Genomic DNA, 55812 nt, shown 5'->3' on the forward strand with positions numbered 1-55812 from the left:
CGCCCTGATCGCGAACGCCGACGTGCTGTTGACCAACTACGCCGACGGCGTGCCCGACCGCCTCGGGTTCGGGTACGCCGCCGTGGCCGAACTGAACCCGTCGCTGGTGATGACCCACATCACTGGCTTCGGGCCCGACGCCGACTGGGCACCGCCCGTCGCCTTCGATGGCGTCATCCAGGCAATGAGCGGGATCGCCGACCTCACTGGTCACCCCGGCTCGACGGCCACCTTCAGCGGAGTCTTCCCCGCCGATCACCTGGCGTCTTACCACGCCGTGCTCGGCACCATGTTGGCTTTGCGCGAGCGCTCACTCACCGGCACCGGCCAGCTGGTGCCGGTCAGCATGCTCGACTCCTACCAGACGCTGATGGCACACGAGGTCGGGCTGGTGGCCGAAGGCACTCCGAGTACGCGAGTCGGCAACACGGTGCCCGGCGCCTTCGCAGACGTCTTCCCCGCACGCGACGGTGCGGTCTTCATCTCGCCGCTCGGCCAGCCGACCTGGGAGCGCTTCTGGAGCGCACTCGGTGAGCGCAGGGTCGTCGAGGAGGTGGCGTACGCAGATTCCTTGGGATCGGAGTATGAGGACCTTCGCGACACCGTCGTGACGTGGGTTGCTGAGCACTCAGTCGCCGAGGTCTGCGCTGTGATGAACGAGGCACGAGTGCCGCACGGTCCGATGACGACGGCGGCCGACGCGGTCACCGCGATGGCCCAGCCTCACCGTGACCGGATCCGCGAGGTCACCACGCCGTCCGGTCGCCGGGTGTCCACCCCGGCGCCGCCGCTACGCACCGGCCTGGTCGACCACCACCTCACCATGCGGATACCGGCGATCGGCGAACACACCGCCGAGGTGCTCGAGCCGGTGCTCGAGCCCGACCTGCTCATGCGCGTACTCGAGGCGGCGGACTCGGTCTGAACCAGCCGGGGCAACACCCGGTGCCACGGACAACAATGGGGCGTCGGGCCTGCAGCCCGACGCCCCGCCACGCGTCTCAGTCATACGCCCCCATGGGGTGCTTGCTCACTGGGCGGGGACCCGCGGCTCGCGCGGCATCCCGAGCACGCGTTCGGCAAGAAGGTTGCGTTGGATCTCGGAGGTGCCGGCGAAGATCGTGCTGGCACGGCCGTTGAGGAAGCCGGTGACCCAGCCGGCAGAGTCCTGCGGCGCACCGGGGGCGTCCGGCCCATCGGGGATCACGGGGCGGCGGCCAGTCGGGATCAGCGCCTCCTCGCCGAGGAGGTCCATGCTGAGCTCCGCGACTACCCGGTGGTACTCCGACCAGTAGAGCTTGTTGAGCGCGGCCTCGGGCCCGATCGGCCGGCCAGCGAGATTGTCGGTGAGTGCCTTGTAGCCCATCAGGCGCATCGCCAGCACGCGTGCGCGACACCAGGCGAGTCGCTCACGGATCGCTGAGTCGCCCGCGCGGCCGCGCTGACGTGCCAGGTCCGTGAGCCGGTCCAGCTCCTCGTCGAAGCGCACCGCCAGGGTCGCTGCGGCGCCGCCACGTTCAAACTCGAGCAGTGCGGTGGCGACCTTCCAGCCGTCACCGGGTTTGCCGATGGTGTTCTCGACTCCGGTGACGGCGTCGGTGAAGAAGGTCTCGTTGAAGTCGGCCTCACCGGAGATCTGCTTGATCGGGCGGCGCTCGACTCCGGGCTGGTCGAGGGGGCACGCGAGCAGGGTCAGACCACGGTGCTTGGGCGCATCGGGGTCTGTGCGCACGAGCACGAAGATCCAGTCAGCCTTGTGTGCGAGCGAGGTCCAGATCTTCTGCCCGTTGATCCGCCAGACGTCGCCGTCCTGCACCGCGGTGGTCTTAGCGCCGGCGAGGTCGGATCCTGATCCCGGTTCCGAGTAGCCCTGGCACCACTTGTCCACGCCGCTGATGATGCGGGGGAGGAAGCGCTGCTTCTGTTCCTCGGTGCCGAAAGCGAGAAGGGTGTTTCCGAACATCTGCAGGCCGAACACGTCGTTGCCGACACCTAGCGGGAGACCGGCGCGGGTCAGCTCCTCGGCGACGGCGACATGATACTCCGGCGATAGGCCGCCGCCGCCGTACTCCTTGGGATAGGAGACGGCGATGTAGCCCGCTTCGTAGAGTTGGCGGCGGATGTCCTCGGAGAACTTCTCGAACTCGGCGAGCTCGAGCTGGCCGCTGCCTGCGAAGTCGTCGGGCAAGATGCTGCGTAGGAAGTCGCCCAGGGTGCGCTGGTATTCCTGCACATCGGGGTTGAAGAATGGCTCCACGATGATCTCCTGATCGGTCGAGTCCGTGACGGGCAGCGGTCAGATATGCAGCAGGTCGGCGACGCGCGCCCGGTGCGCCGCGGCATCCTCGAAAAGGGCCGCGTCGGCCTTGGCACGGCGCAGGTACAGGTGCGCGTGGTGCTCCCAGGTGAAGCCGATGCCACCGTGGATCTGGATGTTGGAGCCGGATGCCTGGTAGGCGGCGTCGGCGGCGGCCTGCTTCGCCATGGAGGCTGCGGCGCTGGCGTCGGGTGTACCCGCACCGAGGGCGAACGCGGCGTAGCGGGCGAGCATGCGAGCGGTTTCGAGCTCGACGAGCGTGTTGGCACAGTGGTGCTTCACGGCCTGGAAGGAGCCGATCGGACGGCCGAACTGGTCGCGGTCTTTGCTCCATGCAACGGACTGGTCCAGGCATGCGCCGGCGAGGCCGACCAGTTCGGCCGCCAAAGCCACCGAGGCGGAGTCGAGGAGGTGTTGGTGGGCGGCGTCGGCATCTGCCGGTGCGATCACCATCCGTCCCGGGGCGCGGGTAAGGGACAGGTGGCCGATCTCGCGGGCTAGATCGAGACCTTCGGCAGCGCGAGCCTCGACTCCATCTGTGTCCTGGTCGACTGCGAACCAGGCCGGACCGTCGACGGTGCGAGCCCGGACCAGCAGTGTCGTGGCGGTCGCGACGTCGGTGACGAACCTCTTCTCGCCGCTGAGCACCCAGCCGCCGCTGGCGGTGGCCTCGGCGCGGGTGCTGGTACCCGGCGCCTCCCAGCTCCCTTGCTCTTCGCGGAGAGCGACCGTGAGAATGCGGCTGCCGGAGGACACGTCGGGCAGGAGCTCAGCCTGCACCTCCTTGGGCGCGAGCCCAAGAAGGTGAGTGCCGAGGAAGGTGGAGAGGTAGGGGCCGGCGTACATCTCGCGACCCATCTCCTCGAGCACGATGGCGGCTTCCAGGGTGCCGGCGCCGGAGCCGCCGTGCTCCTCGTCGATCGTGAGGCCGGTGAGCCCGAGTTGTTCGGCCAGTTGGCGCCACAAGCCGGGATCGAAGACGTAGCCGTCGCGCGAAATGCGCTGACGCTGTCCCTGACCGGCGTGGGTGCTGAGGAAGTCTCGGACGAAATGACGCAGGTCGTCCTGCTCTTGGGTGAACGAGAACCGCATTCGGTGCCGCCTTCGGAGAGGGTGTCGTGGAATGAGCTCTGGCGTGACACTAACCACAATCTGAGGGTGACGTCAACTTTAAATTGAGCTACTGTCGTACGCGTGACCTCCTCATCGACCGTGCTGCTCGAGCGGGACGCCACTGGCGTCGCGACGATTCGCCTCAACCGCCCTGAACGCCTCAACGCAATGAACGATGAACTTCTTGACCGGCTCGTCGAATGCGTCGAAAGGACAGTCGACGATCCAGCGGTCCGTGTCATCGTGGTGACCGGGGTCGGCCGCGGCTTCTGCGTCGGCGGCGATCTCCAGGGTTTCAAGGACGACGGCGCTAAGCCCGGCCCCACCCCCGAGGAGCAGTACGCGGCCCTTCGGAAGCGCGTCCACCTGATCGAACTCCTGCGAGCCTCGCCCGCCGCGAGCGTCGCCGCCGTCAACGGTGCCTGTGCCGGCGCGGGGCTGGGTCTAGCACTCGCCTGTGACCTCCGGGTCGCGCGCGAAGGTGCCGTTTTCCGCAGCGCCTTCCTCGCCGCCGGCCTCTCCGGTGACTTTGCCGGCAGTTGGCTGCTGACAAGGATGTTGGGGGAGGCCAAAGCGAAGGAGATCTATCTACTCGATCACAAGATCTCCGCTGCCGAGGCCGCACGGCTGGGAATGGTCACGGCGGTGCATCCGGCGGTCCGGTTCGAGACAGAGGTCCAAGCTCTGGCCGCTCGACTGGCCGCTACAGCACCCATCGCACTAGCGAACATCAAGCGCAACCTGGCCGACGCGAGCAACCTCAGCCTGGCCGATTTCTGCGACGTCGAGTCCCAGCGTCACATCGACAGTTACCGCACCGAGGACCGGGCCGAGGCCGCTGCGGCTTTCCTTGAACGACGCACGCCGGTCTTCAGCGGCCGCTGAACTGGCGTCGCCCGGACGTATCCACCCCCCATAGCCGAGGAGCACCGATGGACTACCAGCACATCCGCTACGAGACGCTCGAGCCCGGCATCGCCCAACTGACCCTCAACCGGCCCGAGCGGATGAACGCCTACGACGTGGTGACAGCACGCGAGTGCGTGGACGCACTGGCCCGCTACGCGTCCGACGATGAGCAGCGCGTGTTGATCGTGACGGGGGAGGGGCGCGGCTTCTGCTCGGGAGGAGATCTGCGCAGTCACGCCGACGAGGAGATCGCCAGTGGTCGGATGATCGGCCATGCCACCGTCATGCGCGAGGGCTTCCACGCTCTCACTCGGTCTATGCGCCAGTTGACCAAACCGACTATCGCCATGGTCAACGGCCCCGCGGTCGCGGGCGGACTCACCCTGGCCCTGCTGTGCGACCTGCGCATCGCCAGCGACCGCGCCACACTGGGCGACACCTCCGGTAATGCCGGTCTGCTGCCTGATGAGGGCGGTGCCTGGCTCTTCCCCCGCTTCCTCGGCTTGGAGAAGGCCCTTCGGATGACCTACCTCGGAGAGGTGTACGACGCAGAGGAGGCCCTCCGGCTCGGGCTGGTCGGTGAGGTCGTTCCGCATGACGACTTGAGCGACCACACCCTCGCGTTGGCCCGCGGGATCGCCGGGCGCGCCCCGCTCGCAGTGCGCCTGGCCAAGCGAATGATGGTACGCGGCCTGGAAGAGACGCTCGATGCCTCGCTCGATCACGCAGAGATCGCGGTTACCATCACCAACGATTCCGAGGACGTCCAGGAGGGTGTGAAGGCGTTTCTCGACAAGCGGGAGCCCGTCTTCCGCGGTCGCTGAGCTGAGGACGTAAGTGGGCCCGGGACTGACGCCCGGGCCCACTTACGTAGCGCAGGACTCAGCCCACGTCGAGTCCGGCCCGAATTGCGTCGCCGATCCGGCTGATCGAGAACGCCGCTGTCGCGATCAGCAGTCCCGGGATCACGGTGGCGAAGGGCGCCTGGGTGAAGAACAGATAGACGTCGGCGAGGTCGCCACCCCACGACGGGTTCGGCGGAGTGATCCCGAGGCCGAGAAAGCCGAGGGCAGCCTGCACGATGAGGCAGAGACTGGCCAGGCCGCAGACCTGGACGAGCACTGGCCCGAAGGCGTTCGGTAGCACATGTCGCACGGCGGCACGCAAGTCGGACACTCCGAGAGCGCGTGCGGCCCGTAGGTAGTTCGAGCGTCGGATCGGGATGATGTTGCTGCGCAGTAGCATCGCGATGCTGGGCGAGAAGATCACTCCGACAGCGATCATCGACATCGTCAGGCCCGAGCCGACGACGCCGGTGATCGCCACTGCCAAGACGAGCCCGGGGATGGAGAGGAAGGCGTCGGCGACGCGCATGCTGATCTCGTCGGCCACGCCGCCGACGTAGCCGGCGGCCAAGCCCCACGGGATACCGATGGCAAGCATCGTCAGCACGGCGACGGCGGTGCCACGGAAGGCCGCGGTGGCGCCGAACATAGCCCGGCTGAGGACGTCGCGGCCGACCTGGTCGGTGCCAAGCCAATGCGCTGCCGACGGGCCTGCCAGGGTGTTGGCCGAGTTGGTCTGGAGCGGGTCGTGGGGTGCCAGCCAGGGTGCGAGCAGCCCGATCAGGACCATCGCCACAACGACCGCTGCGGCGATGATCGAGCCGGGCGTCCATGCCTTCTTGCGGCGTACGCGGGCACGGGTCGTGGCTTTGGTGGGGAGTGAGATGGCGCTCATGTGGTGGCTTCCTTCCTGCGTCGCGGATCAAGCGCCGTGAGCACGAGGTCGGCGATGAGGGAGAGCAGGACGACGGCGACCGACATCAGCAGCACGATGGCTTGCAGCGAGGGGTAGTCGCGGAAGTGGACGGCGTCGACGATCGCGGACCCGAGCCCTGGCAGTACGAAGACGACGTCGATGATCACCAGCTCGCCGACCAGGGTCGCGGCGAGGAAGGGCATGAAAGACACTACCGGCCCGATCGCGTTCTTCAGCGCGAGGTCGAAGTAGACCCGGCGCGAGCTGATACCCATGGCCCACGCTGTGCGTACATATGGACTCTCCAGCGCCGCCACCATCGTGCTGCGCACGTGACGAGTCATCAGGGCTGTGCTTGGTAGGGCGATGAGGACCACCGGCATCGCGATGGAAGACAGATGCGGGACCAGGCCGTCGGCGAGCGGCGTGTATCCGTTGACCGGCAGGATCCGTAGCGCGACTCCGAGGATCCCGGCCACGATGGTGGCGAACCAGAAGACCGGAAGAGAGACGCCGATGCCGGTCGCGGCGAAGACGAGGCGGCCGAGCCGCGTGCTGCGATGGATCGCGGCGTACATGCCTATGGCGCCGCCTGCGAGGATCGCCAGTAGCATGCCGAGTCCGACGATCTCGACCGTCGAGGCTAGCCGCGGTCCGATCACGTCGGAGACGGGGAGGCCAGTGGCGTACGACGTGCCGAGATCGCCGCGGAGCATTCCTCCCAGCCAGCTGAAGTATTGCTGCCAGATCGGCTGGTCGAGGCCGTAACGCTCGTTGATCATCTTGATCGTATCGGGGTTGTCGGAGCCGCCCAGCAGGGCATCGGCCGGTCCGCCGGGGATGATCACGCGCAGAGCGAAGGTCAGGATCGTGATCAGCAGGATGGTTGGAACCACCACCCGAAGCCGGCCGATCAGCACACGCGTCACGAGTGGCTCCCCTCAGCGATGCGTTCGGCGGCCGGCAGACTTGTGAGGTCCATGTCGAAGGACGGCATCTCGACGAACTCTGTGAGCTCGTGGCCGATACGCGGGATACTGTCGAGGAGTGCTCGGGTGTACGGGTGCTCGGGGGCCCGTATGACGTCGTCGGTCGAGCCACGCTCGACGACGCGTCCGCGGTACATCACAGCGAGCTCGTCGGAGATCTCCTCCAGCACACCGATGTCGTGGGAGATCAGCATGACCGCGAGCCGATGCTCGTCGGCCACCCTCCGGATGATCTCCATGACCTCGCGCTGCACGGTCACATCGAGGGCGGTGGTCGGCTCGTCGGCGAAGATCACGTCGGCACCGCAGACCAGGGCCATCGCGATCATCACCCGCTGGGCCATACCCCCCGAGAGCTCGTGCGGATAGCTGTTCAGCACCCGGTCGGTGTCGTCGAGGCGTACGTCACGCAGCGCGTCGACGACGAGTTCGTGGGCCTCGTCCTGGTTGCAGTCACGGTTGGCCCGCACGGCCAGGGTGAGTTGCTTGCGCACCTGGATCACCGGATTCAGGGCGGCGTTGGTCTCCTGGAAGATCATCGTCATCCCCGAGCCGCGCACCCTGGACAGAGTGCGCTGCCCGACACCCACTAGTTCTTGGTCGCGGAAGCGAATCGAGCCGGTGATGTGCGCTCCGGGCGGGGCAAGGCCGAGTGACGTCAGAGCAGTCATCGACTTGCCGCTGCCGGACTGGCCGGCCACGCCGAGAATGCGACCTTGCCAGAGGTCGAGGCTGACGCCGTTGACGGCTGGCTCGGCGGCGCCGAAGTCGACGATGAGGTCGCGGACCGAGAGTACCGGGCCGTCGGGAACACGGTGCGCGGCGGAGGAACTAGCGCGAGACATGGTGGGCTCCTGACCGTCACTCGGCCGGCCGGAGGTCGGCCAGGTCGAGGTCGAACTCGAGGAGGTCATCGGTAAAGCCGGCGACCCCCTTGCGGTAGGCGAAGACCTGCGGCTTGGTGTAAAGGTTGGCCATCATCGGGTCCAGAGAAGCCTCGAGCTCGATCCGGCGTACCAGTTCGACCCGCTCCTCGTGGTCGTATGTGCGCTCGAGCCGGTCGAGCAGCCCAAAGTCGGCGTACTCGTGATGGCCGTTGTTGTACACCGACTTGCCGTACTCCGCCTGGATGGCGTCACGCGGCGTGGGCTGGCCGGGCCAGCTGGTGAAGTTGCAGTCGGGGCCGTTCTTGGCAGCGCTGAGATCGTCACCGTTATAGAAGGCGGCCATCGCCTCGGACAGCTCCATGATGTCAAGGTGGATATTGATCCCGACCTTGGCGAGCTGCTCGATGATGTACGGCGATGACGCCTCGAATCCCGAGCCGGTGTAAGTGACGCATTCGAGATCGACCTCCTCGACGCCGGCGTTGTCGAGAAGCTGCCGGGCTTTCCTCGGGTCGTAGCCGTACATCGACTGCAGTTCGTCGTTGCTGTACTCGTACGCCGGTGGGAAGAGGCTCTCGGTCGGCTCGCCGACCCCGTTGGTGGCGGCCGCGGCCAGGGTCTTGCGGTCGAGCGCGTAGTTGATCGCGCGTCGTACCCGTGGGTCTGCGAGGGCTGGTCGAGTGGTGTTGAACTGGATGTGGAAGTGCGCCAGCGACGGCTCGACGGCCACCGCGAGGGTGTCGTCCTTGCTGAGTGACGCCACATCGGTCAGCAAGATCCTGGAGGCGACCTCCACGCGACCTGCCTGGAGTGCCTGGTTGAGCGTGACCTGGTTCTTGAAGAAGTCCATCTCGATGATGGGGTAGTGGCCGCGTTCGGGGTTCCAGTAGTCGGGGTTGCGTTCGAAAACGATCCGATAGCCGGGAAGGTACTCCGCGACCCGGTAGGCGCCGGAGCCGATCGGGTCGACCGAGACGTCGCCGACGTGGTCGAAGGCCTTCGGCGAGACGATGTAACCGCTGTTGTAGGCCAACTGCTCCGCCAGCCATGCGCTCTCGTGTGCCATCGTCAGCTCGAGCATGTAGGGCCCGACCACGCGCACCTCCTCGACCGAGGTGACGTGGCCGAGCTTGGTCATCTCGAAGGCACGGTCGAGGTTGGCCTTGACCGCCTCGGCGTCGACGGGGGTGCCGTCCGAGAACTCGACACCTTCGCGCAGGGTGAGATGGAAGCTCTTCTTGTCCTTGGAGTAGCCCCAGTCGGTGGCGAGGCCCGGAACGACGTCGCCCGTCTCGGGGTCGGTCTCCATCAGCCGGTCGTAGATGAGCTGCAGGAAGAGCGGGTCGTGCCCGCCGGTTACGTGGACGGGGTCGAGGCTGCTCGGCGCGAGCACCGAGCCGACAACGAGGCGATCGTCCTCCTGTGCATCGAGCACGGGGTTGCCGCAGCCGGCGAGGCCCAGGCAGAGGAGGATGACGACCGTTGCGGCGGTGAGCCGGTGACGGCGGGTCACGGGAGGACTTCCTCAGGCGGCAGGCCTGAGCGGCCCAGGGCGGGCGGCGTAGGCTGGGCGGCGTCGGACAAGCCGTGCTCGAGGCGGGGGACCGCGGCCAGCAGCGCTTGGGTGTAAGGGTGGGTCGGCGAGGAGATCACGTCGTCGACGTCGCCGGTCTCGACGACCCTGCCGCGACGCATCACCACGACCCGGTCGACGAGCTGACTGACGACAGCGAGGTCGTGAGAGATGAAGAGTATCGCGATGCCCTCCTCGCGACGGATCTTGATGAGCAGGTTGAGGATCTTGGCGCGCACCGAGACATCGAGAGCGGAGACCGATTCGTCACAGACCAGCAGGCGAGGGTGTGCGGCGAGGGCGCGGGCGATCGCCACCCTCTGCTTTTGGCCGCCGGAGAGCTCGCGCGGTTTGCGTCGGCCGAGCTCTGGATCGAGGCCGACACGCTCCAGATAGGTTTGCGCCTCGTCGAGGTGGCGCCGGCGGATGCGGCCCCCGCCTGCCAGCGCTTCACCCACGCATGCGGCCACCGTGAAGCGCAGGTCGAGAGCCGTCGAGGAGTCCTGGAAGATCATCTGGACGCCTCCGCGGCCGCTGGTGGTGGCCGATGTCCAGTCCTCTGTGGTGGAGCCATCGATGACGAGGCGGCCAGAGCAGGCCCGCAAGAACCCGGCCACAACCATGCCGACCGTCGACTTGCCGCTACCGGACTCTCCGACGAGGCCGAGGATCTCGGCTGGCCGGATGTCGAAACTGACCTCGGCGACCGCGCGCACCGGCTCGCCCCGGGGGCGAGGATACTCGACGACCAGGTCGTCGATGGTGAGCAGCGGAGTGGTAGTAGGCGCCAGGGCTTCCACGGATGACTCGGTGACCACGGTGGTTCCTCTCGGAGGGAGGGTGTCCTCGGGATCGCGTACGACAGGGTGTGGGTCGAGGTCGTTCACACACCGGATCGCGAGGGTGGGATCGTCAGATGGATGACGAACGCTCGCTGAGACAGGCCAGCGGGGAAGGCTACGAGGCGGCCGGACGTGGAACGCCCCACGTCAGGTCGGCGAGGTGAACGTCATAGGCGGGACGGCGCTGCGCTGGAGGGGCGGGAACTTGGGCGGCCGGCGCTCGATGAAGCTGGAGACACCCTCGGCGAAGTCGGGGCGCTCGGCGGACTCGGCCATCAGTTGGTCGGAGTGGTCCATCGACTCCAGCAGCGGACGGTCGTAGTGGTTGTACATCTGCCACTTGATGACGCCCATCGAGGTGGGAGAGACGTTGTCGGCGAGGTCGCGCGCGTAGGCGTACGCATCGGAGAGGACCTGGTCGGGCTCGACCGCACGGTGGACCACGCCGAGGCGCTCGGCCTCGGCGCCGCGGAAGATGCGGGCGGAGATGAGGAGCTCGCTGGCGGTGGCAAGGGAGGTGAGCCGAGGCAACAACCACGTGAGACCGTGCTCGGCGATCAACCCGCGGCGCGAGAAGGCGGTGGTGAACTTCGCCTGCGAGGAGGCGACCCGGTAGTCGCACATCAAGGCAAGCTGGAGGCCGAGCCCGGCGCAGGCCCCGTTGATAGCCGCGACGATCGGCTTGGGGAACCACATCGGGGCCAGCAGCGGACGGCTGCTCTCGCCGGTGCCTGGGTCCTCCGCCGAGAGCATCTCCATGTCCGCGCCCGCACAGAAGGCACGGCCCGCGCCGGTGATGATCACGACTCGGACGTCTGGGTCGTCGGCCATCTCATCGAGGAGGCCGTAGAGCCGGGTCTGAAGTGCTGGGGTCCAGCCGTTGGATCGGTCGGGCCGGTTCAAGGTGAGTGTGACGACCCCGTCGGAGATCTCGTACAGAACCTCATGGCCAGCGCTGTCGGACATGCGACGAACCCTCCTTGTTGAGTGATCTTCACCACAACTTAAATGGATATGACGTCAAATTCAACCTCAAATCCGAATTTGAGCGCGAATTCAAATTACTGTTCAGTAATGCTTGACCCGACCATGCGGATCCGTTCGGATGTGACGTATGACTCACCTGCACGATGGCCATCCGTCCGCTTCTCCGGCCGCCTCGCACCCCGAGACACGGGGCTTCCCGCTGGGTGAGGAGTGCGTACTCGGGCTGATGCTCGAGGCGCGGGCGAAGGCAAACCCGGACAAGGTGTTCGCCATCTTTGAGGACGGTGCGACCTGGACCTACGCGCAGGCCCTGGAAGAGGTCCGCACCACGGCCGGAGCCTTGCGCGACCTCGGCGTACGCGAAGGCGAGCTCGTCGGCATCTGGTTGCCCAACGGGAAACCCGCCCTGCGTGTGTGGTGGGCGATCAACTACCTCGGTGCCGTCGCGGTGCCGATCAACACGGCGTACAAAGGGGCGCTCATCGAGCACGTGCTCCGTGATAGCGCAGTATCCTTGCTGGTGGCCCATCACGAGCTGGTGCCCCGCCTCGACGCGGTCGAGCACGAAGCACTGCGGACGGTGGTCGTGCTGGGTGGCAGGGTGACCCCCGAGGCGCGGGGCGCGGAGACGGTGCCCGCCGAGAGACTTTGGGCCAGTGACACCACCCCACTCGCGCGGGCAGCTGATCGGAAACCCTGGGATCTCGAGCTGATCGTCTACACCTCAGGAACGACCGGACCGTCCAAGGGCGTCATGATGCCCTACTTCCAGATCCACCAGGCGATGCTCACCTACCAGTGGCTCTCGGCTGACGACCGCTTCTTGATCAACCTCCCGCTCTTCCACGTTTCTGGATTGGGCGCAGCGCTGGTGCCGCTGCAGTATGGCGCTTCGTTCGCGATGGTGGCCGACTTCAGTACCACGACCTTCTGGGACGTAGTCCGGCGCTACGACTGCACTGCTGTGCTCTTGATGGGTGTGATGGCGACCTTCCTCATGAAGGCGACACCCAGTCCGCGTGATCGCGACCACCCGTTGCGGCTGGTGCAGATGGTGCCCCTTGCCGAGGACGCGCAGGCCTTCCACGAGCGATTCGGCGTCGATGTCTACACCTGCTTCAACATGACCGAAATCTCCAGTCCGCTTCTTGCCGGCCCGCAACCGAGCCCGATCGGGAGCTGTGGTCGCCTGCGCCCAGGGATCGAGGCGCGGATCGTTGATGAGCATGATCTCGACGTACCCGAGGGTGAAACAGGCGAACTGATCCTGCGCAGCGAGCTGCCATGGGCGATGATGTCGGGCTACCTCAATCGGCCTGATGCCACCGCCGAGGTGTGGCGCAATGGTTGGTTCCACACCGGCGATGTCTTCCGCAGGGACGAGACTGGCGCCTACTTCTTCGTTGACCGTGTCAAGGACGCACTCCGCCGGCGTGGCGAGAACATCTCGTCCTACGAGCTCGAGGCAGAGGTCTGCCGCCACCCCGCGGTTCGCGAGGCTGCCGCGATCGCCGTGCCCAGCCCGGTGGGGGAGGATGACGTGATGGTTGTTGTGGCTCCGGTCCCGGGCGTGGAGATCGACCCTGAGGACCTGCTGCGTCAGCTCGTCGACCAGCTACCGCACTTCATGGTGCCGAGGTACGTTCGAGTGGTTCCCGACCTCCCGAAGACCCCCACGGCTAAGGTGCAGAAGCATCTGCTGCGCTCCGAGGGCGCCGTCGAGGGCACCTACGACCGTGAGGCAACAGGCTTCAAGGTGGCCCGGCAACGCCTTTCGCGCTGACCGGGACTCCACACGCGCATCTCACGCCTCAGCAGGTCGTCGAGATCTGAAGCACGCCCGAAGAGACGGTTGCATCACAGAGAGCTGATCAGCCGATTGCCCGGGAGGCGTCATTCGCGAGGGCGGGAAGCTAGCGACGATAGGTGCCTCTGACATGCGTTGCCACCACGTGAGTGCGTGGAGGGCGGGCGGGGGGAGACGCGCCAAGGCTTCGGATGAGCACAGCGCCCGGCCCCCACGTGGGAACCGGGCGCTGTGGTGGTCAGTCCGTGGCCTCGACTGTGCTTCGCATACGCTTGAGCTCGACCCGGGCGATGGTCCGCTTGTGGACCTCGTCGGGGCCGTCAGCAAGGCGTAGCGTGCGCTGGTGGGCCCAGAAGCTGGCGAGCGGGAAGTCGTCGGTGACACCGCCACCGCCGTGGACCTGGATGGCCCGGTCGATGACCTTGAGCGCCATCTCGGGGGCAGCCACCTTGATGGCGGCGATCTCGATGCGAGCCTTCTGGTTGCCGACCGTGTCCATCAGCCAGGCGGTCTTGAGGACGAGCAGACGCGTCGTCTCGATGGCGATGCGCGACTCGGCGATCCAGTCCTGGATGTTGGAGCGGTTGGCGACCGGCTCACCGAAGGTGGTTCGGCTCTGGGCACGCTTGATCATCAGATCGAGGGATCGCTCGGCCATGCCGATGGAGCGCATGGCGTGGTGGATGCGGCCGGGGCCGAGGCGGGCTTGGCTGATCATGAAGCCATCGCCCTCCCCGGCGAGCAGCGCAGTGTGGGGCACGCGGACGTCGTCGAAGATGATCTCGGCGTGGCCCTCGCGATCCTGGTAGCCGAAGACCGGAAGGCCGCGCACGATGGTGACGCCGGGGGTGTCGATCGGCACCACCATCATCGACTGCTGCCGGTGTGGGGCGGCGTCGGGGTCGGTCTTGCCCATCACGATGAGCACCTTGCAGTTGGCGTGCAGGGCGTTGGAGGCGAACCACTTGCGACCGTTGAGCACGTAGCTGTCGTTGTCGCGTTCCATGCGCAGCTGGACGTTGGTGGCGTCCGAACTGGCCACGGCCGGTTCGGTCATGCAGAACGCGGAGTTGATCTCACCGGCGAGCAGAGGCTTGAGCCACTTCTCCTTGTGCTCCGCGGTACCGAAGACTTCCAGCACTTCCATGTTGCCAGTGTCGGGGGCGTTGCAGTTGGTGGCCTCGGGAGCAAGGTGGGGGCTCCGGCCCATGATCTCGGCGAGGGGGGCGTAGTCGAGGTTGCTGAGCCCTGGCGAGCCCCACTCTTCGTTGGCGTGGGGGTGGAAGAGGTTCCACAGGCCGCGCTTGCGGGCCTCGGTCTTGAGCTCCTCGAGGATCGGCGGGTGGAAGTTCGGGTTACCCGACTCCGTCATCTGGGCTTCGTAGATGCTTTCGGCCGGGTAGACATGCTCGTCCATGAAAGCCAAGAGCTTCTCTTTGTACTTCTTGCAGGTGTCGGACAGCTCGAAGTCCATGTCTGTTTCCTTATCTGTATCGGTGAAGGTCTTTGGACGCTTGGTCAGGCAAGCGAATCTTGGTAGCGGCGCATCCCGGCCAGCCAACGGTCGTAGTCGCTGGACTTGCGGCGCCAGAACTCCAGCACCTCCGCATGCGGGAGAATGAGGAATGTCTCCGCTTCCACGGCCGCCAGCACATGGCCGGCGACCTCGCTTGGGTCGAGTACCCCGCCCGCGTTGATGACAGCGGCGGCGGCCTTTCGCTCGGCAGCGGTCGGCGTGTCGGTGCCACCGGTAAGCATCGCGGTGTTGACGCCCATCGGGCACAGGCAGCTGACGTTGACGCCGCTGTTGCCGTAGGTGATCGCGAGCCACTCGGCAAAAGCAACCGCGCCGTGTTTGGTCACTGAGTACGTGGCAGAGCCGATCTGAGTCAGTAGGCCTGCAGCCGATGCCGTGGAGACGAAGTAGCCGCTGCCGCGCTCGACCCAACGTGGCACGAGCTGCTGGGCAGCGCGTACGTGGGCCAGGACGTTGACGTCGATGGCCGTTTTCCACTCATCGTGGGTGGCCCCAAGGCCTCCGCCCCCACCCACGCCTGCGTTGGCAAAGTACAGGTCGACAGGGCCGAGCTTGCTCTCGGCCAGGGCGATCGCGGCGGCGATGTCATCGGTGTCAGCGGCGTCGCCAGTGAGTCCGAGTGCGGAGCCGGGGTGAGCTGCGTCGAGTTCCTTGGCGGTCTGCTCGACGGCCGGGGACCGGTCGGTGAGCACGACCTTCGCCCCAGCCTCAACGAGCCCGGTCGCGAGCGCGGCGCCGATGCCGCCGGCGGCACCGGTGACGATGGCTACCTTGTCTTTCACCTGCATGTGGTCTCCTCCTCGGCTACGGCGTGCCACCCGACAGGGAAGGTGGATGCCTCCTTGTTGACGAACGCCTTGACGGCGTTGACATGGTCGTTGGTTAGACCGGTCGCCTTGTGAAGCGGCACCTCGGCATGCATCGAGGCGGTGAGATCCTCACCCGGGGCGCGCAGCAGGTTCTGCTTCATCCCGCTCAAGGCGTGCGAGGACCCGGAGGCGAGCTTGGTGGCCAGTTCGCGAGTCTTCGTCTCCAGTTCGTCCTCAGCGACGATCCAGTTGACCAGGCCCAGATCCGCGCACTGCTCGCCGCGAATGCGCGGATTGAGAAAGAGCAACTCGCGGGCCAGGGCTGGACCGACTAGCTGGTGGAGTAGCCACGCGACTCCGAAGTCGCCGGCGAGGCCGACGCCACCGAAGGCGGTTGCGAAGACGGTGCGCGTGCTGCCGATGCGCAGGTCAGCGGCGAGCGCCAGGCCGATTCCGGCGCCGGCGACAGCACCGGGGATGGAGGCCAGCACCGGTTTGGCGCAGCGGTAGATGCGCCCGACGGTTTCTTCTTGGGCTTGACGCTGGGCTTCGACTGCGGCCTCATCGACTACGGCGGAGCCCCCACCCTCGCCGCCGGACTCGTGGAAGCCCTGAACATCGCCTCCTGAGCAGAAGGCATTGCCAGCGCCGGTCAGGACGATGGCGCCAACCGCCGGGTCGGCCTCCATCTGCTTCATGGCGGCTGCGACGCCTTGGATCATGCTGTCGGAAAGAGCGTTGCGACGGTCCGGCCGGTTGAGCATGATCGTGCCGACGCCCTCACTGGCGTCGGTGATGACGTCGCTCATCCCTGGTTCACCTCGAAAAGGCCGGCAGCGCCCATGCCGCCGCCGACGCACATTGTGATGACTACGTAGCGGACGCCGCGGCGCCGGCCCTCGATGAGCGCGTGGCCGACGAGTCGAGCGCCGGTCATGCCGTAGGGGTGGCCGATGGAGATGCCACCGCCGTTGACGTTGTAGCGCTCGGGATCGATGCCGAGCTCATCGCGGCAGTAGATCGCCTGCGAGGCGAAGGCTTCGTTGAGTTCCCACAGGCCGATGTCATCGATGCTGAGGTCGTGCTGCTTGAGCAGCTTCGGGACGGCGAAGATCGGGCCGATGCCCATCTCGCCCGGCTTGCAGCCAGCGACGGCCATGCCGCGGTAGCTGCCCAACGGAGTTAGGCCGCGGTCACGGGCGACTTGAGCCTCCATCAGTACCGAGGCGGAGGCGCCGTCGGAGAGCTGCGAGGCGTTGCCCGCGGTGATGGTCGAGCGGGGAGTGATGGCACCGTCGGGGAGCACGGGCGAGAGGGCCGCAAGGCTCTCGGCGCTGGTGCTGGGTCGGTTGCCCTCATCCTTGGCGAGGATGACATCCTCGCTGCTGCTCTTGCCGTTCTCCTTGTTGACGACAACCTTGGTCGTTGGCAGCGGGACGATCTCGTCATCGAGACGGCCAGCTGCCTGCGCCTCGGCGGTGCGCTGCTGCGAGAGCAGGGCAAACTCGTCCTGGCGCTCCCGCGAGATGCCATAGCGCTCCGCCACGATCTCGGCGGTCTGCAGCATCGGCATGTAGAGATCGGGAACGTGCTCGAGGAGCCAGGGGGCCTCGGCCCGGTGCTGGTTCATCTTGTCGTTCTGGACGAGGGAGATCGACTCCACGCCGCCACCGACGGTGATGTCCATGCCGTCGTGGATGATCTGCTTCGCTGCGGTGGCGATCGCCATTAGACCTGACGCGCACTGGCGGTCGACCGACATCCCGGCGACGGTGTCGGGCAAGCCGGCGCGAAGCGCGGCCTGGCGGGCGACGTTGAATCCCGTGGAGCCTTGCTGGAGTGCGGCGCCGAAGACGACGTCTTCGATCTCATCACCCTGCAGGCTGGCACGCTCGACGGCGTGCTTCACGGCGTGCCCGGCGAGGTCCTGGGCCTGGGTGTCGTTGAAGGCACCCCGATAGGCCTTGCCGATAGGCGTACGAGCCGTCGAAACCACTACTGCTTCTCTCACGATGCCAGTGCTTCCTTCCGAGTCTCCAGGACTCCAATCTGAATTCAAGTTCAGGTTCAAGTTAGTGACAGAGACTCACGCGGTCAAGTGGTGGGAGGTGTGGACCGTTCCTCCCTCTCGATCTAGCGTGGCGCTGCGGACGGTCTGGGGTCGGGCGATGCGCAGGCGCGCTATCGCACACCGGGGTAGCTGGCGCGCCTGCCGCGCCGCCGTCTGCGCATTGGGGCCGTGATTGACGCCCCGGACGAGTCCTTGACGTCAGGAAGTGCGCCAGTGGGCACGAATAATTCTCGTGGACCTGCCTACGGGTTTCCCGTGGGAGCTGGGCCGCAACGTAGCCAGTGCGTTGAGCACGTGGTCGTGTGTTGATTCTGAACTGGTTGAGCGGGTCGCGGCTTCGATTACCCTGTTCAAGACAACAACTTGAGAGGGGTCGTGGCCGCTGGTGCCCCCATCGTGCCCTCATAGGGTTCGATGACTTCTCGTGAAATGCGAGAAACCCCAGGTCTCCCTGGGGTTTCTCTCTGTGCGCGAGGGGGGACTTGAACCCCCACCCACTAATACGTGGACTAGCACCTCAAGCTAGCGCGTCTGCCTATTCCGCCACCCGCGCGCAACAAGAAGAACATTATCAGGACGCCGTCCCGGCGCCGAATCGGGATGCCCTTCAATGCACTTGTGCAGGTCGGGCGGCAGATCGGCGCCGGCGGGCGGCCGTGAGGGCGGTCAGAAGTGGGTGCCGCCGTCGATGCGGATCTCGGTGCCGGTGATGAACTTGCCGTCGTCGCTGGCGAGCATCGCGACCACGCCGGCGACGGTCTCGGGCCCGGCGAAGCCGTTGCCCAGGGCCGGTGCGAGCTTCATGAACAGGCTCATGTCGGCGTCCTCGGGGAGGCCGGGGCCCTGGCTCTGCTCGCTGGCGCCGGAGCCGTCGGTCATGCCGGAGGAGATGGAGCCGGGCTGTACGGCGGTGAAGCGGATGCCCTGCTTGGCGTACTCGGCTGCCAAGGCGTGGGTCATGGACTGTACGCCGCCCTTGCTCGCCGCGTACGCCGCCATGTAGGGGTGGGCGAACATGGCCGAGGTGGAGCTGAAGTTCACGACCGCGGCGCCGTTTCCCTGCAGTAGAGCCGGGACGGCCTCGCGGATCATCAGGAACGTTCCGACCAGGTTGATACGCAGCACCTGCTCGAAGGCCTCGAGCGTCGTCTGGTCGGTGTGGGAGGAGCGCAGGATCCCGGCCGCGTTGACGAGCGCGTCGAGCCCGCCCAGCCATGCCACGGCGTCGGCGACAGCGGTCTTGACGGAGGTCTCGTCGGCGATGTTCACGACGACGATGTGCAGGCGCTCGGCGTCGTCGCCGGCCTTCGCGACGGTGTCGGCGAGCCCCGGCTCCGACACGTCGGCGGCGACGACGCGGCCGCCCTCGGCGAGCATGCGCAGCACGGTGGCCTGTCCGATCCCGGATCCGCCGCCGGTGACGAGTGCGCGGCGACCTTCGTAGCGATTCATGATTCCTACCTTTTCGTGGGAGCTCGATGGAGTGAGCACGACATGACAATGTGGCACAGCGTGCCACCTAGTCCAACAGTGGCGTGCAGAGTGACATTCCCTTTACAGTGCGGGAATGGCTGCCGGACCTTCGTTGACCGAGCGACGCAAGCAGGCGACCCTTCTCGAGATCGCCGAGGCGGCGGCAGAGCTGTTCGCCGAGCGCGAGACCAAGGACGTGACGGTCGAGGCGATCACGAGCGCGGCGGGGGTGTCGATCCGTACGTTCTATCGCTACTTCCAGACCAAGGAAGAGGCGGTGACGCCGCTCCTGACCATCGGCGCGCAGGGGTGGCAGGCCGCGATCGCGGACTCGAGCGCGTCCGACCTGCGCAGTGCGATCGGCGAGGCGATCACCACCACGCTGACCTTGACGAGCGACGCGGACCGAGAAGCACTTCTGCGTACGCGGGGCCTGTTGCGGGCAGCGATGAGGGACCAACGCCTCGCGGCGGTGTGGCGGCGCGTCAACGGGGAGTCCGAGGCACGCCTGTGCGAGCTGATCGCGGCCCGCGATCCGGGCGCCGACCCGTTCGCCGTCCGGCTGCTGGCGGCTGCGGCGACCGATGCGATCCGGGTGACCTTCGAGCACTGGGCCGCCGCAGACGATGGCTCTGAGGTGAATCCGGTGGCACTGGCTGTTGCCGCGTTCGACCAGCTGTCCGCCGGGATCGACAGGCTCTGACCGAATCAGGTGGACCCAGGTGGGTGCGTGCGGCACGCTGGACGCGGCGAGGGAGCCAAGCCCTCGCACTGGTGGAGGTGGGTTTCATGCTCTCTCTGATGGTGATGATCGCGTTCTTCGCGATCGTGGCGACGCTCGGGGCGGTCGCAGTAGTTTCGGTGCGACGGGGCCACGGTGACCACGCGACGGATCGAGACGGCGATGGCGTGCCGTATGACGGCGTCGAAGCGGTCGGGCGGACCGAGGCCGAGGAGAGACGAGCCCGGGCAGGGGGTCTGGACTCGCTCGGAGATTCAGGCGGAACGACGCCGAACGTGGCTGAGGTCGAAGCGGCTCGTCGGATCGATGAGGCGACGCGCAGGCGCCGAGACGACCGGCGGTGATGATCCTGCGTCCGACCAGCTCAGGTCAGGCCGGCGAGAGCGCCCGGGCCGGATGGTTGCTGGTGACCATCCAGACGCGCTTGTCGTAGACGAACCGGCGCAGGCGACCGGGGTCGTCGACCGTCCAGACGAGGACCTTGATGTTGCGGCGGTGGGCCCAGCGCAGCAGCCAGACGTCGGCGAGGCGCTGCTCGACGACGACCAGGTTGGAGCGGCAGCGGCGGATCCGGCCCTCGGGGAAGAACTCCGAGACCTTCAGCCCGAGCAGCTTGAACGGGTGGTGGCGGAAGTCGACGCCGCCCAGAGAGAGTCCGACGAGGGTCGATGGGGAGCGGAGGTCGGCCCAGTCGCGCAGGACGCGTACGGACTCATCGACCATCGTGGTCACGATGAAGCTCTCGTCCATCACCTCGAGTGCGATCTCGGCCGCATCGATCTCGTGCGGGAGCCCGAGGTGGCGGGCGGGAGAGGCGAACTTGAGGTCGATGTGGGCGTGCTTGCCATGGGCGGCGAGCAGGTCGAGGGCCTCCCGGTAGCGCACCAGCCGGAACGGCGCGAGCCGGGACAGCGCTGCGTACGTCCTGTCCGCGATCCTGATCTTGCGGCCGATGCGGTCGCGGACATGGCTGTCGTGGTGAAGGACGAGCTCGCCGTCGCGGGTGCGGTGCACGTCGAACTCGACATAGTCGACCTCCATCCGGACGGCCTCCAGCAGCGACTCCCAGGAGTTGTCGCGGTGCCCCGACTGACGCGCCGCGGCGCGGTGAGCGGAGAGGAGGGCACGCGTCTGCATGCGGCAATGGAAACCCACGCGTCCGACCGCACCTAAATCCTCAGGTTGCGCTCAGGTGGACTTCAGGGGGCGGGTTGTCGCGGCCGGTCGATACGGTGGCCATATGACCAGCGCCGAGACCGAGGTCGTCGACCTCTGCCGTGACCTGATCCGCATCGACACCAGCAACTACGGAAACGACCCGGGCCCGGGGGAGCGGAAGGCTGCCGAGTATGTCGCCGCCCAGCTCGACGAGGTCGGCATCTCCTCCGAGATCTACGAGTCCGAGCACGGGCGGGCCTCGGTCGTCGCGCAGTGGGGCGGGGTCTCGACAGGCTCGACCGCCGGTAGACAGGACGGGCTCCTGCTCCACGGTCACCTCGACGTCGTCCCGGCTGCCGCCGAGGACTGGCAGGTCGACCCGTTCTCCGGTGAGATCGAAGGTGGATACGTCTGGGGCCGGGGTGCGGTCGACATGAAGGACTTCGACGCGATGCTGCTCGCGGTCGTCCGCGACCGCCAACGGACGGGACGGATCCCGGAGCGCCCGATCACGCTCGCCTTCACCGCCGACGAGGAGGCCGGCGGGATGAAGGGCGCCCACGTGCTCGTCGAGGACCACCCCGACCTGCTCGCCCACTGCACCGAGGCGGTCGGCGAGGTCGGCGGCTTCTCGACGACCGTGAAGGGGCGTCGGCTCTATCTCATCGAAGCGGCCGAGAAGGGCATGGCCTGGATGAAGCTGACCGCGCGCGGCACCGCCGGGCACGGCTCGATGATCAACCGGGACAACCCGATCACCAGGCTGTCCGGCGCGATCGCCCGTATCGGTGCCCACGAGTGGCCGGTCCAGCTGACCCCGACGATGCAGACGCTGCTCGCCGCGGTCGGCGAGATCGCGGGGGAGGAGCCCACCCCGGAGAACGCGGAGCGGCTCGTCGAGGAGTTCGGACCTGCCGCACGGATGATCGGCGCCACGCTGCGCAACGTCACCAACCCGACCATGACCAGCGCCGGCTACAAGGTCAACGTCATCCCCACCTCGGCAGAAGCCCACGTCGACGGCCGCTTCCTGCCCGGCTACGAGGACGACTTCTTCGAGACCCTGCGCAAGCTGTGCGGTGAGGGGATCGACATCGAGTTCGAGCAGAACCAGATGCCCTGGGAGACGCCCTACGACGGCGCCCTCGTCGCGGCCATGGAGCGTTCGCTCGTCGCCGAGGACCCTGACGCCCTCGTCGCCCCCTATCTGATGAGTGCCGGCACGGACGCCAAGCACTTCAAGCGGCTCGGGATGAGGACGTACGGCTTCGCGCCCCTGCGGCTCCCTGAGGAGCTCGACTTCACCGCCCTCTTCCACGGCGTCGACGAGCGGGTCCCGGTCGACGCGCTCCAGTTCGGCGCTCGCGTGATGGACCGCTTCCTCGACCAGGTCTGACTCACGCCGAGACGTCAGTTTCTGACGCCGAGAGGTCGATTCCTGACGCCGAGAGGTCGATTTCCCGCAGGTCGGCATCAGATACTGACGCTTGGCGGTCAGATACTGACGCTTCGGCGTCAGATTCTGACTTCTCGGCGGGGCTAGAGGGGGAGGATGACCTCGGCGTTGAAGGTCTCCACCACCGGTTCACCGGCGATGTTGGGGCCGATGCTGGTCAGGGTCGCGTTGTCGATCGGGCCGATCCGCATCCAGGTCGCGGGCGGGGCGTTGAGGACCTGACGTACGAACCAGGCGATCACGAACGCGTGGGTGACCAGCACGATCTCCTCGTCGTGGTGCGCGAACCAGAGCGTGTGCCAGGCCTCGGTGAGGTCGGTGCCGTCGATGTCGCGCTCGGCCGCAGGGACGTCCTCGAACCACTCCCAGCGGTGGGTCGGATAGTCGCCGCGACGTTCGGGTGACGGCACCGGGGTGCGGTCGGCGAGGAGATCGGAGGGCGCTGCTCCGGCACCGAGGTTCTCGGTGAGGATGCAGGCGGTCTCGGACGTACGCCGGCTCGGACCGTGCAGGACCCGTCGGATCGGACGGAAGGCCAGGCGGTTGGCGAGGGCGTGGACCTGGCGGCGGCCCAGATCGGAGAGCCCGGGATCGGCGCGGTCCTCGCCGGCGGCATCACCGTGGCGTACGAGATGGATCACTCCATGGACCCTAGTTCTCTTTGCCGTCGGCGCCGGTGATCGACGCCCCGGTGACGTCAGACGGTCAGCCGCTGCCGGATGATCTTGCGGCGCAGCGTCACCCGGCGGGTGCCGTCGGCGGTGATGCGCACCCGGTCGAGCTCCCAGCCGCCGTGCTCGGCGCGTTCGACGAGGAGCTTGGTGACGATGTTGCGGGAGAACTCACGCGAGAAGGTCACCTTGTCGTACTCCCACATGACTCCCGGGCGGGGCGGACGGCGTTCGGCTCGAGCCAAGGCAGCACTCCTTCTGATGGACTACTCAGGAGAACCAGTGTGCCGGATCAGATCTTCCCTCGTAGAGGAATTTCAGACCGCGGAGACGTCATCGAGGGCGAGCGCGATCTCGGGCGGCAAGGTGAGGTCGGCGACCTGCAGGGCTTCCTTGAGCTGGGCGGACGTACGCGCCCCGAGGATCGGTGCGGTGACACCCGGACGATCCCGGACCCAGGCCAGCGAGACCTGCAGCGGCGTCCACTCCAGGCCCTCGGCGGCCTTGGCGACGGCGGTGACGATCCCGCGGGAGCGCTCGTCGTCGTAGGCATCCACCCGGGCCGAGAAGTTCGGGTCGGCGCCACGAGAGTGGGAGGGGATGCCGGTGCGATACTTCCCGGTCAGCACGCCACCAGCCAGCGGGGACCAGGCCAGCAGACCCATGCCCATCGCCTCAGCGGCCGGCAGCACTTCGTACTCGATGTCGCGGGCCAGCAGCGAGTACTCCACCTGCGTCGAGGCCAGGATCGCCCGCCCAGGCACCGCTCGTTGCCAGGTTGCAGCCTGGGCGGTCTGCCATCCGCTGTAGTTGGAGACCCCGACGTACGCCGCCCGGCCGCTGCTCAACGCCATGTCGAGCGCCGAGAGCGTCTCCTCGAGGGGCGCCTCGGAGGACCACACGTGCACCTGCCACAGGTCGACGTGGTCGACGCCGAGCCGCTTCAGGGAGGCGTCGAGGCCGGTGAGCAGCCCGCCGCGGGAGGTGTCGACGCCCCGATTGCCGCCGCGCCAGGTGATCCCGCCCTTGGTCGCCAGGACGACGTCGTCGCGGGCCACCACGCCTTCGCCGAGCAGCGAGCCGAGCAGCGCCTCGGAGGCCCCGTCGCCGTATCCGGCAGCGGTGTCGAGGAGCGTGCCACCGGCTTCGGTGAAGCCGGCCAGCTGCTCACGGGCCTCGTGCTCATCGGTCACGCTGCCCCAGGTCATGGTGCCCAGGGCGAGAGACGAGACTCGCAGCCCAGTGGCTCCGAGGAGTCGGCTCTGCATGAGGACAATCTATCCGTGCCCTCCGCGAGGCCTCGTCCGGACACGCTGGCAGTGACGGCAGACACACCGATGGGGAGGCAGCGGCCGGGTGCTGCGTACATGCCCCTTAGAGTTTCCGCCCGTGGATTACTTGCAGGCGATCGCACTGGGAATTCTTCAGGCACTCACCGAGTTCCTGCCCATCTCATCCAGCGCGCACCTGCGCATCTTTCCAGAGCTGCTGGGCTGGGGCGACCCGGGCGCCGCGTTCACCGCGGTGATCCAGATCGGCACCGAGCTGGCCGTCGTCTTCTACATGTGGCGCAACATCCGCGACATCATCGTGACCTGGTTCCGCAGCCTCTTCAACGCCGAGCTGCGCAGCCACACCGACGCTCGGATGGGCTGGTTCATCATCGTCGGCTCGATCCCGATCGCGGCGATCGGGGTGGTGATGAAGGACATCATCGAGCACGACCTGCGCAGTCTGTACGTGGTGGGCACCATGCTGGTGGTCATGGGCATCGTCCTCGGCGTCGCCGACCGCATCGGCGCCAACCGCAAGCAGTTCGACGACCTGACCTGGCGCGACGCGATCCTGATGGGCTGCGCCCAGGCCTGCGCACTGATCCCCGGGGTGTCCCGGTCGGGAGCCACCATCTCGATGGGCCGTGCGCTCGGCTACGAGCGGGCCACGGTGACCCGCTACGCGTTCCTGCTCGCGCTGCCCGCGGTCTTCGGGGCCGGGCTGTTCGAGATGGGCGAGATCGCCCACGGCTCGAACCTCTACGGCTGGGGACCGACGATCGTCGCCACCATCGTCTCGTTCGTGCTCGGCTATGCGGTGATCGCGTGGCTGCTCAAGTACCTCTCGCACAACACCTACACGCCGTTCGTGATCTACCGGGTCGTCCTCGGCCTCACCGTCTTGGTGCTCCTCGGCGTGGGTGTGCTCACCGAGTGGTGATCGTGCCAAACTCACGGATGTGTCTGAGTCTGGTGCGAAGTCCGCTGTAACACCCGCTGCGATCGAGGAAGCCGCCGCGCGCACGATCGCCACGCGCACGGCGGTCGAACGCTCGGTCAGACTCTCGGAGCGGTACGCCGCCGAGGTCTTGCTCAAGCGGGAGGACCTGCAGCTGGGCCGCTCCTACAAGGTCCGGGGCGCCTACAACCTGATGAGCTCGCTCTCGCCCGAGGAGCTCGAGCGCGGCGTCGTCTGCGCCAGCGCCGGCAACCACGCCCAGGGCGTCGCGATCTCGTGCGCCCGTCTCGGTGTGCCCGGCCACATCGTGGTGCCGACCAACACGCCCAAGCAGAAGCGCGACCGGATCACCGCCCTCGGTGGTGAGCACGTGACCCTGACGCTGCACGGCTCCACCTACGACGAGGCCTCCGCATACGCCTACGAGCTGGGTCGCGGGCTCGGCGCGACGTACGTCTCGGCCTTCGACGACCCGCGCACGATCGCCGGGCAGGGCACGGTCGGCTACGAGCTGACCTCCCAGATCACGGAGCCGCTGGACGTGCTGCTGCTGCCGGTCGGTGGCGGTGGGCTCGCCTCCGGCGTCGCGACCTGGGTGCGCGAGGTCTGGCCGCAGACCCGGATCATCGGGGTCGAGCCCGCGGGTGCCGCCTCGATGGCCGCCGCGGTCGAGGCCGGCGGTCCGGTCCGGCTGGACACGCTCGACACGTTCGTGGACGGGGCCGCGGTCGCGACCGCGGGGAAGGTGACGTACCCGATCGTCAAGGAGTACGTCGACGAGCTCGTCTCCGTGCCGGTCGGCGCGGTCTGCGTGGAGATGCTCGAGCTCTACCAGACCGAGGGCATCATCGCCGAGCCCGCCGGCGCGCTCGCGGTCGCGGCCCTGGGGCAGGTCGACCTGCGTGGCGCCGCGCGTGTCGGGGCGGTCCTCTCCGGCGGCAACAACGACGTCTCCCGCTACGCCGACGTGCTCGAGCGGGCGCTGATCCACCAGGGCCTGCGCCACTACTTCCTGGTCTCGTTCCCGCAGGCACCCGGCGCGCTGCGTGGCTTCCTCGACGACGTTCTCGCAGACGGTGAGGACATCGTGGTCTTCGAGTACGTCAAGAAGTCCAACCGCGAGCTCGGCCCGGCGCTGATCGGGATCGACCTCGACTCCGCCGACGGCCTCGGCGGCCTGCTCGAGCGGATGGGCGCCAGCGACCTGCTCATCGAGCGGATCGAGCCGGACTCACCGCTGTTCACCTTCTTGCACTGAGCTCCGCTGGTCGAGCCGGTTAGAACCAGCCGGACTTGCGGAAGAAGACCCACATCCCGGTGATCACGGCGGCCATCAGCAGCAGCGCGAACGGGTAGCCGAGCCTCCAGTGGAGCTCGGGCATGTAGTCGAAGTTCATCCCGTAGATCCCGGCGATGAGAGTCGGCACCACGATCATCGCGGCGCCCGCGGAGATCTTGCGCATGTCGTCGTTCTGCTGCAGCGAGAGCTGCGCCAAGTGGGCCTCGAAGGCGGAGGACAGCAGCGTCTCGAGGTTCTCGATCGACTCCACGATGGAGGAGAGGTGGTCGAGGACGTCGCGGAAGTAGGGGCGCAGGTCGGGGTCGATCCCGCCCTCCCCGTTGGCGAAGCGGCGCACCGGCTCGCGCAGCGGCATCACCGCTCGGCGTACCTCTGCCAGCTCGCGGCGGAGCCGGTAGATCCGGGCCGAGTCGTGGGTGCGCTCGTCGGAGAAGACCGACGTCTCGACCTCGTCGACGTCCTTGGTGAGCTCGTTGGCCACGTCCACGTAGCCGTCGACGATGTAGTCGACGACGGCATGGACGGCCGAGTAGGAGCCTTCGGTGAGCAGGTGCTCGTCGCTGGTCTCGAGCAGCTCTCGAGCCGGCGCGAGCCGGGAGCCGCGACCGTGGCGGACCGTGATCACGTAGTCGGGACCGATGAAGAACGCGACCTCGCCGGTCTCGACGGCGTCCTCGGCATCGACGTACCACAGCGTCTTGACGACGAGGAACATCGCGTCGTCGTAGCGTTCCAGCTTGGGGCGCTGGTGGGCGGTGAGCGCGTCCTCGACGGCGAGCGGATGCAGGTCGAAGGCGGCGGCGACCTCCTCGAGCTCGTACTGGCTGGGCTGGTAGAGCCCGAGCCAGACGAAGTCGCCATCGTCCTTCACCCCGTCGCGCAACGTCGCGTAGTCGTGGGGCGAACAGTCGGTCTGCTCGCGCGCACCGGCGCGGTAGAGAGCGCTGTCGACGATCACGTTCTCAGGTTAGGGCATGCTGCACGCCAAACCCCTGATGGATAGGGTCGCCCATCGTGGCGACGATGATCCTGGTGAGACACGGCCGTACGACGGCAAACGCATCCGGCACCCTGGCCGGCCGGCTTCTCGGGGTGAAGCTGGACGAGCGCGGGCTGGAGCAGGCGAGCAGGGCCGCCGAACGGATCGCGCCGGTCCCGCTCGCGCTGGCGGTCACCAGTCCGATGGAGCGCTGCCAGCAGACCCTCGCGGTGATCCTGGAGGGCCGCGCCGAGCAGCCTGCCGTCGTCGTCGAGGACGGTGTCTCCGAGTGCGACTACGGCGAGTGGCAGGGGGAGAAGCTCAGCACGCTGGCGCGCCGCAAGCTGTGGAAGACGGTGCAGGCCCAGCCCTCCGCGGTCACCTTCCCCGGCGGCGAGTCGATGCCGGCGATGCAGGCCCGAGGAGTCGAGGCCGTACGCCGCCACGACGCCGCCGTCACGGCGGCGCACGGGGACTCGGCGGTCTGGCTGTGCGTGAGCCACGGGGATCTGATCAAGGCGATCCTGGCCGACGCGCTCGGTATGCACCTGGACCTGTTCCAGCGGCTGCACGTCGACCCGGCCTCCATCTCCGTGGTCCGCTACGGGGAGGGTCGCCCCTCCGTGCTGGCGACCAACACCCACGCCGGCGATCTCTCCTGGCTGGCGCCGCAGCCGGCCGCGAAGAAGGGCCGCAAGTCGTCGCGCCGGCGCAACGACGCCGTCGTGGGCGGCGGCTCGGGTCCCGAGGACGGTCTGGATAAGGTTTGACCATGCCTGTGATGCACGCCTTCGACCCGCCCGAACGATTCGTCGTCGGCACCGTCGGCGAGCCCGGGGCGCGTACGTTCTTCCTCCAGGCTCGTGAGGGGACGCGAGTCGTCTCGGTCGCGCTGGAGAAGCAGCAGGTCATCGTGCTCGCCGAGCGGCTCGACGAGCTCCTCGACGAGGTGATGAAGTCGGCGCCCGCCGTGGTGCCTGCAGTGGCCCCCTTCGAGCTCGACGACAACGGCCCGCTGGAGCAGCCGATCGAGGAGGAGTTCCGGGCAGGCACGATGACGCTGGCCTGGGATCCGGACGAGGACAAGGTCGTCCTCGAGGTCTTCCCGATCAGCGAGACCGAGATCATCGCCGAGGTCGACGAGTCCGGTCACCTGGTCGACGAGGACGCGGTTGCGGCCATCGAGCTCGAGGAGTCGGAGCCCGACGAGGTGTTCCTGGTGCGGTTCGCCCCCGGCAACGCCCGTGCGTTCGTCAAGCGCGCCGAGGCGGTCCTGGGCGCCGGCCGCCCCAACTGCCCGTTCTGCGGCAACCCGATCGACCCCGAGGGCCACCTGTGCGTCCGGGCGAACGGGTTCAAGCGTCGCGACCCGGTCTGAGCCGGTGGAGCCGGTCATCGAGTCCACCGGGGCGGCCGACGGTGCCATGGAGCTCGTCGGGCGGCTGACGACGGCCTCCAACGCGACGTTCCTGGCCACGATCGGGCACGCCGAGGTGGTCTACAAGCCGATCGCGGGGGAGCGGCCGCTGTGGGACTTCCCCGACGGGCGGTTGGCGCACCGCGAGGTCGCCTCCTATCTCGTCTCCGAGGCACTGGGCTGGTCAGTCGTGCCCGAGACCTGGCTCGGCGAAGGACCGCACGGGGTCGGGATGGTGCAGCGCTGGATCTCGGCGGACGAGAGCGTGGAGCCGGTGACGATCGTCCCTGAGGGCGAGATCCCGGACGGGTTCCGGCACGTCTTCGACGGCTACGACGCGCTCGACCAGGTGGTCTCGCTCGCCCACGAGGACACTCCCGCCCTGCGGCGGATGGCGGTCTTCGACGCGATCACCAACAACGCCGACCGCAAGGGCGGACACGTCCTGCCGCTCGCTGACGGGCACCGCTTCGGATGCGACCACGGCCTGACCTTCCACGAGGAGCCGAAGCTGCGCACCATCTTGTGGGGATGGCAGGGGCTGGGCTTCTCCGACGAGGAGCTCGCCGGGATCCGGACGGTCCACGCCGGGCTCTCCGGCGCGCTCGGGCGGGAGCTGGCGGCGTACCTCTCGGGTGGGGATCTCGAAGCGCTCGCTCTGCGCTGCGAGGCGCTGCTCGCCGAGGGGGTCTTCCCACAGCCGGAGTACGACCGCCATGTCATCCCGTGGCCGCCGTTCTGAGACACGTGGTGCGCGCCAAGTAGGCTGCACCCATGCGCGCTTGGTCTGCCCCCGAAGTCCCAGAACTGTCCGCCAGAGGGCCCGAGGTGCAGCTCTACGACCATCAGCGGGACGCGATCGTCCCGACGGAAGGTCAGGGACGCCGGTCGTTGTACGTGTGTGGCATCACGCCCTACGACGCGACCCACATGGGCCACGCCAACACCTATGTCGCCTTCGACCTGCTCCACAGGGCGTGGCTCAACGCCGGCTACGAGGTCGACTACACCCAGAACGTCACCGACGTCGACGACCCGCTGCTCGAGCGGGCGGACAAGGTCGGGATCGAGTGGGAGGCGCTCGCCGAGCGCGAGACCGAGCTCTTCCGCCAGGACATGGAGGCGCTGCGGGTCGTACCGCCGCAGCACTACATCGGTGCCGTCGAGTCGATCCCGCTGGTGACCTCGCTGATCGGTGAGCTCGAGGAGGCCGGCGCGATCTACAAGGTCGACGAGGACGTCTACGCCTCGGTGGCCGTCGATGAGGGCTTCGGTGACGAGTCGCGGATGTCGCGCTCGGAGATGCTGGAGCTCTTCGGCGAGCGCGGCGGCGACCCCGAGCGGGCCGGCAAGAAGGACCCGCTCGACCCGCTGCTGTGGCGCGCCGAGCGCCCGGGCGAGCCGTCCTGGCCCTCGCCGTACGGCCCGGGCCGACCCGGCTGGCACATCGAGTGCACCGCGATCGCCCTGGAGCACCTCGGTGCCGGGTTCACCGTCCAGGCCGGCGGCTCCGACCTGGTCTTCCCGCACCACGAGATGTCCGGCTCGCACGCACGGTCGGCCGGCAAGGACTTCGCCGAGATCTACACCCACGGCGGGATGGTGGCCTACGACGGCCACAAGATGTCCAAGTCGCGCGGCAACCTCGTCTTCGTCTCCGCGCTGCGCAACTCCGAGATCGACCCGATGGCGATCCGGCTGGTGCTCCTGGGTCACCACTACCGCGACGACTGGGAGTGGACCGACGCCAAGCTCTTCGACGCCGTCGACCAGGTCGCCGAGTGGCGCAAGGCCGTCGCTCTCGGCCGCGGCGCCCCGGCGGCGCCGGTCGTCGAGACGGTCCTCGGGGCCCTGGCCGACGACCTCGACGCTCCGCGCGCGGTCAAGGCCGTCGACGCCTGGGTCGCCGCCACCCTCGGCGAGGGCGGCCTCGCCGAGACCTCGGACCCACTCGCCGGCGAGACCATCTCCAAGCTCGTCGACGCGGCCCTGGGCATCAAGCTCTAGCCGCCCCCCGCTGGTCGAGCCGCCGGAGCCGCTAGGCGTAGGCGTGTCGAGACCAACACGGTCACCTGTCGCGCTCGATGTGACCGTGTTGGTCTCGACACGCTCGGCCGCAGGCGGCCTCGCGGCTCGACCGACGGGCTTACGAGTCGTCGGAGCGGCGCTTGAGGTAGCGCTCGAACTCCCGGGCGATGGCGTCGCCGCTCGCCTCGGGGAGGTCGACGGTGTCGCGGGCCTCTTCGAGGGAGCGTACGTAGTCGGAGACGTCCTCGTCCTCCTCGGCGAGGTCGTTGACACCTCGCTCCCAGGCTCGGGAGTCCTCGGGGAGCTCGCCGAGGGGGATGGAGCACTGGAGCAGGTCCTCGAGCTTGTTGATGATCGCGAGGGTGGCCTTGGGGCAGGGCGGGGCGGCGACGTAGTGGGGGACCGCGGCCCAGTAGGAGACCGCGGGGATGTCGGACTGGACGCAGGCCTCCTGGACCACGCCGACGATGCCGGTCGGTCCCTCGTAGGTCGGCGAGTCGAGCTTGAGCCGGTCGACGAGGTCGGGCTCGGTGGCGGTCCCGGAGACGTGGATCGGGCGGGTGTGCGGGGCGTCGGCCAGGAGCGCACCAAGGGTCACCACGAGCTGGCCGCCGAGGTCGTCGACGCACTCCAGGATCTCGCTCACGAACTGCTTCCAGCGCATGTTCGGCTCGATGCCGCGGACGAGGATGATGTCGCGGTCCAGATCGGGCGGGGAGCAGACCGCGACCTGGGTGGTGGGCCAGGTGATCGTACGGAAGCCGTTCTCGTCGGTGCCGGAGACCGGGCGGTTGACCTGGTAGTCGTAGAAGTCCTCGGGGTCGATCTCGGCCACGACCCGCGCATGCCAGACGTCCATCAGATGGTCAACGGTGCCGGACGCGGCATCGGCCGCGTCGTTCCATCCCTCGAACGCGGCGATCACCACAGGATCGACCAGGTCGCGGGTCTCTTCGATCTCGATCACGTTCTCCACCCTAGCCATGAGCACCAGTCGGGCGGCGTCGTTCATCCGGCGTACACCTCATCAATTCCCATCTGGTGGACCAGCGGTGTCAGGATGCGGAATGAGATGGCGTTGCCCGCACATCTACGCCGTAGCGTGTTTCAGGCAAAGCCGATCACACCAGCATGCACGCCGGGAGAGGAACCAAGAGTGAGTCTGCGCCCTGATGTCACCGAGACCCTGACTGCCACCCTCAAGGAGCGGATCATGGTGCTCGACGGTGCGATGGGCACGGCGATCCAGCGTGACCGTCCCGACGAGGCCGGTTATCGCGGCGAGCGGTTCAAGGACTGGCACGTCGACCTGATCGGCAACAACGACCTCCTCAACCTCACCCAGCCGCAGATCATCGAGGGCATCCACCGCGAGTACCTCGAGGTCGGCGCGGACATCATCGAGACCAACACGTTCAACGCCAACGCGGTCTCGCTGATCGACTACGACATGGTCGACCTCGCCTACGAGCTGAACTTCGAGGCGGCTCGCCTTGCTCGCGCGGCCGCGGACATCTACTCGACGCCCGAGAAGCCGCGTTACGTCGCCGGCGCGCTGGGCCCCACGTCGCGTACGGCCTCCATCAGCCCCGACGTGAACGACCCCGGCGCCCGCAACATCACCTACGAGCAGCTCCGCGACGCCTACGCCGAGGCGACCCGCGCGCTCCTCGAGGGCGGCTCGGACCTGATCTTCATCGAGACCATCTTCGACACCCTCAACGCCAAGGCGGCGATCTTCGGCGTCCAGCAGGTCTTCGAGGAGTACGGCCGCCGCTGGCCCGTCGTCATCTCCGGCACGATCACCGACGCCAGCGGACGCACGCTGTCCGGGCAGGTCACCGAGGCGTTCTGGGACTCCGTACGCCACGCCGAGCCGCTCCTGGTCGGCCTCAACTGCGCGCTCGGCGCGCAGGAGATGCGCCCCTACATCGCCGAGCTCGCCCGGATCTCGGACGCATTCGTGTCGTGCTACCCCAACGCGGGGCTGCCGAACGCCTTCGGCGAGTACGACGAGGGCCCGACCGACACAGCCGGCCATGTCCACGAGTTCGCCACTGCCGGCTTCGTGAACCTCGTCGGCGGCTGCTGCGGCACCACGCCGGCCCACATCGCTGAGATCGCCAAGCAGGTCGAGGGGGTCGTTCCTCGCGACATCCCCGAGGTCGAGCCCGCGCTGCGCCTGTCCGGTCTGGAGCCGTTCAACGTGACGGAGGAGAGCCTCTTCGTCAACGTGGGGGAGCGGACCAACATCACTGGGTCGGCGCGGTTCCGCAACCTGATCAAGGCCGGCGACTTCGACACCGCCCTCTCGGTGGCCGCGCAGCAGGTCGAGAACGGTGCCCAGGTCATCGACGTCAACATGGACGAGGGCATGATCGACGGGGTCGCGGCGATGACGCGCTTCCTGACGCTGATCGCCTCCGAGCCCGACATCAGCCGGGTCCCGATCATGATCGACTCCTCCAAGTGGGAGGTCATCGAGGCCGGCCTGAAGCTCGTCCAGGGCAAGCCGATCGTCAACTCGATCTCGCTCAAGGAGGGCGTGGAGTCCTTCGTCGAGCACGCCGAGCTGTGCAAGCGCTACGGCGCAGCCGCGGTCGTGATGGCCTTCGACGAGGACGGCCAGGCCGACTCCTACGAGCGCCGGATCGCGGTCTGCGAGCGCGCCTACCGGATCCTCGTCGACGAGGTCGGGTTCGATCCCGAGGACATCATCTTCGACCCCAACGTGTTCGCGGTCGCGACGGGGATCGAGGAGCACGCGACGTACGGCGTGGACTTCATCGAGGCGGTCCGCTGGATCAAGCAGAACCTGCCGGGTGCCAAGGTCTCCGGCGGCATCTCGAACGTGAGCTTCTCCTTCCGCGGCAACAACCCGGTGCGCGAGGCGATCCACGCGGTCTTCCTCTACCACGCGATCGAGGCGGGCCTGGACATGGGCATCGTCAACGCCGGCGCGCTGGTGCCCTACTCCGAGGTCGACCCCGAGCTGCGGGAGCGGATCGAGGATGTCGTGCTCAACCGGCGCGCCGACGCCGCCGAGCGGCTGCTCGAGATCGCCTCGAAGTACAACAGGGACTCACCCGAGGCAGAGGCCAAGGCCGAGGCCTGGCGCGAGCTGCCCGTCGGTGAGCGGATCACCCACGCCCTGGTCAAAGGCCTGGACGCCTACGTCGAGGCCGACACCGAGGAGCTCCGCGCCGAGATCTCGGCTCGTGGTGGCCGTCCGATCGAGGTCATCGAGGGGCCGCTGATGGACGGCATGAACGTCGTCGGCGACCTGTTCGGTGCCGGCAAGATGTTCCTGCCGCAGGTGGTCAAGAGCGCCCGGGTGATGAAGAAGGCGGTCGCCTACCTGATCCCGTTCATCGAGGCCGAGAAGAAGCCGGGCGACGCCGAGACCAAGAACGGCACCATCGTCATGGCCACGGTCAAGGGCGACGTCCATGACATCGGAAAGAACATCGTCGGCGTGGTGCTGCAGTGCAACAACTACGAGGTGATCGACCTCGGCGTGATGGTGCCTGCGCAGAAGATCCTCGACGCCGCCAAGGAGCACGACGCCGACATCATCGGCCTCTCCGGCCTGATCACGCCGTCGCTGGACGAGATGGTCGGCTTCGCAACCGAGATGCAGCGGGTCGGACTCGACCTGCCGCTGCTCATCGGCGGCGCGACCACGTCCCGCGCCCACACCGCGGTCAAGATCGACAAGGCGTACGACGGTCCTGTCGTCTGGGTCAAGGACGCCTCGCGTTCGGTGCCCACCGCGGCAGCCCTCCTCGACGCCGGCAGGCGCGAGAAGCTGATGGCCGAGATCAAGGACGACTACGACTCGCTGCGTGCGCGCCATGCAGAGCGGCGCGAGCGGGTCTCCCTGACGCACGTCCAGGCGAAGGCGAACAAGCCCGAGATCGACTTCTCCACGCTGCCGATCGAGCCGGCGCAGCCCGGCGCGCACACGCTGCTGGACTACCCGATCGCCGAGCTGCGCGATTACATCGACTGGCAGCCCTTCTTCAACTCCTGGGAGATGAAGGGACGCTTCCCCGACATCCTCAACAACCCGGCGACCGGCGAGGCGGCACGCAAGCTCTTCGACGACGCGCAGGAGATGCTCGACAAGATCATCGAGGAGAAGTGGATCGAGGCGCGCGGCGTCTACGGGCTCTTCCCTGCGAACTCCACCGGTGAGGACGTTGTCGTCTACACCGACTCCTCGCGAACCGAGGAGAGGGCGACGCTTTTCCAGCTGCGCCAGCAGGGCCAGCACCGCGACGGCATCTCGAACAAGTCGATGGCCGACTTCGTCGCCCCGGTCGGCGCTGGCCCCGACCACATCGGCGCCTTCGCGGTGACCGCCGGGATCGGTCTGCCCGAGCGGGTCATGGCGTTCAAGGAGGACCTCGACGACTACTCCGCGATCATGGTCGAGGCGCTCGCCGACCGCCTGGCGGAGGCGTTCGCGGAACGGCTCCACCAGCGCGTACGCACCGAGTTCTGGGGCTACGCCATCAACGAGGCCGACGGCACGCTGACCAACGAGGACCTGATCGCCGAGAAGTACGCCGGCATCCGCCCGGCCCCGGGCTACCCGGCCTGCCCCGACCACACCGAGAAGCAGACCATCTGGTCGCTGCTCGATGTCGAGGAGAAGACCGGCATCGAGCTCACCGAGTCGATGGCGATGTGGCCCGGCGCCTCGGTCTCCGGCCTCTACTACGCGCACCCTGACTCGCAGTACTTCGTCGTCGGGCGTATCGGGCAGGACCAGGTCGCCGACTACGCCAAGCGCAAGGGTTGGACCATGGCCGAGGCTGAGCGCTGGCTCTCGCCGAACCTGGGCTACGACCCGGAGGACTGAGCCTCGCTCGACGCTGAACGAATGTTCATTCGGGTCCGCGGCCCGAACGAACATTCATTCGGGGGCACGGCCCGAACAAACATTCATTCGGGGCTTTGGAGCGAATGAACGTTCGTTCAGCGCGCCAGGGTGGATGAACGTTCATTCATCGCCGAGAGGGTGCCCGTCGGCAGGGCCATCGAGCCATGCCGGCGGCACCTGACCGATGCTGGCGACGTTCCAGAAGGCCGTACGCCGGGTGAGGATCGTGACGAGGTGGTAGCCGTCCGGGTGGCGGACGAGCACGCCCGCCACAGGTTCGCGCTTCGGGTCGAGGGTGAGCGGGATGACGTGAGCCCAGGTCTCGGTGCCGGGATGCCAGTAGGCGCCGACCGTCGACGCGTCCCAGGACCCGAGCGCGACGTTGGCCCGGGTGACCGCGGGGCGGAGCCGGGCCAAGAGCTCCTCGGACTCCATGCCGACGCGGCCGGCGTTGTCATAGGCGATGTGGAGGGCGCCGACCGAGGTGATCCGAGATGTGGTGTCGAATGTCGGCGGCGCCCAACTCTCCAGCGCCGTCCGGCACCGCTGGCAGTCGTCGTCACGGCTCCAGTCGGAGAACTCGACGTCGTCGACAGCCAGGTCCTCGCCACGGCTGGTGACCAGGACGATCCTCAGCCCGTCCGGATCGCGCAGAGGCAACGGGTTGTGCTCCAGCCCGTCGCTGAAGTGGAGCAGTGCGGACGCCTCGTTGACGCCGATCCGGTGGACGACGGTGCTGCGTAGCCCCTGCAGTTGCGCCTTCGTCGACTCCCGACGCAGCAGCGCCGGGTCGACCAGATCAGCGAGCCACTCGACCAGCTCGACGGTGAGCAGCCGCTCGGCCTCAGCGGGCAGCACGGGACAGGAGGTCGAGGTCCATGCGGGACACCGTAACCCGACGCCGATCACCTAGGCTCGGGTGGTGCGACACGAGGAGCAGTGGGCCCGGGAACGGTTCGCCGGCGCCCGGGTGGCACGCCTGGCGACGGTCTCAACCGAGGGAGCTCCCCGGATCGTACCGATCGTGTTCGCGCTGGTGGGGGATGTGATCCTCACGGCGGTCGACCACAAGCCCAAGTCGACCACTCGGCTGCGGCGCCTGGAGGACGTCGCCGCGAACCCGAACGTGTCACTCCTGGTCGACGCCTATGACGACGACTGGTCGCAGCTGTGGTGGGCCCGGGCCGACGGCGTCGCGCGGGTGCACGCCACCCATGACCTCGCCCCGCTGGTCGCGAAGTACGCCGACTACCAGGCCCACCCGCCGACCGGCCCGGTGATCGTCATCGAGATCGCCCGCTGGTCCGGATGGTCCGCGACCTGAGGGAGCTCAGATCAGCGCGGGCGCCGGAACGGCCGTAGGATCTCGCCGCTGGGCGATGAGCCGCGCGACCGCATCGCCGGAGGCAACGGCGGCGGCATCGGTGGACGCATCGGCGGCGGCATCGGGGCCGCGGTTCCGGCCCAGGGGCTGCGTACGTCCAGGACGGTCGCCCACTGTGAAGCGGTCGGGCGGAGCCCGGGAGGGCCGGCGGCCTGGTCCATCAGCCGGGTGAGCGGACCGACCAGGATGCCAGCATCGCCGGCGAAGGACAGGTCCGGCCGAAGGCCGGGAGCGGCGTTGCGGTCGCCGGTCAGCACCCGGGCGATCGCGAGAGCCAGCTTGAACCGGTCGCTGTCGGCTGTCGGCGGCCGCCCGGCGTTGCTGGGGTCCTCCCAACCGCGAGTGTCGGCGGGCGGCAGGACACCGTCCTCTCCGGCGGGCCGGATCCCGTCGCAGTCGAGCAGCATCACCCGGGGGACCGGTGAGACCGACCAGGCGATGTTGCGCGGCGAGAGATCGCCGAGGACGAGCCCCTGCCGGTGCAGCGCGTCCATCACCGCGGCCAGCGCCCGCATCAGCAGCACGCGCTCGTAGACTCCCGGCTGCTGGACGTCGCCCGTGTCCACGAGCAACCCGAGCTCGGCCAGCGCCGTCGTCGGGCCGAAACCGGCCAGGAACGGCTCGTGTACCCGTTGCATCAGGAAGCCCGCCGTACGCAGCCCGTCGAGGACCACCGTGTGCGGCCAGGCGGCGAAGTGGTCCACTAAGAGCCCTTCGCTCTCGACGAGCCCGCGGATGCGCACCAGCTCCGCCAGAGCGCGACCGTCCACGAGGCCCAGCTCTCGGGTGCGGTAGAGCTTCACCACCGTCCCGGGATGGTCGGCCAGCTCGATGATGCGGCCCTGTGAGCCCTGGGCGATATGGCGTCCCAGACTCAGGTCGCTGAGCTGGATCTCGTTCACGGAACCTCCGGGACCAGTCGTAGGGTAGGCAGATCGTACGCGGCTCCGCGATCCCGTGCCGAGTCGACGGTTCAACTGGCGGCATCTTGCTGATGTCAGGATGGTCTCGGGGCAGACTTGGAGATCCCAGCCCCCGTAGAGAGAACCGAGGACAGCGTGCCGCTCACCCGGATCGGGAAGATGCCCACCCAGCCCATGGGTGGGGTCGAGTACGGCGGCGGACGGCTGGCGTCCGCGCCAGGGGAGGCCAGCGTGGCCGACGCCATGGTCCGCCGGCCGAAGCTGCTCTCGGCGACGGCGACCAGGAGCGACGTACGCGATCTCTTCAGCGACGACCATGTGCACGCGGCGCTCGTCGTCGACGGCGAACGCCTGCTGACGGTCATCGAGCCGCACGAGGTCGAGGCCGGCGAGGAGGAAACGGCGAACACCTTGGGCACGCTGCAGGGCCGCACGATCTCGTCGGACGCCGACCTGTGGGAGACCTGGGTGCGGATGACCGAGACCGGCCGTCGCCGTCTGGTTGTGGTCGATCGGGGCCGCTGTGTCGGGCTCCTGTGTCTCAAGAGCAGCGGTCGCGGATTCTGCTGCGATGCAGGTATCCAGGCCAGGAACGCCCACCCCTCACATCTGGAGCTGATATGGGACGAGTGACAGTTGGACGACCGGTGCTGCGGGTGCGCGACGGCGTCGTCTCACGCCGACCGGACACGCTGGCCGCCGAGGAGCCGATGGAGATCCGCGTCAACGGCCGCCCGCTGACGGTCACGATGCGCACTCCCGGTGGCGACTTCGACCTGGCCATCGGCTTCCTGGTCAGCGAGGGCGTCGTCCACTCCGCGGACGACGTCGCAAGCGTCCGCTACTGCGCCGGTGCCACCGCCGACGGCGGCAACACCTACAACGTGGTCGACGTCGGCTTGGCCGCCCACGTCCCGCCGCCGGACGCCTCGCTGGAGCGCAGCTTCTACACGACCTCCTCGTGCGGCCTGTGCGGCAAGGCGTCCCTGGAGGCGGTGCGTACGTCCTCGGCCTGGTCGGTTGCCGCCGACACCCTGCGGGCCACCCCCGAGCTGCTCGCCACGCTACCCGAGCGGCTGCGAGAGGCGCAGCGTGTCTTCGACAGCACCGGCGGCCTGCACGCGGCCGGACTCTTCGACGCCGAGGGCAACCTGCTCTGCGCCCGCGAGGACGTCGGCCGGCACAACGCCGTCGACAAGGTCATCGGCCACGCCCTGCGTGAGGGCTTGGTGCCGCTGCGCAACAGCATGCTGATGGTGAGCGGCCGGGCCTCCTTCGAGCTGGTCCAGAAGGCGGTGATGGCCGGCATCCCGCTGCTCGCGGCCGTCTCGGCGCCCTCCTCGCTCGCCGTCGACCTCGCCGACGACAACGGCCTGACCCTGGTCGGCTTCCTGCGCGGCTCCTCGATGAACATCTACTCCGGCACCGACCGCATCGAGGCCGTCCCCGTCGGCTGACGGCTCATCGGAACTGAGTATGTGAGCTCAGGCCGAGCCGGTGGTCGGGCGGCCAGACTGATGCCATGCCCGACACCGACGTCACCAGACCGCAGCCGCTCGTCGCCCTGCTGCGGCATCACCTGCTCGCGCCGGCGATCTCCTGCTTCCTGGGTGTCCTGAGCCTGGCCACGGTCTTCTGCTTCCACTTCCCCGAGCTGCTGACCACCCGTGAGTTCCGCGCGGTCTACACCGAGGACTTCGCCCGTACGCTGCTCCTGGTCGGTCTGGCGGCAGCCTTCTTCGCCGGCACGATCGCGGTGCTGCGCGACCAGCACAAGCGGCTGGCCTTCATCGGTGTCGGCACGGCGACCGCCGCGGTGCTGCTCGGCGGCACCGAGGTGCCGTTCGACGGTTCGGTCGACGACACGTCGTTCTCGCTCGGCCTCGACTGGTTCGTGCTCGCGCTGTTCTTCTCCGCGCTGGTGTTCATCCCGCTCGAGCATGCCCTCGCCCGCCGCCCGGTGCCGGTCTTCCGGCCCGGCTGGCGTACCGACGCGTGCTACTTCTTCATGAGCCACGTCCTGGTGCAGTTCATCCTGATCCTGGTCACCACCTCGACCTCGCTGGTCGTCTCGACCGTGAAGGTCCCAGGCGTACAGGAGCGGATCGACGGCCTGCCGTTCGTGGCGGCGTTCGCGTTGGCCGTCTTCCTCGCCGATCTCGCCCAGGCGGTGCTGCACCGCTGCTACCACCGGATCATGGTGCTGTGGCGCTTCCACGCGGTGCACCACTCGAGCCCCGAGCTCGACTGGCTGGCTGGCTCCCGGGTTCACTTCGTCGAGACCGTCCTGACTCGCAGCATCGTGCTGCTGCCGCTGCTGTTCCTCGGCTTCTCGACCTCGGTCGTCAACGCGTACGCGGTGCTGGTCGGCATCCAGGCGGTCGTCGCCCACGCCAACCTCGGCATCCGGTTCGGCTGGCTCGAGTACCTGATCGTCCTGCCCCGCTACCACCACTGGCACCACGCCCGGCACCTCGACTACTGGGACCGCAACTACGCCATCCACCTGCCGGTGATCGACATGCTGATGGGCTCTTTCAAGCTGCCCCGCGACGGCAGCTGGCCCGAGGAGTACGGCGTCCTCAAGCGCGAGACCGTCCCGGTCGGGATCCTCGCTCAGCACGTCGCTCCGTTCCGCGGCCAGCGGACCTTCGACGAGTACGTCCGCTGACCGCGGCGGTCAGGAGGGTTCGATCGGCTCGGGCTCTTCGGACATGGACGTGGCCCATCCGTCAGGTCCGGTGATGCATTCGCCGCGGATGCTCATGGTGACGACCTCGGGCGTGAGCTTCTCGACCTGCACCGTGAGGAGCAGGTCGTCCTGCTCGAGCTGTGCCCACGGGGGCTGCGACTTCTGCTTGCTCGTCGTCCAGCCGTCGCTGCTCAACGCTTCGGTGATGGCCGTGACTGTCGCGGCAGGGGTGGTGCCGGCAGGGGGCGTGACCGTGGCGGAGGCGAGGTACTCGACACCTTGGGTTTCGAGGCCGCACAGGTTCCAGCGGCCTTCTCCTGCCACCTTCGACGCGTGCTCACCGGCCGTGGTGAGTGCTGAGCCGAAGGTGCGGTGGATCGCTTCGCGTTGAGCCTCTGCGTCTCCGTCGGGGTCCGAGGATTCTCCGGAGCAACCGAGGAGCATCAACGGCGTGACGGCGAGGAGAGACAAGGCGAGGAGTCGTTTCATCAATTTCCCAAGGTCAGGTGGCATCGGGGCCGGTTTCGGATCGTCCGGGCTCGTTCGCGGTGGGGTCACGGTCCCATTCGGGGTCGACGGCTCCGCTGTACCACGGGTCGTACGACTGTTCAGCCTCCTCGACGTCGTCACCGTGGCCGTCGACGATCTTGCCGATGTTGTAGAGGGATTCGGTGTCATCGTCAAGGTAGGATCCGTGCGCGTCGCCGAAGTTCGGCAGACTGCTTCGGTCGACGTCCTCGGCCTCGAAGCGAGTCGCACCGAAGTCTTCGGAAGACGGATCGGTCCCAAGGCCGATGGGGCCCTTGCCGACCCACCCCTCGTCGCCGAGCATCGCTACGCCGTCTCGGCTGTCGCGTCCGACGTAGACGTGTCCGGAGCCTACGGAGAGCTCGTCCGCGTTCTCGGCCGGCCCGGCTCCGGGGCTACCGATGAGGACGACGTCATCGGCCGCGAAGTCGTCCTCCGAGGCGGCGTACGCGGTGGTGGTGGAGCCATAGCTGTGGCCGATGGCGGTGAGGTGGGCTTCGTCCGGGCGCGACGCTCTCAGGCCGTCGAGGGCGTCGGAGAGACGGCGCCCACCGTCCTCGGCACGACCCTCCGTCAGGGTGGCCGGGTCGGTCGGCCCGCTCGGTGCGTCGTAGCCGAGCCAGAACATCGCGGCGACGCTGGAGCCGTCGCCGTTGTAGCGGGCCGATTCGTACACGTTGGTCATCTTGTCGGTGTAGAAGTCGGTGTCGGTCATCTCCGACTTGATGCCCGGGGTGAAGACGGCGACGTCGTCGGCGGTGTCCATGTCACCGACGGCGACCGCGACGCGCCCGTCACCGTCGAAGGCAGTGGGGTCGTAGAGCCAGAGCGTGCCTCCTGGTTTCGCCCCGGTGGTGGGATCGACGTAGCTCTCCGCACGGTGGAGACCGTCGCGGGCAGCGCGTGCGTTGGCGAGCTGCATCTTCTCGTCAGCCGTCAGCGTCCCGTCGGCTTCCTTGTCTCCCAGCGTCGCCAGATCGTCGTCCAGCAGGATCCTGTTGGCGTCGTCGCGTGCGCTCGCAGGCAGGCCATCCGCGGATCCGATGGTCTCGGGGTAGGCCGCTGTGACGGCCGCGCGCTCCTCAGCGGAAAGACCGTCCCACCATGCCTTGACCTCTGCCGGCGTCGACCCGCCCCCAGGTGCGCCGGGCTCGTTCATCGCGTCGGTCGCGTCCTGGGTGGCACCGCCGGTCGCGGAGAGCGCGCCGTTGAGCCCCTTCGCCGAGGCGAAGGACTGGCGAAGCTGGTCCTCGTTGTCGGTGACGCGGCGGCACCATGAGTCGTGATCGGTGATCAGGTCGCGGTACCGCGAGGTGAGATCCCGGGCACGGGCCTGTAGGTCGGCGATCGTGGAGGCGCTCGCGTCATCTGCGGCCTCGATGTCGGCGAGCAGACCGGTTCGGTCCGCGTCCAAGCGCTGTTTGCGGTCGCGAAGGTCGTCCCGGTCTCGCTTCAACGTCTGAAGAGTGTCTGCATAGAAGGTCACTGCGCGCGCGACCCGGCGCACCGACTGGTGCATGGCTTCGTGCTCGGGCCCGGCACTCCCCGCTGCGTCTCGGTAGGCCTCGTATGCGTAGCCCTTCCACCCCGAGATCAGGCGCTCGTCGCTCGCCCGTTCACCGAACGTCTCGAACGGTGTCGCGGCCTTGTACAGGCTGGTGGCGAGGGCTTCGGCACCCCCTGGGTCGCCAAGAAGCTCGGCGATCTGCGGCTCGGAGGCTGGGACGGCGATTGTTGTCATCTGGTCGGCCCGAGATGCCCGTCGAGGCGGTCCAGCCAGGACTTCGAAACCTGGTCAGCATCGTTGATGTGGTCCGCGGTCGTGCTGATCGCGTCGGCAAAGCCGGATGCGATGTCGGCACTCTCGTGCGCGTAGCCCGACCACGCTTCCATGAACGAAGAGGCGACGTGCTGCACCGAGGGAGCGAGCCCCGAAACCGAGAGGCCGGCGAGCTCCTTGGACGTCTTCTCCATCTCATCGGCCTGCTCGCCCCAACCGGTGCTCGCGGAGCGCATCTGGTTGTATTCGATCCCGGTTACGCTCATTGCCCATCACCCTCGACCAGAGCCGTGAGCAGAGGGAGCTTCCAAGGCGAGCGAGCGCAGTCGGAGCACGAGCCTCTGCGTGGCTGGGACCGCCAGCAACAGAACGTCCTGTCGGTCGAGACCACGGCCGATGTGGCCTGCGACCCTGGGCATCCCTGTCGGCGGCATGGCGACGGTCCAGCCCCGTTCGCGGAGCCATGCCGATGCTGCTGTCAGTCGCCCGCGCGCGTTTCCCTCTTCGATCTCGTCCAGGGTCCAGAGCGTCTCGCGTCGAGCGAGGTCCTGGCCCGGGACCGTCACCCAGTTGACTTGCGGGGGCGGTGCTGTTCGCTCACCGAGAAGGTGAGCGGCACTGCGCTCGGAGAGTGCGTCCGGCCGGACCGTGGCGACCGCAACGGCCGAACGCTCCGGTGGTGTCTCAGGAGGTAGGACGATCAGATCGGCATCTGGATGACGTCGCCTGACCGTGGCCCAAAATGGATCCAACCGCTGTTCGTCGTCCCGTACGACCTTGGTGTTACGCATCTACTCATCCCCCGAAAAGCAAACGGTGCGTCACGTCGAGTATGTCTGAAAAAGATCGAGATCACCCGCAAGCGTACGAATTCGGGAGGGTGCGTTGCTCGTCTCGTCGGACCTGCGCCGAGCCTGGCCGGGCCTCGACGGGCATGCCGCGTGAAGCCTGCTCGCCGCGGTTTGGGAGAGTGTGCCCATGGATGAGCACACCGCGGCTTCGGGAGAGCAGCCTGCCCTGAAGGCCGTCCTCTGGGACATGGACGGCACCCTCGTCGACACCGAGCCCTACTGGATCGCGGCGGAGCACGCGATCGCGGAGCGCTTCGGCACGACCTGGTCCGAGGAACAGGCGATGGAGCTGGTCGGCAACGCGCTGATCGAGTCGGCGCGGTTGATCAAGGTGGGGATGGGCCTCCCGCACGAGCCGGAGGAGATCGTGGAGATGCTCCTCGACGGTGTGGTCGAGCAGGTCGAGCGCGAGGTTCCCTGGCGACCGGGTGCGCGCGAGCTGCTCCTCGACCTGGTCGAGCAGGGCGTGCCCTGCGCGCTGGTCACGATGTCCTACGCACGATTCGTCGGCCCGATCCTCGAGCAGCTGCCCGAGGGCACCTTCAAGGTGATCGTCACTGGCGACATGGTTCGCAACGGCAAGCCCCACCCTGAGCCTTACCTCACTGCGGCGGCGGCCCTCGGCGTCGCGGCCGAGGACACCGTCGCGGTGGAGGACTCCAACACCGGCGCCCGGTCGGCCGAGGCAGCCGGCTGCACCGTGTTGGTCATCGAGAACCACGTCCCGGTGGCCCCCGGCGAGCGGCGGGTCTTCCGCGACACGCTCGAGGGGATGACGTACGCCGACCTGGCTGCTCTCTGACCGGCCGCTCTGCGGCCCCGGCCTAGGGGACCATCCAGCTCAGGACGGGGGTCGCCTGCAGACCGACCAGGGCGCACATGAACACGAGCATCAGCAGGCTCCAACCGAGCACCTTGCGGAAGATCTCGCCCTCCTTGCCTGCCATGCCGACCGCGGCCGCAGCGATGGCGAGGTTCTGCGGGCTGACCATCTTGCCCAGCACCCCTCCCGACGAGTTGGCGGCGGCCATCAGGGTCGGGTCGAGACCGGCGGCGGTGGCCGCCTTCACCTGCAGAGCGCCGAAGAGCGTGTTCGCGGAGGTGTCCGAACCGGTCACGGCGACGCCGATCCAGCCCAGGATCGGGGAGATGATGGCGAACGCGCTCCCCGTCTGGGCGAGCAGCTCGCCCAGCGACCCGGTCTGACCCGACAGGTTCATCACGTACGCCAGGCCGAGCACCGCCATCACCGTGATGATGGCCGATCTCAGCTCGACATAGGTCTTGACGTACGTCTTGATGGCGGTGCTCGGCGAGACTCTCAGGATGAGAGCCGTGATGACGCCGGCGAAGACCAGGAGCGTCCCTGCGGCCGGCAGCCAGCCGAAGCCGAAGGTCATGAATCCGGAGGCGGTGCCGTCGGGGTTGGCGACGTCGAGGCTGGGCCACTGGAAGCTCAGCGTCCACGGCGGCTGCGCGAGCGCCTCCTTGACGGCAGAGATGTTGGTGAACGCGAAGATGGCGATGATGACCAGGTACGGGGCGTACGCCTTGACGACCTCGGCCCTGCTGTCGCGGATCTGCGGGGACCCGTTGCCGGTCGCGGTGAGGACGGCGGACGTGCCGGCCGAGCCTGCCTGGCCCTCTGCACGGGTCGAGGTGGCGTCGGCGGTCGCGGTGATCTGCTCCTGCGGCTGCCACACCCGCAGCAGCCCGACGATGGCGGCAGTGGCCACCAGCGAGGCGACGATGTCGGCGAGGGGGACCGAGATGTAGTTGGCGGCGACGAACTGCGCGATGCCGAAGGCGAGGCCGCAGACCAGTGCGACCGGCCAGGTCTGTCGCAGACCTCGTCGGCCGTCGACCACGAGGACGAGGATCAGGGGCACGAAGACGGCGAGGATGGGGGTCTGGCGGCCGACCATCGCCCCGAGCGTCTCGGCGTCGATGCCGGAGGTCTTCTCCAGCCCGGCGATCGGCGAGGCCATCGCTCCGAATGCGACCGGGGCGGTGTTGGCGATCAGCGCGACCGTGGCGGCCTTGATGGGTTTGAACCCGACTGCCATCAGCATCACCACGGTGATCGCGACCGGGGTGCCGAAGCCGGCGAGGGCCTCCAGGAGGGCGCCGAAGCAGAACGCGATGATGAGCGCTTGGATGCGCTGGTCCTCGCTGATGGACCCGAAGGAACGCTTCAGGACCTCGAAGTGGCCGGTGGCGACCGTCAGGTTGTAGATCCAGATCGCGTTGACGACGATCCACATGATCGGGAAGAAGCCGAAGGTCGCGCCTTCTGCCCCGGCCATGATCGCCTGGCCGACCGGCATCTTGAAGAAGGTGACGGCGACGAGCAGGGCGGCGACGAGCGAGATGAGGCCCGCCTGCCAGGCCTTCATCTTCAGGCCGCCGAGCAGGATGAAGAGGGTGAGCAGGGGGAGTGCGGCGCACAGAGCGCTCAGCGCGAGCGATCCGCCGACTGGGTCAAGGTCTTGCTGGAACGTCTGGAACATGCGTTCTCCCGGGAGGTGTGGCGCTTCGGTTCGTTTCACGTACGAGCTGTGGGGGTGTTCCGTGATTCGCTGGGCGCGGCACCGGTCAGAAGATGACGCCGGGGTTCAAGATGCCGTCGGGGTCCAGCGCCTGTTTGATCCGCCGGTTGAGCTCCATCGCCTCCTCTCCGAGCTGGTCGGGCAGCCAGGCCTTCTTCAGCCGTCCGACCCCGTGCTCGCCGGTGATGGTGCCGCCAAGGCCGATCGCCAGCTCCATGACCTCGCCGTACGCGGCCTGGGCTCGTTCCACCTGTTCGGTGTCGCTGGGGTCGAAGACGATGAGGGGGTGGGTGTTGCCGTCGCCGGCGTGGGCGACGACCGCGATGTCGACCCCGCGGTTCGCCGAGATGGCGGCGATGCCGTCGACCAGGTCGCTGAGCTGCGGAATCGGGACGCCCACGTCCTCCAGCAGCAGCGATCCGCGACGCTCGAGCGCCGGGATGGCGGCACGGCGGGCCGCGACGAAGGCCTCCCCCTCTTGGGGGTCGTCGGTGTGGAACACCTCGCTGGCCCGGTAACGCGAGCAGATCTCGCTGATCGCCTCGAGCTCGGCGAGCGCGAACTCAGCCGGCTCGTCGGACTGGATGACCAGCAGGGCGGCCGCGGAGCGGTCCAGGCCCATCCGGGTCATGTCCTCGACCGCGTTGATCGAGGCTTGGTCCATGAACTCCAGCATCGAGGGGCGCATCGTGCGGGTCATCTCGCAGACCGCGCCGGTGGCGTCGGTCAGCGAGCCGAACGTCGCTACGAGCGTGGAGGGCGGCCGTTGGGCGGGTAGCAGGCGCAGCACGACCTCGGTCACGATGCCCAAGGTGCCCTCGCTGCCGACGAAAAGCTTGGTCAGCGAGAGCCCCGCAACGTCCTTGATGCGGGGCCCGCCCAGCTCGACCACCGTGCCGTCGGCGAGCACGACGGTCATCCCGAGCACGTAGTCGGTGGTAACGCCGTACTTCACGCAGCACAGCCCGCCGGCGTTGGTGGCGATGTTGCCGCCGATGGAGCAGATCTCGAAGGAGGAGGGATCGGGTGGGTACCACAGCCCGTGCGCGGCAGCGGCCGCCTTCACCTCGGCGTTGAACAGGCCGGGCTCGGTGCGGCAGGTACGGGTGAGTGGATCGACCTCGATGCGGCGCATCCGCTCGGTCGAGATCACCACGCACCCGTCGGCGGCGGTCGAACCGCCCGACAGGCTGGTGCCGGCGCCTCGAGTCACGATCGGGACCCGATGCCGGGCCGCCAGCCGCACTACCGCCTGGACGTCTTCGGTCGAGGAGACCCGGACCACCGCGACGGGCGTGCCTGCCGTCGGGTCGTTGGCTCGGTCCCAGCGATAACCGGCCATCCGGTCAGGATCGGTCAGCACCGCGTCCGGGGCCATGGTGGGGGCGAGGCTCTCGAGCTCAGCGACAAGACCAGACATCGTGATCTTTCATTTAGCGGAACGTGTGTTCCACGTCACAATGGAGGTCTCCCGGGCCACTGTCAAGAGTCCGTCTTGCTGGCGAGCAGGCTCTCCGCGAGCCGTCGCGCGCCGCTGTGCAGCAGCGGGATCGCCCGCTGCACCAGCTCGTCGCTCATCCGGGGGAGTGGTCCGGAGATCGACAGTGCCATCCAGGGCAGCTCGTCTCCGACGGGTGCAGCCACGCAGCGTACGCCGATCTCCTGCTCCTGCTCGTCTAGCGCGAAGCCGGCCTCCCTGATCCGCTCCAGCTCGGCCTCCAGTGCCGTAGCGTTCGTGATCGTGTGGGGTGTGCGCGCGACCAGCGGCCGGCGCATGATCGCCTCCACCGTAGGGCGGGGCAGCCGTGACAGGAGCACCTTCCCGACGCCGGTGCTGTGCAGGTCCACCCGGCGGCCGACCTCGGTGAACATCCGCATGGTGTAGCCGGAGGGGACCTGAGCGACGTACTCCGCCTGGTGGCCGGCCAGGACCGCGAGGTTGGCGGTCTCGCCGGTCTCGGCGACCAGGTCGGCAAGGACCGCGGTGGCATCGACCCCGGTGAGCTGGTTGGCCGCGTTGCCGAGCGGCATCAGCCGCATCCCGAGCGTGTAGCGCCGATCGCCGAGCTGGCGCATGTAGCCACGCTCGACGAGAGCACGGCAGAGACGATGGACGGTGGGGGCGGGAAGCTGGAGGAGGGCGGCGATCTCCGCGATCGACATGCCGCGACCGGCGGACGCGACCGCCTCCATGACGTCGAGCGCACGGTGGACCGTCTGGGCTCCGCCTGCTGCTGTTTCCGCGGACCTTGACATCGAGCCACCCCTCCTTGAGGATTTCGGTATACGACTGGTTGATTCCACTATATAGAACGGCAGATCTGGATGGCAGTGGTGCAAGTGAGCGGGCTCAGCGTCGCCGAGCAGCTCGTCGACTTCGTACGTGCCGAGGCGTTGCCCGGCACCGGCATCGACGAGGCCGACTTCTGGTCAGGTGCCGCAGCCATCATCGAGGACCTGGGTCCACGGGTCCAGGACCTGGTCCGCCACCGTGACCAGCTGCAGCAGTCGATCGATGCCTACCACCGCGGCCGCTCCGGGACACCACAGCCTGAAGAGTATGAGGCGTTCCTCCGTTCCATCGGCTACCTCGCCGACGAACCGGAGCCGTTCACGATCACCACCTCGGGCGTGGACGCGGAGATCTCCCGGATCGCGGGTCCCCAGCTCGTGGTGCCCCTGTTGAACGCGCGGTTCGCGGTCAACGCTGCCAATGCACGCTGGGGCTCCCTCTACGACGCGCTCTACGGGACCGACGTCATCGACGAGGAGGAGGGCCGCGGCAGGGCAGGTGGGTACAACCCGGTCCGCGGCGCTGCCGTCATCGCCCGCGGGAGGGCGTTCCTCGACCAGCACTTCCCGCTCGCGGGCGGTTCGCACGCGGACGCAGTGGCCTATCGGATCGTCGACGGGACGCTGGTCACCGAGGTTCGGACAGGGGAGCACCCTCTCGCGGATCCTGAGCAGCTGGTCGGCTTCCAAGGAGAGCCTGGGGAGCCGCGGACGGTCCTCCTGAACCACCATGGTCTGCACGTCGAGATCCAGATCGACCGATCCCACCGGATCGGTCGCGGCGACGCCGCGGGCGTGTGCGACATCGTCCTCGAGTCGGCGCTGACCACGATCATGGACCTCGAGGACTCCGTCGCCGCGGTCGACGCGAGCGACAAGATCGACGGCTACCGCAACTGGCTGCTGCTGATGCAGCGACGTCTCGACGCGGCGGTCACCAAGGACGGGCAGACGTTCACCAGGACCATGGCCCCCGACCGGGAGTACGTCACGCCCGGCGGCGAAGCGCTCACCCTGCCGGGTCGCTCGCTGCTGCTCATCCGTCAGGTCGGTCACCTGATGACCAGCGACGCGGTGCTGGACGCCCGGGGCGAGCCGGTCTCCGAGGGCATCCTCGACGCGCTGATCACCGGCCTCGGCAGCCTGCACGACCTGCGCGGCGAGCAGGCGGGCGGCAACTCGCGTACCGGCTCGGTCTACGTCGTGAAGCCGAAGATGCACGGCCCCGACGAGGTGGCGCTCGCCTGCGAGATCCTGGGGCGCGTCGAGGAGCTGCTCGGACTTCCGGGGCGGACCATCAAGATCGGCATCATGGACGAGGAGCGCCGCACCTCGGCCAACCTCAAGTCGTGCATCGAGCGCGCCCGCGACCGCGTCGCCTTCATCAACACCGGATTCCTCGACCGCACCGGCGACGAGATCCACACCTCGATGGAAGCCGGGCCGATGGTCCGCAAGGCACAGATGAAGGCGCAGCCGTGGATCGCGGCCTACGAGGACGCCAACGTCGACATCGGGCTGGAGTGCGGCTTCCAGGGACGAGCGCAGGTCGGCAAGGGCATGTGGGCTGCCCCGGACAACATGGCCGAGATGCTCGCGCAGAAGGTCGCCCACCCGCAGGCGGGAGCGAGCTGTGCCTGGGTTCCCTCGCCGACCGCGGCCACGCTGCATGCCACCCACTACCACGAGGTCGACGTCGCGGCGCGGCAACGTGAGCTCGCAGGCGGACGGCGTACGACCCTGCGCCAGCTGCTCACCCTGCCGCTGGGCGACCCGGGCGCCTGGAGCGCAGAGGACCGCCAGGCCGAGCTCGACAACAACATCCAGAGCGCGCTCGGCTACGTCGTTCGCTGGGTCGACGCCGGGGTGGGCTGCTCCAAGGTTCCCGACCTCAGCGGCACGCCGCTGATGGAGGACCGAGCCACCTGTCGGATCAGCTCGCAGCACGTGGCCAACTGGGTGCGTCACGGCATCGTCACCACCGAGCAGGTCGAGGAGTCGCTGCGCCGCATGGCGGCCGTGGTCGACGAGCAGAACGCCGGCGACCCGGCCTATCTGCCGATGGCGCCCGGGTTCGACACCGATGCCTTCCTGGCCACCCGTGACCTGGTGCTGCTCGGCACCCAGCAACCCTCGGGATACACCGAGCCGATACTCCACCAGCGGCGCCAGGCCCACAAGAGCAAGGAGAAGACATGATCTTCGGCTTGGAGACCTCTCGCGACATCATCGCCGCGGCCAGGGCGTACGGGGCTGAGCAGGGCTTCAAGCCGCTGACCGTCGTGGTGCTCGACCAAGGCGGCGACCTGCTCGCGGCCGAGCGCGAGGACGGTTCGTCGAACAAGCGTTTCGAGATCGCTCGGGGGAAGGCGCACGGAGCGCTCGCTCTCGGACTCGGGTCGCGAGCGCTCATGGCCCGGGCCGAGCAGCAGCCCTACTTCGTCACGGCGGCCGCCGCAGCCATCGGCGGAAGCCTGGTTCCGGTGCCCGGCGGCGTACTCGTCCGCGACTCCGGTGGCACCCTCCTGGGGGCCGTAGGGATCTCGGGTGACACCTCCGACAACGACGAGGCCGCCGCGCTGGCCGGCATCGCTTCGGTCGGGCTCGTCGGCCAGCCGGACTGAGGCGCTGCTCCCGCCGTTCACCTGTCCGGCTGAGACCAACTAAGGTGCTCGGGTGGCCATGCAGATCACCCCGTCCATCCTGAACGCCGACTTCGCGGACCTCGGGGCCGAGGTGGCGAGGATCCCCAGCGCAGACTGGATCCATGTCGACGTCATGGACAACCACTTCGTGCCCAACCTGACCTTCGGGCCGGCGATGGTCGAGGCGCTGGCACGGACCACCTCGGTGCCGCTGGACGCTCATCTGATGATCGAGAACGCTGACCGCGAGGCGCCTGCCTACGTCGAGGCCGGCTGTGCCTCGGTGACCTTCCACGTCGAAGCCACCAGGGCCCCGGTGCGACTGGCCCGCGAGATCCGGGCCAAGGGCGCCCGGGCGTCGATGGCGCTCAAGCCGGCGACGCCGATCGAGCCCTACGAGGACATGCTGGCCGAGCTCGACATGGTGCTGCTGATGACCGTCGAGCCGGGCTTCGGTGGGCAGAAGTTCCTCGACCTGGTGCTGCCCAAGATCCGCCGGGCACGTTCGCTGATGGACAAGCACGGCGTCGAGACCTGGCTGCAGGTCGACGGCGGGGTCTCGCTGGAGACCATCGAGCGCTGCGCCGAGGCGGGGGCCGACGTCTTCGTCGCCGGCTCTGCCGTGTACTCGGCCGCCGACCCGGATGCGATGGTCAACGCGCTGCGCGACAAGGCCGTCTCAGCGGCCGACGCCTGATCCGGTGTCGTGCCACATGTGTGGCACACTGGTGGAAGACGAGCTTGTGCTCGCGTGCTCTGGGGTCGGTGAAATTCCGAGCCGGCGGTGACTGGATCCCTCTACAAATTGTGGGGTTCAGAAGTCCGCGACCCGATGGCAGCCAGTCATCGGTTGACCAAGTGAGAATCTTGGACCGACGGTTAAAGTCCGGATGGGAAGACGCACGCAGCCCGATTCGTCGTGACCGCCCTGAGACCAGGGCGCGGCGCGATGTTTCGGCCTGACCCCGGAGTCCGTGAGACGGACCAGAGGGGATCAGATGAAGAGCTTGGACCAGCGTGACCCGGAGCCAGGAGCGATGCGTCGCGCCCTGGAGCTGGCCGCTGCGATCGGTGCCCCGGGACCTGCCATCTACCCGAACCCGCGGGTGGGCTGCGTACTCCTGGGACCTGACGGGTCGATGATCGCCGAGGGCTACCACCGCGGGCCAGGCACGCCTCATGCCGAGGTCGATGCCCTGGCGAAGGCTGGTGACGCGGCCCGCGGCGCAACGGCGGTCGTGACCCTCGAGCCGTGCAACCACACCGGCCGCACCGGCCCGTGCTCGCAGGCGCTGATCGAGGCCGGTGTCGTCCGCGTCGTCTACGCCCAGTCCGACCCCAACCCGGTCGCCGCCGGCGGCGCCGCCACGCTGAAGCAGTCGGGCATCGAGGTCGAGCAGGGCCTGTACGCAGCGGAGTCCCGTGACCTCAACCGGGTCTGGACCCAGGCCGCCGAGCTACAGCGCCCCTACGTCACCTGGAAGTTCGCCACCACCCTCGACGGGCGCAGCGCCGCCGCCGACGGCACCTCGCGCTGGGTCTCCTCGCGCGCCGCGCGGCTCGACACCCACGAGCTGCGGGCGCTCAGCGACACGATGCTGGTCGGGACCAACACGGTCGCTGTCGACGACCCCGCGTTGACGGTCCGCGATGCGGAGGACCGACCGGTCGGCGTACAGCCTCTGCGGGTCGTCATGGGGGAGCGCGACCTCCCCGAGGACCGCCGGATCTTCGACGCCCAGGCGCCCTCGCTCCACCTCCGCACGCGCGACCCACACGAGGCCCTGGCCGCCCTGTGGGAGCGCGAACGCCGCCATGTCTTTCTCGAGGGCGGGCCGACGCTGGCCGCGGCCTTCCTGGAGGCGGGCCTCGTCGACGAGATCGTCGTCTACGTCGCCCCGTTCCTGCTCGGCGCCGGCCGCTCGGCCGTCGCCGACCTCGGGATCAGCACCATCTCCGACGCCTTCCGGCCGCGGGTGCGCTCTGTCGACGTGCTCGCCCCCGCAGCCGTGGGCGACGAGCCGAACGTACGACTCATCTTGGAACCACAGAAAGGGGAGCAGTGATGTTCACCGGGATTGTTGAGGAGCTCGGCACCGTCGCCGGGATCGAGGACCAGGGCGACGCCGTACGCCTGACCATCTCCGCCGCGACCGTACTGTCAGACGCCGAGCTGGGCGCCTCCATCGCGGTCAACGGCTGCTGCCTGACGGTCGCCACGCTCGGGGAGAACAAGTGGACCGCCGACGTGATGCTGGAGACGCTCAAGCGCACGAGCCTGCACGCGATCGAGGTCGGCGACCAGGTCAACCTGGAGCGCGCGGTCACCCCGAGCACCCGGCTCGGCGGCCACATCGTCCAGGGCCATGTCGACGGCGTCGGGCGCATCGTCTCCCGAGAGCCCAGCGAGCACTGGGAGGTCGTGACGATCTCCATCGATCCGGAGCTGGCGCGCTATGTCGTGGAGAAGGGCTCGATCGCGGTCGACGGGATCAGCCTCACCGTGGTCTCGGTGAGCGAGGACTCCTTCACCGTCAGTCTGATCCCCGAGACCCTGGCGCGTACGTCGCTGGGGTTCCGGGCCGTCGGCGACGAGGTCAACCTCGAGACCGACATCATCGCCAAGCACGTCGAGAAGCTTCTGGGAGGGGTGCGGTCATGACGCTTGAGGAACAGTACGCCGGGGTCCGGCTGGATCCGGTCGAGAACGCCATCGCGGACCTGGCGGCCGGCAAGCCGGTCGTGGTCGTCGACGACGAGGACCGGGAGAACGAGGGCGACCTGATCTTCTCCGCCGAGCTGGCGACCCCGGAGGTGATGGCGTTCGCGATCCGCTGGTCCTCCGGCGTGATCTGCGTGGCGCTCCCAGGGGACCGGCTCGACGCTCTCGACCTGCCGCCGATGACTCGTGTCAACGAGGATCGCAAGCAGACCGCCTACGCGGTCTCGGTCGACGCTCGCGAGGGCGTCTCGACCGGCATCTCGGCCGCCGACCGGGCCCTCACGACGCGGCTGCTCGCCGGTCCGTCGTCGGTAGCCGGGGACCTGACCCGACCCGGTCACGTCTTCCCGCTGCGGGCACGCGACGGGGGAGTCCTGGTGCGCGTCGGTCACACCGAGGCCGCGGTCGACCTGACCCGGCTGGCCGGTCTGGAGCCCGCCGGTGCGCTGGTCGAGCTGGTCAACGACGACGGCACCATGCAGCGCGCCCCGCAGCTGCGCGAGTTCGCCGACGAGCACGGTCTCGCGATGATCTCGATCGCCGACCTGGTGACCTACCGGCGGCGCACCGAGGTGCTGGTTGAGCGCAAGGCGGTGACTCGGCTGCCCACCGAGTTCGGTGAGTTCACCGCGTACGGCTATCTCACCACCGATGACGAGGTCGAGCACGTCGCGCTGGTCCACGGCGACATCGCCGGGAACGAACCCGTGCTCGCCCGGGTGCACTCGGAGTGCCTGACCGGGGACGTCTTCGGGTCGCGGCGCTGCGACTGCGGGCCGCAGCTGCGGGAGGCGCTCGCGCGGATCGCGGACGCCGGGTGCGGCGTGGTCGTCTACCTGCGTGGCCATGAGGGCCGCGGGATCGGGCTGCTCGCCAAGCTGCAGGCCTACCAGCTCCAGGACGGCGGGCGGGACACCGTCGATGCCAACCTCGACCTCGGGCTGCCGGCCGACGCGCGGCACTATGGCGCCGCCTCGCAGATCCTGCGCGACCTCAAGGTCGACTCGGTGAAGCTGTTGACCAACAACCCTGAGAAAGTGAGTCATCTGGAGGCGTACGGTGTCGAGGTCGCCGAGCGGGTGCCGCTCACTCCGCGACCCAACGAGCACAATCTCGCCTACCTGCTGACCAAGCGTGACCGGATGGGCCACGCGCTGCCTGATCTGTCTGAGGAGAACCGATGAGTGGCAAAGGTGCCCCTACGCCCGAGATCGTCGACGCGAGCGACCTGCGGGTCGCGGTCGTGGCGTCGCGCTGGCACGACGAGGTCATGGCCGGCCTGCTGAACGGCGCCGAGCGGGCACTCAAGGAGGCCTCCGTCGGCGGCCTGACCATCGTCCGGGTGCCCGGCGCCTTCGAGCTCCCGGTCGCCGCGGCCGCGCTGGCCAAGTCGGGCTACGACGCCATCGTCGCGCTCGGCGTCGTCATCCGCGGAGGCACCCCGCACTTCGACTACGTCTGCTCGGCGGCCACCGACGGGCTGAACCGGATCGCGATCGA

53 protein-coding genes, 1 tRNA gene and 1 riboswitch (2 of these 55 only partly in view) are annotated in these 55812 nt (G+C 68.1%); of the genes, 26 read left to right on the top strand and 28 right to left on the bottom strand.

Going from position 1 to position 55812, the window contains the following annotated elements; genetic code table 11:
- Positions 1-925, top strand: partial view of a CaiB/BaiF CoA transferase family protein gene (locus IEY84_RS05945; protein ID WP_183544638.1) — the 3' portion only. 263 nt of this gene lie to the left of the window's left edge; the window shows 925 of its 1188 coding nt (coding positions 264-1188); the start codon falls outside the window, past its left edge; it ends in the stop codon at positions 923-925.
- A 105-nt stretch (positions 926-1030) separates the two neighbouring features.
- Here IEY84_RS05945 and IEY84_RS05950 read toward each other — a convergent pair whose 3' ends face one another.
- Both IEY84_RS05950 and IEY84_RS05955 read right to left on the bottom strand, forming a co-directional pair.
- Complete coding sequence (locus tag IEY84_RS05950; RefSeq protein WP_183544636.1) at positions 1031-2257, bottom strand: acyl-CoA dehydrogenase family protein; 1227 nt, start codon at positions 2255-2257, stop codon at positions 1031-1033.
- 39 nt (positions 2258-2296) lie between these two features.
- Complete coding sequence (locus IEY84_RS05955; RefSeq protein WP_183544634.1) at positions 2297-3409, bottom strand: acyl-CoA dehydrogenase family protein; 1113 nt, start codon at positions 3407-3409, stop codon at positions 2297-2299.
- Positions 3410-3511: 102 nt separating this feature from the next.
- On the opposite strand from IEY84_RS05955, the gene IEY84_RS05960 reads away from it, so the two are divergent.
- On the top strand, positions 3512-4315 hold the full coding sequence (locus tag IEY84_RS05960; RefSeq protein ID WP_183544632.1) for an enoyl-CoA hydratase-related protein: 804 nt from the start codon (positions 3512-3514) through the stop codon (positions 4313-4315).
- Positions 4316-4362: 47 nt separating this feature from the next.
- Positions 4363-5163, top strand: coding sequence for an enoyl-CoA hydratase/isomerase family protein (locus tag IEY84_RS05965; RefSeq protein WP_183544630.1), 801 nt, complete (start codon positions 4363-4365; stop codon positions 5161-5163).
- 58 nt (positions 5164-5221) lie between these two features.
- Here IEY84_RS05965 and IEY84_RS05970 read toward each other — a convergent pair whose 3' ends face one another.
- From IEY84_RS05970 to IEY84_RS05995, 6 genes are all read right to left on the bottom strand, one after another.
- The gene (locus IEY84_RS05970) at positions 5222-6079 is read right to left on the bottom strand and encodes an ABC transporter permease (RefSeq protein ID WP_183544628.1); all 858 of its coding nucleotides are present in this window, start codon (positions 6077-6079) and stop codon (positions 5222-5224) included.
- Positions 6076-7029, bottom strand: a complete 954-nt coding sequence (locus IEY84_RS05975) for an ABC transporter permease (RefSeq protein ID WP_183544626.1) — start codon at positions 7027-7029, stop codon at positions 6076-6078. Before IEY84_RS05975 ends, IEY84_RS05970 begins: the two co-directional genes overlap by 4 nt.
- Positions 7026-7934, bottom strand: a complete 909-nt coding sequence (locus tag IEY84_RS05980; protein WP_183544624.1) for an ABC transporter ATP-binding protein — start codon at positions 7932-7934, stop codon at positions 7026-7028. Before IEY84_RS05980 ends, IEY84_RS05975 begins: the two co-directional genes overlap by 4 nt.
- A 16-nt stretch (positions 7935-7950) precedes the next feature.
- Positions 7951-9489 carry an ABC transporter substrate-binding protein gene (locus tag IEY84_RS05985; protein ID WP_183544622.1) on the bottom strand — a complete coding sequence of 513 codons (1539 nt, stop codon included), beginning with the start codon at positions 9487-9489 and terminating at the stop codon, positions 7951-7953.
- Positions 9486-10367 carry an ABC transporter ATP-binding protein gene (locus tag IEY84_RS05990; protein WP_183544620.1) on the bottom strand — a complete coding sequence of 294 codons (882 nt, stop codon included), beginning with the start codon at positions 10365-10367 and terminating at the stop codon, positions 9486-9488. The genes IEY84_RS05985 and IEY84_RS05990 overlap by 4 nt, the downstream gene beginning before the upstream one ends.
- Positions 10368-10538: 171 nt before the next feature.
- Positions 10539-11357, bottom strand: coding sequence for an enoyl-CoA hydratase-related protein (locus tag IEY84_RS05995; protein WP_183544618.1), 819 nt, complete (start codon positions 11355-11357; stop codon positions 10539-10541).
- A 148-nt stretch (positions 11358-11505) separates the two neighbouring features.
- Here IEY84_RS05995 and IEY84_RS06000 point away from each other — a divergent pair, with 148 nt between their 5' ends.
- Entirely contained in the window at positions 11506-13161 is a 1656-nt protein-coding gene (locus IEY84_RS06000; protein ID WP_183544616.1) for an AMP-binding protein, read from the top strand.
- Positions 13162-13423: 262 nt separating this feature from the next.
- On the opposite strand, the gene IEY84_RS06005 is transcribed toward IEY84_RS06000, so the two are convergent.
- The 6 genes from IEY84_RS06005 to IEY84_RS06030 form a co-directional block, all read right to left on the bottom strand.
- Positions 13424-14659 (bottom strand): acyl-CoA dehydrogenase family protein, encoded by a 1236-nt coding sequence (locus IEY84_RS06005; RefSeq protein WP_183544614.1) that lies wholly within the window; start codon positions 14657-14659, stop codon positions 13424-13426.
- A gap of 44 nt (positions 14660-14703) precedes the next feature.
- Positions 14704-15510 (bottom strand): SDR family oxidoreductase, encoded by an 807-nt coding sequence (locus IEY84_RS06010; protein WP_183544612.1) that lies wholly within the window; start codon positions 15508-15510, stop codon positions 14704-14706.
- Positions 15501-16340, bottom strand: coding sequence for an enoyl-CoA hydratase/isomerase family protein (locus IEY84_RS06015; protein WP_183544610.1), 840 nt, complete (start codon positions 16338-16340; stop codon positions 15501-15503). Before IEY84_RS06015 ends, IEY84_RS06010 begins: the two co-directional genes overlap by 10 nt.
- Positions 16337-17542 carry an acetyl-CoA C-acyltransferase gene (locus tag IEY84_RS06020; RefSeq protein ID WP_183544608.1) on the bottom strand — a complete coding sequence of 402 codons (1206 nt, stop codon included), beginning with the start codon at positions 17540-17542 and terminating at the stop codon, positions 16337-16339. The genes IEY84_RS06015 and IEY84_RS06020 overlap by 4 nt, the downstream gene beginning before the upstream one ends.
- A 527-nt stretch (positions 17543-18069) precedes the next feature.
- Positions 18070-18155, bottom strand: a tRNA-Leu gene (locus IEY84_RS06025).
- A 113-nt stretch (positions 18156-18268) separates the two neighbouring features.
- A complete protein-coding gene (locus tag IEY84_RS06030) occupies positions 18269-19054 on the bottom strand; it encodes an SDR family NAD(P)-dependent oxidoreductase (RefSeq protein WP_183544606.1) in 786 nt (261 codons plus the stop codon).
- A gap of 115 nt (positions 19055-19169) precedes the next feature.
- Between IEY84_RS06030 and IEY84_RS06035 the strand changes: the two genes are divergently transcribed.
- Together IEY84_RS06035 and IEY84_RS06040 are read left to right on the top strand one after the other, a co-directional pair.
- Entirely contained in the window at positions 19170-19778 is a 609-nt protein-coding gene (locus IEY84_RS06035) for a TetR/AcrR family transcriptional regulator (RefSeq protein ID WP_183544604.1), read from the top strand.
- A gap of 86 nt (positions 19779-19864) precedes the next feature.
- Complete coding sequence (locus IEY84_RS06040; RefSeq protein WP_183544602.1) at positions 19865-20161, top strand: hypothetical protein; 297 nt, start codon at positions 19865-19867, stop codon at positions 20159-20161.
- Positions 20162-20186: 25 nt separating this feature from the next.
- Here the strand turns inward: IEY84_RS06040 and IEY84_RS06045 are convergent, their stop codons facing one another.
- Positions 20187-20954: a glycerophosphodiester phosphodiesterase gene (locus IEY84_RS06045; RefSeq protein ID WP_183544600.1), complete on the bottom strand. Its 768-nt coding sequence runs from the start codon at positions 20952-20954 to the stop codon at positions 20187-20189.
- A gap of 103 nt (positions 20955-21057) precedes the next feature.
- Between IEY84_RS06045 and IEY84_RS06050 the strand changes: the two genes are divergently transcribed.
- A complete protein-coding gene (locus IEY84_RS06050) occupies positions 21058-22371 on the top strand; it encodes a M20/M25/M40 family metallo-hydrolase (protein ID WP_183544598.1) in 1314 nt (437 codons plus the stop codon).
- Between the two features lie 143 nt (positions 22372-22514).
- Here the strand turns inward: IEY84_RS06050 and IEY84_RS06055 are convergent, their stop codons facing one another.
- The 3 genes from IEY84_RS06055 to IEY84_RS06065 form a co-directional block, all read right to left on the bottom strand.
- Positions 22515-23072, bottom strand: a complete 558-nt coding sequence (locus IEY84_RS06055; protein ID WP_183544596.1) for a histidine phosphatase family protein — start codon at positions 23070-23072, stop codon at positions 22515-22517.
- 56 nt (positions 23073-23128) lie between these two features.
- Complete coding sequence (locus tag IEY84_RS06060; protein WP_040756208.1) at positions 23129-23308, bottom strand: DUF5703 family protein; 180 nt, start codon at positions 23306-23308, stop codon at positions 23129-23131.
- 111 nt (positions 23309-23419) lie between these two features.
- Entirely contained in the window at positions 23420-24370 is a 951-nt protein-coding gene (locus IEY84_RS06065; RefSeq protein ID WP_183544593.1) for an aldo/keto reductase, read from the bottom strand.
- Positions 24371-24491: 121 nt separating this feature from the next.
- On the opposite strand from IEY84_RS06065, the gene IEY84_RS06070 reads away from it, so the two are divergent.
- Both IEY84_RS06070 and ilvA read left to right on the top strand, forming a co-directional pair.
- The gene (locus tag IEY84_RS06070; protein WP_183544591.1) at positions 24492-25316 is read left to right on the top strand and encodes an undecaprenyl-diphosphate phosphatase; all 825 of its coding nucleotides are present in this window, start codon (positions 24492-24494) and stop codon (positions 25314-25316) included.
- A gap of 19 nt (positions 25317-25335) precedes the next feature.
- Positions 25336-26592: a threonine ammonia-lyase IlvA gene (gene ilvA, locus IEY84_RS06075; protein ID WP_183544589.1), complete on the top strand. Its 1257-nt coding sequence runs from the start codon at positions 25336-25338 to the stop codon at positions 26590-26592.
- 19 nt (positions 26593-26611) lie between these two features.
- Here ilvA and corA read toward each other — a convergent pair whose 3' ends face one another.
- A complete protein-coding gene (gene corA, locus IEY84_RS06080) occupies positions 26612-27592 on the bottom strand; it encodes a magnesium/cobalt transporter CorA (protein ID WP_183544586.1) in 981 nt (326 codons plus the stop codon).
- Positions 27593-27657: 65 nt separating this feature from the next.
- Here corA and IEY84_RS06085 point away from each other — a divergent pair, with 65 nt between their 5' ends.
- The 4 genes from IEY84_RS06085 to mshC are packed head-to-tail and all read left to right on the top strand — an operon-like array spanning position 27658 to position 31037.
- A complete protein-coding gene (locus IEY84_RS06085; protein ID WP_221208756.1) occupies positions 27658-28383 on the top strand; it encodes an MSMEG_4193 family putative phosphomutase in 726 nt (241 codons plus the stop codon).
- A 2-nt stretch (positions 28384-28385) separates the two neighbouring features.
- Complete coding sequence (locus tag IEY84_RS06090) at positions 28386-28991, top strand: DUF3090 domain-containing protein (RefSeq protein ID WP_183544582.1); 606 nt, start codon at positions 28386-28388, stop codon at positions 28989-28991.
- 4 nt (positions 28992-28995) lie between these two features.
- Entirely contained in the window at positions 28996-29772 is a 777-nt protein-coding gene (locus IEY84_RS06095) for an SCO1664 family protein (RefSeq protein WP_308424445.1), read from the top strand.
- A gap of 32 nt (positions 29773-29804) precedes the next feature.
- The gene (mshC, locus tag IEY84_RS06100) at positions 29805-31037 is read left to right on the top strand and encodes a cysteine--1-D-myo-inosityl 2-amino-2-deoxy-alpha-D-glucopyranoside ligase (RefSeq protein WP_183544580.1); all 1233 of its coding nucleotides are present in this window, start codon (positions 29805-29807) and stop codon (positions 31035-31037) included.
- Positions 31038-31176: 139 nt separating this feature from the next.
- Here mshC and IEY84_RS06105 read toward each other — a convergent pair whose 3' ends face one another.
- Positions 31177-32025: a PAC2 family protein gene (locus IEY84_RS06105; RefSeq protein ID WP_183545387.1), complete on the bottom strand. Its 849-nt coding sequence runs from the start codon at positions 32023-32025 to the stop codon at positions 31177-31179.
- A 189-nt stretch (positions 32026-32214) separates the two neighbouring features.
- On the opposite strand from IEY84_RS06105, the gene metH reads away from it, so the two are divergent.
- Entirely contained in the window at positions 32215-35925 is a 3711-nt protein-coding gene (gene metH, locus IEY84_RS06110; RefSeq protein ID WP_183544578.1) for a methionine synthase, read from the top strand.
- 141 nt (positions 35926-36066) lie between these two features.
- Here metH and IEY84_RS06115 read toward each other — a convergent pair whose 3' ends face one another.
- Positions 36067-36804 carry a hypothetical protein gene (locus IEY84_RS06115; RefSeq protein ID WP_183544571.1) on the bottom strand — a complete coding sequence of 246 codons (738 nt, stop codon included), beginning with the start codon at positions 36802-36804 and terminating at the stop codon, positions 36067-36069.
- Positions 36805-36868: 64 nt separating this feature from the next.
- Here IEY84_RS06115 and IEY84_RS06120 point away from each other — a divergent pair, with 64 nt between their 5' ends.
- Positions 36869-37270, top strand: coding sequence for a TIGR03668 family PPOX class F420-dependent oxidoreductase (locus tag IEY84_RS06120; RefSeq protein WP_183544570.1), 402 nt, complete (start codon positions 36869-36871; stop codon positions 37268-37270).
- An 11-nt stretch (positions 37271-37281) separates the two neighbouring features.
- Here IEY84_RS06120 and IEY84_RS06125 read toward each other — a convergent pair whose 3' ends face one another.
- Positions 37282-38232 carry a hypothetical protein gene (locus IEY84_RS06125; protein ID WP_183544569.1) on the bottom strand — a complete coding sequence of 317 codons (951 nt, stop codon included), beginning with the start codon at positions 38230-38232 and terminating at the stop codon, positions 37282-37284.
- 180 nt (positions 38233-38412) lie between these two features.
- Here IEY84_RS06125 and IEY84_RS06130 point away from each other — a divergent pair, with 180 nt between their 5' ends.
- The 3 genes from IEY84_RS06130 (at position 38413) to IEY84_RS06140 (ending at position 40924) form a co-directional block, all read left to right on the top strand.
- Entirely contained in the window at positions 38413-38886 is a 474-nt protein-coding gene (locus tag IEY84_RS06130; protein WP_183544568.1) for a CBS domain-containing protein, read from the top strand.
- On the top strand, positions 38874-39710 hold the full coding sequence (fdhD, locus tag IEY84_RS06135; RefSeq protein ID WP_183544567.1) for a formate dehydrogenase accessory sulfurtransferase FdhD: 837 nt from the start codon (positions 38874-38876) through the stop codon (positions 39708-39710). Before IEY84_RS06130 ends, fdhD begins: the two co-directional genes overlap by 13 nt.
- Before the next feature lie 65 nt (positions 39711-39775).
- Positions 39776-40924, top strand: coding sequence for a sterol desaturase family protein (locus IEY84_RS06140; RefSeq protein ID WP_183544566.1), 1149 nt, complete (start codon positions 39776-39778; stop codon positions 40922-40924).
- Between the two features lie 9 nt (positions 40925-40933).
- Here the strand turns inward: IEY84_RS06140 and IEY84_RS06145 are convergent, their stop codons facing one another.
- The 3 genes from IEY84_RS06145 to IEY84_RS06155 are packed head-to-tail and all read right to left on the bottom strand — an operon-like array spanning position 40934 to position 43519.
- Positions 40934-41434, bottom strand: coding sequence for a lipoprotein LppJ family protein (locus IEY84_RS06145; protein ID WP_183544565.1), 501 nt, complete (start codon positions 41432-41434; stop codon positions 40934-40936).
- A 13-nt stretch (positions 41435-41447) separates the two neighbouring features.
- Positions 41448-43214: an alpha/beta hydrolase gene (locus tag IEY84_RS06150; RefSeq protein WP_183544564.1), complete on the bottom strand. Its 1767-nt coding sequence runs from the start codon at positions 43212-43214 to the stop codon at positions 41448-41450.
- Positions 43211-43519 (bottom strand): hypothetical protein, encoded by a 309-nt coding sequence (locus IEY84_RS06155; RefSeq protein WP_183544562.1) that lies wholly within the window; start codon positions 43517-43519, stop codon positions 43211-43213. Before IEY84_RS06155 ends, IEY84_RS06150 begins: the two co-directional genes overlap by 4 nt.
- 712 nt (positions 43520-44231) lie before the next feature.
- Between IEY84_RS06155 and IEY84_RS06160 the strand changes: the two genes are divergently transcribed.
- Positions 44232-44906, top strand: a complete 675-nt coding sequence (locus tag IEY84_RS06160; RefSeq protein WP_183544560.1) for an HAD family hydrolase — start codon at positions 44232-44234, stop codon at positions 44904-44906.
- Positions 44907-44928: 22 nt separating this feature from the next.
- Here IEY84_RS06160 and IEY84_RS06165 read toward each other — a convergent pair whose 3' ends face one another.
- The 3 genes from IEY84_RS06165 to IEY84_RS06175 all read right to left on the bottom strand — a co-directional run bounded on the left by IEY84_RS06165 (position 44929) and on the right by IEY84_RS06175 (position 48909).
- Positions 44929-46614, bottom strand: a complete 1686-nt coding sequence (locus IEY84_RS06165) for an L-lactate permease (RefSeq protein WP_183544558.1) — start codon at positions 46612-46614, stop codon at positions 44929-44931.
- An 85-nt stretch (positions 46615-46699) separates the two neighbouring features.
- Positions 46700-48073, bottom strand: a complete 1374-nt coding sequence (locus tag IEY84_RS06170; RefSeq protein WP_183544555.1) for an FAD-binding oxidoreductase — start codon at positions 48071-48073, stop codon at positions 46700-46702.
- Positions 48074-48135: 62 nt separating this feature from the next.
- Positions 48136-48909, bottom strand: a complete 774-nt coding sequence (locus IEY84_RS06175; protein WP_183544553.1) for an IclR family transcriptional regulator — start codon at positions 48907-48909, stop codon at positions 48136-48138.
- Between the two features lie 69 nt (positions 48910-48978).
- On the opposite strand from IEY84_RS06175, the gene IEY84_RS06180 reads away from it, so the two are divergent.
- The 7 genes from IEY84_RS06180 to ribH form a co-directional block, all read left to right on the top strand.
- Complete coding sequence (locus tag IEY84_RS06180; RefSeq protein ID WP_183544552.1) at positions 48979-51144, top strand: malate synthase G; 2166 nt, start codon at positions 48979-48981, stop codon at positions 51142-51144.
- Positions 51141-51569, top strand: coding sequence for a GlcG/HbpS family heme-binding protein (locus IEY84_RS06185; protein ID WP_183544551.1), 429 nt, complete (start codon positions 51141-51143; stop codon positions 51567-51569). Before IEY84_RS06180 ends, IEY84_RS06185 begins: the two co-directional genes overlap by 4 nt.
- A gap of 58 nt (positions 51570-51627) precedes the next feature.
- Entirely contained in the window at positions 51628-52287 is a 660-nt protein-coding gene (gene rpe / locus IEY84_RS06190) for a ribulose-phosphate 3-epimerase (protein ID WP_221208752.1), read from the top strand.
- Between the two features lie 50 nt (positions 52288-52337).
- Positions 52338-52498, top strand: a riboswitch (FMN riboswitch).
- 90 nt (positions 52499-52588) lie between these two features.
- Positions 52589-53656 (top strand): bifunctional diaminohydroxyphosphoribosylaminopyrimidine deaminase/5-amino-6-(5-phosphoribosylamino)uracil reductase RibD, encoded by a 1068-nt coding sequence (gene ribD, locus IEY84_RS06195; protein ID WP_229788386.1) that lies wholly within the window; start codon positions 52589-52591, stop codon positions 53654-53656.
- On the top strand, positions 53656-54252 hold the full coding sequence (locus IEY84_RS06200; RefSeq protein ID WP_183544548.1) for a riboflavin synthase: 597 nt from the start codon (positions 53656-53658) through the stop codon (positions 54250-54252). The genes ribD and IEY84_RS06200 overlap by 1 nt, the downstream gene beginning before the upstream one ends.
- Positions 54249-55496, top strand: coding sequence for a bifunctional 3,4-dihydroxy-2-butanone-4-phosphate synthase/GTP cyclohydrolase II (locus tag IEY84_RS06205; protein ID WP_183544545.1), 1248 nt, complete (start codon positions 54249-54251; stop codon positions 55494-55496). Before IEY84_RS06200 ends, IEY84_RS06205 begins: the two co-directional genes overlap by 4 nt.
- A protein-coding gene (gene ribH / locus IEY84_RS06210) for a 6,7-dimethyl-8-ribityllumazine synthase (RefSeq protein ID WP_183544542.1) crosses the window boundary here: on the top strand, positions 55493-55812 show its 5' portion. 163 nt of this gene lie beyond the right edge of the window; the window shows 320 of its 483 coding nt (coding positions 1-320); it begins with the start codon at positions 55493-55495; the stop codon falls past the right edge of the window. The genes IEY84_RS06205 and ribH overlap by 4 nt, the downstream gene beginning before the upstream one ends.

This window comes from Nocardioides albus, from assembly GCF_014648255.1.
GTDB lineage: Bacteria > Actinomycetota > Actinomycetes > Propionibacteriales > Nocardioidaceae > Nocardioides > Nocardioides albus.

What these genes read in the sequence shown, in the direction of transcription:
- IEY84_RS05955 (WP_183544634.1), bottom strand. Translation starts at nt 3,409, where the DNA reads ATGCGGTTCTCGTTCACCCAAGAGCAGGACGACCTGCGTCATTTCGTC.
- IEY84_RS05965 (WP_183544630.1), top strand. Translation starts at nt 4,363, where the DNA reads ATGGACTACCAGCACATCCGCTACGAGACGCTCGAGCCCGGCATCGCC.
- IEY84_RS05970 (WP_183544628.1), bottom strand. Translation starts at nt 6,079, where the DNA reads ATGAGCGCCATCTCACTCCCCACCAAAGCCACGACCCGTGCCCGCGTA.
- IEY84_RS05980 (WP_183544624.1), bottom strand. Translation starts at nt 7,934, where the DNA reads ATGTCTCGCGCTAGTTCCTCCGCCGCGCACCGTGTTCCCGACGGCCCG.
- IEY84_RS05995 (WP_183544618.1), bottom strand. Translation starts at nt 11,357, where the DNA reads ATGTCCGACAGCGCTGGCCATGAGGTTCTGTACGAGATCTCCGACGGG.
- IEY84_RS06000 (WP_183544616.1), top strand. Translation starts at nt 11,506, where the DNA reads ATGACTCACCTGCACGATGGCCATCCGTCCGCTTCTCCGGCCGCCTCG.
- IEY84_RS06005 (WP_183544614.1), bottom strand. Translation starts at nt 14,659, where the DNA reads ATGGACTTCGAGCTGTCCGACACCTGCAAGAAGTACAAAGAGAAGCTC.
- IEY84_RS06010 (WP_183544612.1), bottom strand. Translation starts at nt 15,510, where the DNA reads ATGCAGGTGAAAGACAAGGTAGCCATCGTCACCGGTGCCGCCGGCGGC.
- IEY84_RS06015 (WP_183544610.1), bottom strand. Translation starts at nt 16,340, where the DNA reads ATGAGCGACGTCATCACCGACGCCAGTGAGGGCGTCGGCACGATCATG.
- IEY84_RS06030 (WP_183544606.1), bottom strand. Translation starts at nt 19,054, where the DNA reads ATGAATCGCTACGAAGGTCGCCGCGCACTCGTCACCGGCGGCGGATCC.
- IEY84_RS06035 (WP_183544604.1), top strand. Translation starts at nt 19,170, where the DNA reads ATGGCTGCCGGACCTTCGTTGACCGAGCGACGCAAGCAGGCGACCCTT.
- IEY84_RS06040 (WP_183544602.1), top strand. Translation starts at nt 19,865, where the DNA reads ATGCTCTCTCTGATGGTGATGATCGCGTTCTTCGCGATCGTGGCGACG.
- IEY84_RS06045 (WP_183544600.1), bottom strand. Translation starts at nt 20,954, where the DNA reads ATGCAGACGCGTGCCCTCCTCTCCGCTCACCGCGCCGCGGCGCGTCAG.
- IEY84_RS06050 (WP_183544598.1), top strand. Translation starts at nt 21,058, where the DNA reads ATGACCAGCGCCGAGACCGAGGTCGTCGACCTCTGCCGTGACCTGATC.
- IEY84_RS06060 (WP_040756208.1), bottom strand. Translation starts at nt 23,308, where the DNA reads ATGTGGGAGTACGACAAGGTGACCTTCTCGCGTGAGTTCTCCCGCAAC.
- IEY84_RS06065 (WP_183544593.1), bottom strand. Translation starts at nt 24,370, where the DNA reads ATGCAGAGCCGACTCCTCGGAGCCACTGGGCTGCGAGTCTCGTCTCTC.
- IEY84_RS06085 (WP_221208756.1), top strand. Translation starts at nt 27,658, where the DNA reads ATGATCCTGGTGAGACACGGCCGTACGACGGCAAACGCATCCGGCACC.
- IEY84_RS06090 (WP_183544582.1), top strand. Translation starts at nt 28,386, where the DNA reads ATGCCTGTGATGCACGCCTTCGACCCGCCCGAACGATTCGTCGTCGGC.
- mshC (WP_183544580.1), top strand. Translation starts at nt 29,805, where the DNA reads ATGCGCGCTTGGTCTGCCCCCGAAGTCCCAGAACTGTCCGCCAGAGGG.
- IEY84_RS06130 (WP_183544568.1), top strand. Translation starts at nt 38,413, where the DNA reads ATGCCCACCCAGCCCATGGGTGGGGTCGAGTACGGCGGCGGACGGCTG.
- fdhD (WP_183544567.1), top strand. Translation starts at nt 38,874, where the DNA reads ATGGGACGAGTGACAGTTGGACGACCGGTGCTGCGGGTGCGCGACGGC.
- IEY84_RS06140 (WP_183544566.1), top strand. Translation starts at nt 39,776, where the DNA reads ATGCCCGACACCGACGTCACCAGACCGCAGCCGCTCGTCGCCCTGCTG.
- IEY84_RS06145 (WP_183544565.1), bottom strand. Translation starts at nt 41,434, where the DNA reads ATGAAACGACTCCTCGCCTTGTCTCTCCTCGCCGTCACGCCGTTGATG.
- IEY84_RS06150 (WP_183544564.1), bottom strand. Translation starts at nt 43,214, where the DNA reads ATGACAACAATCGCCGTCCCAGCCTCCGAGCCGCAGATCGCCGAGCTT.
- IEY84_RS06155 (WP_183544562.1), bottom strand. Translation starts at nt 43,519, where the DNA reads ATGAGCGTAACCGGGATCGAATACAACCAGATGCGCTCCGCGAGCACC.
- IEY84_RS06160 (WP_183544560.1), top strand. Translation starts at nt 44,232, where the DNA reads ATGGATGAGCACACCGCGGCTTCGGGAGAGCAGCCTGCCCTGAAGGCC.
- IEY84_RS06165 (WP_183544558.1), bottom strand. Translation starts at nt 46,614, where the DNA reads ATGTTCCAGACGTTCCAGCAAGACCTTGACCCAGTCGGCGGATCGCTC.
- IEY84_RS06170 (WP_183544555.1), bottom strand. Translation starts at nt 48,073, where the DNA reads ATGTCTGGTCTTGTCGCTGAGCTCGAGAGCCTCGCCCCCACCATGGCC.
- IEY84_RS06175 (WP_183544553.1), bottom strand. Translation starts at nt 48,909, where the DNA reads ATGTCAAGGTCCGCGGAAACAGCAGCAGGCGGAGCCCAGACGGTCCAC.
- IEY84_RS06180 (WP_183544552.1), top strand. Translation starts at nt 48,979, where the DNA reads ATGGCAGTGGTGCAAGTGAGCGGGCTCAGCGTCGCCGAGCAGCTCGTC.
- IEY84_RS06185 (WP_183544551.1), top strand. Translation starts at nt 51,141, where the DNA reads ATGATCTTCGGCTTGGAGACCTCTCGCGACATCATCGCCGCGGCCAGG.
- rpe (WP_221208752.1), top strand. Translation starts at nt 51,628, where the DNA reads ATGCAGATCACCCCGTCCATCCTGAACGCCGACTTCGCGGACCTCGGG.
- ribD (WP_229788386.1), top strand. Translation starts at nt 52,589, where the DNA reads ATGAAGAGCTTGGACCAGCGTGACCCGGAGCCAGGAGCGATGCGTCGC.
- IEY84_RS06200 (WP_183544548.1), top strand. Translation starts at nt 53,656, where the DNA reads ATGTTCACCGGGATTGTTGAGGAGCTCGGCACCGTCGCCGGGATCGAG.
- IEY84_RS06205 (WP_183544545.1), top strand. Translation starts at nt 54,249, where the DNA reads ATGACGCTTGAGGAACAGTACGCCGGGGTCCGGCTGGATCCGGTCGAG.